Here is a 50,458-nt window from a genome sequence, read left to right on the forward strand (position 1 = left end):
TAACTTGGCTCACTTCACAATCAGTATTCATTGTTTATGAGCCAGAAAAGTGGGGATCCCTCAGTCACGGGTATATACTGCTTCTCGTTTCATTTTTTTATTTCTGTCCGCCACAACCTCCGCAACAGCTGCCCTGCTCTTTTTCGTGCGCATCAGAGTTAATGTTACCATTACCTGTTAACACTTCTCCCAGCGGCGCTTCACTGTAAATGACCTGTTGAGCATAGGTTGGGGCATCATCAATATAAAACACACCTTTGACCACTTGCCAAGTCACAGCTAAACCACCAATGATAAATACCACATCGCCTATGGTTCGAACCCAACGCAAAGTTTGCAATAAGTCGCTTTGCATAAAGGCCTCACTGCGAGCATACCAAAATCCATTAGTGGCACTGGCAATAAACTGAAGCACTCCGATAGGCAACAAACTGGTAAACAACATGAGGGCTAAGCCCGTATTCATCCACCAAAAAGCGGTTTTCATGATTTTTTCATCAAGTACTAACTTAGGCCGAATATAACGTAAAATCAGAATCACAAAGCCTAGGGCTAAGAAACCATAAACACCAAATAAAGCTGCATGGGCATGAGTTGAAGTCGTATTGAGTCCTTGAATGTAATACAATGAAACCGGTGGATTAATCATAAAACCAAACACACCCGCGCCCAACATGTTCCAAAAGGCCACGGCGACAAAGAAAAGCAAAGGCCATTTAATTTTTGCCATCCAAGGCGCTTTTTGCTGTAAGCGCCAATGCTCAAAAGCCTCATAACCCAGCACAATTAATGGCACAACTTCTAGTGCACTGAAGGTCGCTCCAACCGCCATAACAGGGGTTGTGGTTCCCGCAAAATACATATGATGAAAAGTGCCAGGGATCCCGCCTAGCATAAATAAGGATGCTGAGGCCAATGACGCCGCTGTGGCCATTTTCTTAGACACTAACCCCATACTGCAAAAAATAAACGCCAGCGCCGTGGTTGCAAACACTTCAAAGAAACCTTCAACCCATAAATGGACTATCCACCAGCGCCAATATTCCATGATAGAGATATGGGTACGCTCCCCATAAAAGAAGCCTGCACCATAAAATAACCCCATGGCAGCAATTGATGCTGTGAGTAGTGCCAGTAAATTTTTATCACCACCTTGACGCAGTGCTGGCACAAGGCCTCTTAACATCAATACTAGCCAGAGTACAATGCCGGTGAATTTACCGATTTGCCATAAACGGCCTAAATCGACATATTCATAGCCTTGATGCCCAAGCCAAAAGCTCCATTCATGTGGCATGATCTGTGCGATGGCAAAATAATTGCCTGTCAATGCGCCGATAACGACCAAGACAAGTGCCCAAAATAAAATGTCCACGCCCAATTTTTGGTATTTAGGATCTTTTCCGCCATTGATTATGGGCGCTAAAAATAGTCCCGCCGCTAAAAAACCTGTTGCAATCCAAAATAACGCCGCCTGAATATGCCAAGTACGCACTAGACTATAAGGGAGCCACTGAGCGGTGTCGATACCAAAAAAGCTCTGTCCCTCAACAGTGTAATGGGCTGTAAAACCACCGATAAAAATCTGAAATGTAAAGAGCCCAACCACCAGTAATAAATACTTACCTAACGCCTTTTGCGATGGCGTGAGTTGCAGTAAGGTTAATTGATCTGTTTTCGGCGCCTCTTGCTCATCTTCTTCTTTTCGTAAAAAAGCCCAAGCCCAGACTAATCCACCTATTCCCGCGATCAGTAAAACCACACTCACGACAGACCAAATAATATTCTCCGCAGTAGGAAGATTATTAATTAACGGCTCATGGGGCCAATTATTGGTATAGGTCGCTCCTCCATCCTGCCGCTCAGTCGAAGCTGCCCATGCTGTCCAAAAGAAAAACTCCGTTAACCGCTCACGCCTTTGCAAATCAGGCAAAGTCATTTCTTTCATTGCATAATGTTGCCGCGTTAACTGTAACTCAGGTGAATCACCAAATAAGGCCATATAGTGATCGGCCGTTAACGCCATCGCGGCCAAACGACGCTCACTTAATACTAAGCTATCAGTGGTTTTATCATATGTATTAGTGCGGTAAGCTTGAGTCAACTGATATTGCAAGGCATTTTGTTGCTCACCGGATAAGGAGTCATAGGGCTGGAAATACAATTCCTTCGCGGCTAGATTAAGCCAATGCATCAACTCTCTATGTAACCAATCCGCCGTCCAGTCGGGAGCTTGATAAGCCCCATGACCCCAGATACTGCCAAGCTGCATGCCCCCAACCGACTGCCAGGCGGTTTGTCCATCTAAAATACTGTCTTTGGTCATTAATAACTGACCTTGTTCATTGACCACTCTATTGGGAATAGGAGGTGCAGAGCGGTATATCTCTTGACCAAAATACCCTAATACACTAAAAGTAATACTTAAAATAGCAATAAGTATCCACCACAATTTATAATACTGACGCATAACCACCCTCCAGAGAAGCTGAATATCGAGCAAATAACATATTCCCTATATCAATATGTTGCTTTAATGTTTGCTTTAATGTTTGCAGTAAGTAGATTAAATATTCCGTCAATCCATGGAGACATAAAGGATGCGTATCATTAAGTGCTTTAAACAAGGCAAATACCTAACTGCACTCGATGAACTTTATCCTCAAACGACTTAAAGATGCATTTATATTACATCTTTAAGTCGAGTTTACTGCTCGCCTTTTAAGATGTAAACTATATACATGTTATAAATGTGATCGCGATCTAACATTGAATCTAAAATGACTGAAGCCATTTCCCAACGTCATAATCAGTAAGGAATTCATCCTGTGCAAATCACCCGTTATACCGATTACTCATTGCGAGTATTAATTTATTTAGCCGTTAATAATAATGCCTTATCCACAATAAAAGACATTGCCAATAGTTATGACATCTCTAAAAACCATTTGATGAAAATAGTACAAGATCTTAATATCAAAGGTTATATACTGGCCACACGGGGTAAAAATGGCGGTATAAAACTCAAGCGTCGCCCCGTGGATATCAATATTGGTCAACTAGTCAGGCAAACAGAAAGCAAGAGTAACTTAGTGGAATGTTTCGGTAAGGATAATCATTGTGTGCTCACGCCAGCTTGCCAGCTTAAATCCATGTTTGCTAAAGCACAGGAAAGCTTTTATACCACTTTAGAAGCATTTACTTTAGCCGATCTCATTGGCCACTCAAGCGACATAATCGCCATTCAAAAATTATTTATCCTGAAGTGAATAGGGATTTTATCACCTTTTAGCAAAATTAAACCTTCCATCCCCCTAAAGGTAGGTTGTTTTTGAACCATAGAATTGACATTCATCAAGTGATAAATAACGAATCTTTTGTATGAAAAATGTGAATTCATGTAGCATTTAGCAGGCCTTTCACTTAAACAGATCACCTTGAATGATAGTTAAGTCATAGAATAAAAAGATAACCAATTAAAAATTAAGCTAAATAACTGGCCTTTAAAAGGTCAAATAAACAACGCCCAAGAAGAAACATTATTGAAACATTTATCCAACACCGCTATACTCCCGCGTCGTTAAAAAAGAAAACTTCTATTACTCTCAATGAAAAATATTGCTGCTTTAAACAGTCAAAAGGATTTGCATGAAACACGTTAAAAAATTAGCACTCGTGACTCTACTCTCAGCCCACTACTCACACGCCCAAGAACAAACTCCACAGTTTTCGACTCATACACTTAGTGAAAACCAGCAAAAAAATCAACAACGAACAATTCAATTAGGTGACATTAAAGCTTGGCATTCAGGCACAATTAATGCGCTGAATGAATTATCATCCAGTGGCCATAAAGTACTAGGCTGGGATAAAAATCAGCACTACATTGCATTATTTAGCACTGAAACTGCAAGTCCAACATTATTAACTGAGGCCAACCTTAATCGTTTAGGCCATGAATACAACAATATCAATCAGGTTGAACTTATCAATGAAGGCACACAAGTGCTTATTTGGGGAAGTATAAAAGTATATACCGAAGATGATCGTTATGACACAGAGCCTAGACTAAGCTTATTTTCATTTGATGACACATTTAGCTTGATAGAAGAGCATTCTCTTAAACTCAATAACAATTATTCCAAAATGACGGTCTTTAATGACCATTTTTTACTATCAGAGTATTACAATAATACTCTCTTTTATGTTGAAAATGATAAGCTCATCGAAAGTACTACTATTAATAGTAACCTTCTTCCCGATACCATTCGTTCATCTTGTATTGATAAAACGACAGATCACCTCTTTTTAGCAGGTTACGGTAATACTTGGAGCAATCAACCTGCATTATCTGTGTTTAAACTGAATGAAACTAATCATCAATTGACTCATAAGCTAAGCTACAACAACGATAGCCATTATTATGTCACCTGTGAAGATAGCAATAATATTCTGATCCAGAGCGACTGGACAATCACGAACTTAGCATACAATATTAATGACAATACCTTAACTGAGAAGTGGCAACTTAATACTTATAATGATCTTGGCAATGATTACGAGCTCGAGAGTGCGTCAATCAATAATAATACCCTTTACTTTAATAAAAGCACTTATAACCCCAATTCAAATATGACCAGTTTTTCTGTCAATGATACTGGACTAAGCTTAATTGAACAAACCAGCATTGTTAATGGTAATTATGGCAACCCTGCTTATCTTGAGCATATACTATTCAATAACGGCCAGTTAATTGGACTTGCAACGGATATGAAGGCACTGTTTATCAGTCAAGTTAACGATAATGCCACCATCAATTCCACGCAATTATTAAAAGATGGCCAACTCAATACACCCTATATTGCTAATGTTGAGCATTCATTACTTTCTGCTGATGGAGAACAGTTATTTTTACTCGATCAAAATAATAACAAGCTCCATTTGCTCATCAAAGATGATTCTCAATCCTTTGTTCATGCTAAAGCCATTGATCTCTCCTCTTTCAATGATGACAACATTCTCTACAACAGCCAGCTGCTCCTCACAAACGATAATCAGCTGATCATAGCCGGTGACTCTAACTACCTAGTCTTTACACTGAACGAGCAAGATACATTATCATTTGTGTATCAAGGAAGTTATTCGAATAGCAATGATAGCGATTTAAACATATTTGAAATTAAATTCAACCAAGACAACAACATATTAATGGCTGTAGATTATAATACCTTGTATTTTTTCAAATTCAACGAACAATCGAAATTTGAATTAATTACATCCATTGAAAATGAAAATAATGATTTTTATTATGCAAAACTGAAGACATTAGGCCAATATTTCTACACAATAGATGAGGATAGTATCACCACATTTATTTATGATGATCAATCAAATACCTTAAGTCAAGCCGCCCAAATGGCCATACCTTATGGCACACATGATGTCCTCTTAACAGAAAATAACCTGTATTTTTATAATTACAATAGTCGATCCATACAAGCCTATAGGAAACAAGATAATGGTGAACTCACATTATTATCTTTATCTCCCCTTGAACAAAATAATCGTGACTTTACCTTAATGAGCCCTTATTTGGCTGTATCATTGAACAATTATACTGACAGTATTCATTTTTATCATATCGACCCCAAAACAGGTATATGGTCTGCAAGTGAACAAACATTACCACTGCCTTCAAGAAATAACCTTGACTTTATCCCTACTAATCATCACTTTTTAAAAGAGATTAATTTACTGCAAAACAATACAATTAAAGAAGTCTATCAATTACCCGTACAACGGGCGCCACTTATTCACAGCCAAAAAGATAAATATACATTTTTAACTGGCAGTCAAATTACGCTTGACCTATCAAGCCTATTTATTGAAGAAGATACAGATGATACCTTAACCTTTAGTGTGAAAGGTTTACCTCAAGAACTCAGCCTGAATGAGCATAACCATATTGTAGGTGCAGTCTCTCAAGCGACTTCAGGCGTCTTAACCATCACGGCAACCGATAAAGATGAATTGACCACAGACTTCAACTTTGAATATGACATTCAAGACGCCGCTTTTGACACAGACTTGAATACACTGATTGTTAATCCAAATCAAGCCATTTCACTTGATCTCGTGACACACTTCTTTGGTAAAGAGAGTCAATTAAATACCAGTGACATGACATTTACATTGCGATCCGGTGAAGCCATGACCGAAGGCAATACTGCAACTTCCCCCCTAACTTTAACTGAAAATGGGTTATTAACGGGTACATTAATCGATACAGGGCTACATAGCATGATGATTGCCGTCACATTAGATGAAGGCATTGAACATATCGTCACCCTAGATATTCAAGTGAATGCCGCACCGATAGTATTAGAAAATAAACATTTTGCTTTTCAGTCATCTCAATCAGTGACCATTGATTTAAATACGATATTTAGCGATCCTGAAGGCAGCGCACTCACCTTTGAAGCGTCAAGCTTACCCAGTGGGCTAACCTTATCAACTGAAGGGATAATCAGTGGTTCAGTCAAACAATCAGGGCATTATAGTTTTACCGTTAAAGCAGTTGATGAAATGGCGCTAAGCACAGAAACCAGCATCAGTCTCGATATCGAGTCGGATGATTCAGGTGGTAGCCTAAGTATGATGTCACTCTTATTGTTATCTTTATTTGGCATGAAGCGTAAAAAAACTAAACTGAAATAAACACAGTATTCAATTAGTTTTTACACACAAGAGAACAGCCGATAATGGGCTGTGCCCTTGTGTGTCTGTTAATCCAGAGATTTCTTAAAACGGATCGATGCCACAATCAAACCTAAAATAGTAAAACCTAATAACCATAAACTATCGTACATCATTCCTAATACATCCGCATCACGCAGCACCACGCCACGGATTAACCGCATAAAATGGGTCGCAGGTAATGCTTCAGCAATCCACTGCGCCGCCACAGGCATGCCTTCGTAAGGAAACATAAAACCCGATAATAAAATGGAGGGCAGTAATAGAAAAAAGGTCAGCTGCATGGCTTGCATTTGTGTTTTTGCAATAGTGGATAAAATGAGTCCAAGCACTAAACTGGCGGAAATAAACAATAGAGTCACTATCAACAATTGCCAGATACTGCCATTTATCGGTACATTGAAAAATAAATGCCCTGATCCGATAATAATCCCCATTTGCACTAATCCAACAAAAATATAAGGGATAATTTTGCCTATCATCAACTCAATTGAACGAATTGGAGTTGTGATCAATAGCTCTAAGTTACCTTTTTCTTGTTCCCTCACAATAGAAATGGCGGTAAACATAATCATGGTCATAGTTAAAATAATGCCCACTATGCCTGGCACAATATTCACCGCAGAACGCTGCTCAGGATTATAAAACTGCACCACTTCAAAGACCGCAGCGGTTTGGTTCTTAGGATAATCCGTTAAATTAATCATGGGCATATTTCTAAGCTGCATAATGGCGCTTGCAATGGTCGTATCTGAGCCATCCACCACCCATTGCCCAATAGGACGGTTCAATGAATATTCAAATTGAGGTGTTTCACCACTGTGAGACTCGGCCACTAATTTTTTGGCATAGCGATTAATCAAATCACCTGGAATGATCAGCGCCGCTTTTACTTTGCCATCGGTGATCCCTTGCATGGCTTCTTCTGGAGTCGAATATTGCTCAATAAAATTAACCACTTGAGTTGCCGATATAGAATCGATTAATAAATGTGAAAAAACAGAACTGGCTTGATCCACCACGGCAACAGGAATGTGCCTAACGGTGGTATTAATGGCATAACCAAATAATATCAACTGCACTAAAGGCAAGATCACCACCATGGCAAAAGTCACTCTGTCTCGAATAAGCTCAATGCATTCTTTATATGTCACCGCTTTAATACGATTAAGCCCTTTCATTGACGCCCCTTGCCTGTGCAATTAACAAACACATCTTCAAGACTTGGGCGAACAATTTTTATATCGCGAATTTGCATTTGATTCGGTATTTTCTCCTTTAACCACGACACAGGTTCGGCAATAGTATCCTTGATCAATACTCTAAGATGTACACCTTGCTGCGCCACAGAAATAACCGAATCAAACTGTATGAGCTTTTCTTTTAATAGCCTTAGCCCTTCACCGCCCAGCTCGACTATCTTAGCGCCCATATCTTGCATTAACTGCTCTGGTGAACCATCAGCGCGCAAACATCCTGCTTCTAAAATAGCCAAAGAATGGCAGCGCTCAGCCTCATCCATATAATGGGTTGAAACCAAAATCGTTGAGCCCATATCGCAAATATCAAATAATCGCTCCCAGAACTCCCGTCTATTTTGAGGATCAACCGCTGAAGTAGGCTCATCGAGAAACAGTAACTCTGGTTTATGTAACGTCGCAGCCGCTAAGGCTAATCGCTGTTTCTGCCCACCACTTAAACTCCCCGCTCTTTGCTTTCGATGTGTATTCAATTCGTAAATACTGAGTAACTCTTCTACTCGCTTGCGCTCATTTTGCTTACTCAATCCAAAGACTTGAGCAATAAAGCGTAAATTCTCTTCTATGGTTAATTGCTCATACAAAGAAAATTTTTGTGGCATATACCCAATACGCAATCGCAAGGCTTCAATTTGACGAGGTAAATGTAAATTAAGCACATTGACACTGCCTTTAGTCGGCGTTAAAAGCCCTGTCAGTAGCCGAATACAGGTTGATTTACCACATCCATTAGGGCCTAAAAAGCCATAAATCTTGCCTCTCGGTACCTTGATGGTAAGATTATCAACCGCAGTAAAATCACCGAATTTTCGCGTCAACCCTTTTGCTTGGATGGCATATTCACTCATGGCATAATCACCTGCGCCGGTAAACCACTGGGTAACGCATTGGCGGTATCGGGCAGTGATACATCCGCTAAATACACCAATCGACTTCGTTCTTTTTCATTTAAAGCATAATAAGGGGTATAAGCGGGATCCATGGCAATCCAAGCAATCGTGCCTTGAAAGGGACTTTTAATACCATCAACTTGCACCATCACTTGTGTGCCTACTTTTAATCTTGCTCGATAAGTCTCAGGAATATAAGCCCTGACATAGGGAGTTTCTCCACTTAAAATGACTGCCACAGGCGAATTTTTAGAGACTCTCTCACCTAAATTCCAAGGTAAATTATCTAAAATACCATCACGAGTAGCTACAACACTTAACTGATCATAAGTTAGCTTTTCTAACTGATAAACCGCTTTAGCAGCTGCAAGGCTTGCTTCTGCGGAATCTAAATCCTCAGGTCGAGTCCCATTCGTTAACTTTAATAATGCTTCTCTTGCATTATTTCGATTGGCTAAACGGGTTTTCTGATCAGCTTCATCTTGATCATATTGCGCTTTAGAGGTCAAATTAGAAGCCAGTAAATCTTTTGTACGCGCTAAGGTTTTTTCCGCTAGGACGAGACTTGCTTCAGCATCATTGAGTCTTGCTTGGGCTGCGGCGACATCTTCTTTTCGAGACCCATTTTGTAATTTGACCAAATACGCTTCTTTTTCGGCCACATCGGCAATGGTTTTATCCATTAGTGCTTTTTGTCTTGCATTATAAAGCTGAACTAATAAATCACCTTTTTTAACCCGATCGCCCTTTTTAAAAGGAAGTGCTGTCACGATTTCATTCGCTGTTGCCGTTAACACCACCCGCTCTCTTATTAATGAACCTAACGCGACCTTATCATGGCTATTTTGCCCACAGCTGCTTAATAATAAAAAAACGGAAAATAAGTAGATCAATCTGCCTTTTCCAACATCATTGTTCCATTGACGCATTAATCATCCCTACACACTCATAATTGTTCTAGATTAACTCTAGAACAATTATACCAATTCTATTATATAGATGATCAATTCAGAGCTTCTCAGGCTTTTCAATTCAAGGCGTATTTATGCTGTAATGGTGATTCCCTTTCAAATGAATGCAACGCAGAAGTGGAATGTCTGAGAAGCTCACTGTGTGCGGGTTTCAACATACTTTATGCTACGTTAGATGCTTTCGATATAGAATCACTATTAGCTTCAATCATCTGCGACCGCCATGGATGGTGGGACTGTCTGTTAATGCAGGAGCAATTAACGACCTTGCCTACAGCATGTTGAACTCCCGCTGAAAGATCACTTATATAGTAGAATTGGTATTATGAACCTATATCCTAAAAGTTATTGATAGAATATAAGAAAACTAGACACGCAAGCGTAAAAGCAAAAACGCAAAAATGGTAAGGAGGTTAAAGGGGAGCGACAAGGCAACGAGTGCCTTTAATACACGCTATAATAAAGGCTTTTAATGGAATAAGGCACTAGCGGCACTGGCACTATGAGCACTATCCGCTATGAACACTATGGGCTATGAGCACTATGGGCCACTATAAGCACTATGCGGCGGCGACTTGCTGTCTTACCACCAAAGGCAGTAAACGATCATGCATCACTTTTATCGTATCAAACTGCTTTAACACTTTTTTATCTGACAAGACACACTGCTCTGATAATAACATGACAAGCGAAGCTTGCAGACCTGATTCCACAACAAGCACAGTGACTTGCTCCGATAGCGTTTGAAGATGAAATAATTTGCCTTCTTCACTATAAACACAAACATCAGACACAGAAAAATACCAAGATTTTGGCATCTCAGGCTTGAGTAAAAAACGGGCAGCTGTCGCATTCAGAGCCATCTGAACGATATGGGCATCATGACATGATAAGGCTTTTTTTAAACGTTCAACCACTTGAATATAATATTTAGCATGTTCAACACTAAATATTTGCGACATTTTCGCATCTGGGATTAAGACTTTTGGTGTATATGGCGTTAAAAATTCCATTTCATCGCCTAACGAAATACTCAATACATTATGGTGATCGTTATACACCCATTGCCATTCCTTTTTTGGCATTAACAACATAACCTCTACCTATCATAGTCATACAAGGTGATAATAGTTGATATTTTCACCTATCACAAAGTTAATTTATATCCTTATAAACAAAACATCGAAATAAGATTCTTTACCCCTATAAGATAAAGAAATCTTATTTCAAATACAACTATAAATTGATTAAGACTTATTTAACACTATAAGCATCAATGATACGTTTAATCAATTGAGGACCTTTGTAAATAAAGCCGGAATACACTTGTACCAAACTGGCACCCGCATCAAATTTATCCAGTGCAGCAGCCACGGTTGTGATCCCTCCTACACCAATAATGGGTATTTTCCCACCCAGATGATCCGATAAGGCTTGCACTACAGAAGTCGATAGCCGCTCAAGAGGTAAACCGCTTAATCCTCCCGCCTCTTCTCCAAAGGGTAAATGCCTCACCGCTTCACGCTCCAAGGTGGTATTTGTCGCAATGATACCATCAAATTGATTCTTGATAACCGAAGTTGCCACATCTTTAATTTCATCAATGGATAAATCAGGCGCAATTTTTAATGCAATAGGCACATATTTACCATATTGCTCAGCCAATTCACCTTGTTTTGCTTTCAGGCTTGATAGTAAATCATCCAGTAGCGTCCCATATTGCAAACTGCGCAGCCCAGGTGTGTTAGGTGAAGAAATATTCACTGTGATATAAGCCGCATAAGGATAGACTTTCTCCATACAAATAAGATAGTCATCCTTACCTTGTTCAACTGGCGTATCTTTGTTTTTGCCAATATTGACCCCCACAAGAGCATTGGATTTCATCATCTGTAAATTGCTTACAAGATAATCCACCCCTTTATTATTAAACCCCATACGATTAATAATCGCTTGCGCTTTCTCAAGCCTAAATAATCTCGGTTTAGGGTTGCCTTCCTGTGCTCTTGGCGTCACTGTACCCACTTCTACAAAACCAAATCCCATGGCATGAAATGCATCAATACATTCACCATTCTTATCAAGGCCTGCCGCTAATCCCACGGGATTTGGAAAGGTTATCCCCATCACTGTTACTGGGGCCGATTTCACTTTCTGCGCATAAAGTCCATTCAAAGGAGAATGTGCCGTTGACTTCAAACTACAAAGTGCCAGCTCATGTGCGCGTTCTGCATCCATTTTGAACATGAACTTTTGTGCAATTTTATAAAACATGCTTTCCTCTAACGCTAAAAAAAGCCCCGGCATTTGCCAGGGCTATTCATTAAATGACTATTTAAGCTTGACCTTCACAGTGAATGATCAATAAATTAAGTTCACGTAATGCCACAGAGAATTTAGCAAACTCATGGCTTTGTGATGTCTTGAAATCTGCCAGCATATGGAACCATCTTTCCAGCAAACCTTGATGTGCTTCGATCCACTCTTCTATGAGTGGTTCAGCCGTCAGATCTTTAGTACAGCTACGAAGAACCACTGAACACAAGGAGCGTTGCTGCCAATCGAGCTCTTCTCTAAATGCTGCTCTGGCCAAGGCTTGCCAATGGTTGGCCACGGGCTGTGCACTGATCTGATCTAAGAACCAATGTAAATCCACTTTTGAGCCAAGCTTGAAATAAGTCTCAGCCACTAAACTGATTGGTTTAGACTCTAAATCAACGATTTGTGCAATATCAAGACAAGAGAATAAAGTACTGACATTCGCAACCGACATCGCCAGTTTCTCTGGTACGCCTTCATTTACTAAAGACTGTGCTTCAGAGAGAATCGTATCGACTTCCTCTTGCACCATATATTGATGCACAGTCTCATTCAGCTCATCGAACACGGGCTTAAAGAAAGCCACACTTTGCTCAATACTCATATTACGATTACGATGACGTAAGAACCAACGGCTTGCGCGACGAATATTACGGCGTAATTGATGTAACATTTCACATTGAACCAGCGCAGGCATCATGCCATTTAGTGCAATGATATCTTTTGTCATTGACTCTAAACTAAAGACTTCACTGGCCATAGTATAGCACGTCGCCACTTCAGTAATCGTCGCACCAGTTTCTTCTTGCATCCGCTGAACAAAATTCAGCCCCATGTCATTCACAATACCATTGGCTAAAGAGGTGGCAATGATCTCACCTTTCAATGGATGTTGCTCCATGTTAGCCGCATATTTAGCTTGTAATTGTTCAGGGAAGTAGGCCACTAAAGACTGCTTAATGAAATTATCTTCTGTGATTTCTGGGATCAATAACTGCTCTTTCAATAACATCTTCGCATAAGCCACCAGTACTGACAGCTCTGGACGTGTTAACGGCAGTCCTTTCACCAAACGATCGGCTAAATCATCCTCGGTAGGTAAAAACTCTAGGGCGCGATCTAACTTACCTTCTTTTTCAAGATAATGGATAAAGCGAATTTGCTCTTTCAGCTCATCTGCACCACGTACTTGAGTCACTGAAATACTGCGAGTTTGTGCCTTACAATCGTCTAATACAATGCGACTGACTTCTTCAGTCATATCCTCAAGTAAACGGTTACGTTGCTTAAGTGTCATCTCACCTTCAGCCACCAAGGCATTCAGCAAGATTTTAATGTTCACTTCGATATCAGAGCAATCAACACCACCAACGTTATCCACGAAGTCAGTGTTCATGCGACCACCATTGGCCGTGTATTCAATGCGTCCAAGCTGAGTACAACCTAAGTTACCCCCTTCACCAATGATTTTAGCTTTGACTTCATTACCATTGACTCGCAAGGCGTCGTTGGCACGATCACCTACTTCGGCATGAGATTCACTGGTTGCCTTAACATAAGTGCCAATACCGCCATTCCAAAGGAGATCAACCTCCATTTTCAGTAACTGTTTTAGCAGTTCAATGGGCGTCATACTGGCTTTATGTGTACCCAGCATAGTTTTCATTTCGCTGGATAATGGAATGGATTTAGCAGAGCGTAAGAAAACACCACCGCCTTTAGAGATCAACTCTTTATTATAATCTTCCCAGCTTGAGCGCGGTAAGACAAATAAGCGCTCACGTTCAGCATAACTCTTTTCAACATCAGGATTAGGATCGATAAAAATATGCATATGGTTAAAGGCGGCAATCAAACGCGTATGCTTTGACAGCAACATACCGTTACCAAACACATCTCCTCCCATATCACCAACGGCTAAACAAGTAAAGTCAGTAGTTTGGCAATTCACTCCCATTTCACGGAAATGACGTTTCACTGACTCCCACGCACCACGGGCTGTGATCCCCATTTTCTTATGATCGTAACCATTACTGCCACCTGAGGCAAAAGCATCGCCCAACCAGAAGTTATATTCCTCAGCAATACCGTTGGCAATATCGGAAAAGGTCGCCGTCCCTTTATCAGCAGCCACAACCAGATAAGCATCATCTTCATCGTGACGAACCACATTATTCGGTGGCACGATCTCACCATTGATAATATTATCACTGATATCGAGTAAACCACGGATAAATAATTTATAACAAGCTTGCCCTTCAGCAAAAAAGGCTTCGCGACCCCCTTCAGTAGGCAATTGTTTACAAACAAAGCCCCCTTTGGCGCCCACAGGTACAATCACAGTATTCTTAACTTGCTGTGCTTTGACTAATCCTAAGACTTCGGTGCGGAAATCTTCACGGCGATCTGACCAACGTAAGCCCCCTCGCGCCACTTTTCCACCACGTAAATGCACACCTTCCACGCGCGGAGAGTAAACAAAAATCTCATACTTAGGTAAAGGACGCGGCATTTCAGGAATTTGCTCTGGCGCAAATTTAAACGAAATATAAGGCTTGACGTCACCTTGCTCAGTGAGCTGATAAAAGTTCGTTCGGTTGGTGGCATTAATCAAATCAAGATAACGATGAATAATACGGTCATCATCCAAACTTGACACATCATTTAATCGTAAATCAATTTGTTCCACGAACTTATTTACCGTCCGTGTCTTCAATTTAGGATTAAACTTACGAATATACATTTTAACCAGTAAATCCGCTATTTGAGGATAACGACTAAAGGTCTCCTCAATATAGGCTTGGCTAAACGTCGAGTCTATTTGACGCATATATTTCGCATAAGCCCGTAATACCGACACTTCTCGACCTGTCAGGCCCGTCGATAATACCAAACGGTTAAACCCATCATCTTCAAGTTTCTTATTCCAAACTTGCGCTAATGCGGTTTGAAACCTGTCTTGGCTATCAGCAAGATTATCACTGGCAACGGCTTGCGCTGTCATTAAGAAATCTAAAATCCAATACGTCGAACCATCAGCGGTGATCACTTCATAAGGGCGTTCATTAATGACTCTTAAACCGAAGTTTTCAAGCATGGGAAGCACATCAGATAAATGAATCGGCTCATCCTTATGAAACAGTTTTAAACGCACTTTACTGTTTTTAAGGGCCGTTTCTTGTGGCTGATAAAACAACATTCCCAGCTTATGGTCATCATCCAAAGCTTCTAAATGCTCTATGTCCACCACCGAAGAGGTGGGTAAAACATCTTCCTTATAACTGCGAGGAAACGCATCAACATAGCGCTTGACTAAACTCGTGCCCATTTCTTCGCCTTGAGCACTGACTAAGGCACTGCCTAGCTTATCTTCCCAAGAGCGTGCAGCTTCCATTAAATTTTTCTCAATCGCAGCCACGTCCACGTCCATATTGTTATTATCAACTTTGACAATGTAATGAGTTCGAGCCAAGGTCGACTCAGAGAAATAAGTCGTGAATTCAACGGTTTCAGTACTATGAAAATGTTGCGCTAAAATGCGTTGAGTGTCTTCACGTAACTTAGTGTTATACCGATCTTTTGCCACATAGACCAGACAAGATAGAAAACGCCCGTAGCCGTCTTTACGCACAAACAGCTTCAACCTATCTCTGTCTTGCATTTCCAATACGCCATGAGCGATATGAGCAAGCTCTTTCACATTCGCTTGGATCAGCTCATCACGGGGCAAGGTTTCTAAAATATGTAATAAGGCTTTGTGATCGTGCGAGCGAGGAGCAAGACCAGAAGCTTTTAGAACACGTTCAACTTTTTCAGCAAGCAAAGGAATTTCACGTGGACTGCGGTTATATAAATTCGATGCATAAAGACCAATAAAACGATCTTCACCAATCACTTCGCCCGCATCATTAAAGCGTTTAATGCCGATATAATCCACATAAGCTGGGCGATGGACTCGGCTTTTCTCACTGCTTTTGGTCAATACTAACAAACTGTCATCAAGCGCTTCTTTACGGGCCACTTCTGAGAAGTTAGATAATAGCAGGCCACTTTCTTTATCTGACTTGGCATTTTTACTGAATAAACCTAGACTGGACGCTTTATCGGCAATCAGCTCCAAATCGCCTTCGACTTTACGAAGATCATAACGGCGATAACCCAATAGAGTAAAATGATGATTATTCAAATAGGTTAAGAAACGTGAGGTTTCTTCTAGCTCTGATGTCGTTCCTGGATAAGGACGATGATTAAGCTCAGCAATGATCTCTGTCAATTTCGTTGACATGGCCTGCCAATCGTTAACTGAAGCGGCAACATCGGTCACAACAGAAGCAATTTCTTTTTCTAATAGTTTAATGTCTTCGTTGCTACTTTGTCTGTCGATTTCAATTAAAAATACAGCGACTTTTTCTAAATCATCACGCCCTTCATCGCTGTAACTGACATGGGTAACATCCCCGTCTTTCCGCTCAATGGACATGGGCGTGTGTAACAACATATGAGCAGTAATGCCAAAACGATTAATCGCCATGCCGATTGAATCCACTAGGAATGGCATATCAGGCTGAATCACTTCGATAACAGAATGCGCCGACTCCCAACCGTGTTTTGACTGACTCGGGTTATAAACTCGAATATGTCCTTTGCCTGCCGGAGTCTTATTTAATGCGTTCCATTGGCTCAATACTGCACCGTATAAATCACTGTCATTACGAGCATTGAGATCATCTTTTGACATATGCGCATAAAGACAATTGGCAAATTGCTCAACTTGTTTCGCATGAGAATGGGGTACTTTGGAATGAATAAGATTTACTACATTTTCAAGTAATACTGAAGGCATTGCATCTTTCAAGGCCATGTTACTGTTTCCTTAAGGGTCTATAGCCGCGCTTTTATAATTTTTGGATGCTTATAAAAAATGACCTGAGCCCAGAATCTGACCTAGGTCATGAGGCGAAGTTTATTACTAAATGCAATATATTTCGAGGATTATTTTAGTGGTACATCCACCACTCATACATGTTTTTAACATCTCAATAGAAAGAACTGAAATAACAATCATGAATTAAGACTTTTTATTCAAAAAAAAGAGGAGTCAAGCTCCTATTTTAGTTAGAGATTACCTAAGCTTCCGCCAGAATATCGCCATTAATACCAGTAAAATAATTATGGCTCCCAACATGTTAACTAAAAACATAAAAGTCAGTAATATTCCCATGTCCATTTGACACTTTAATGGCGAAAAAAACCACGTACCGACCCCAGGCAACAAAGTCAGGCCCCTAAAGAGCACTGCACAGCCTCGTTCAACGAGCCCTGATAATCTCCTCCAATTATAAAGAAACAGCATCAGCAGAAAGTGACATTCCTAAAGTGGATACCACAATATTCACAAGTACAGAGCGATTAAAAATCCCTTCTCGTTTCTTGCATAATGACTTCTCTCCATAACCTGCTGCTTAATTTTTTATTAAGCGTTTTTTACACATGTTATTATCCAGCAGGCAATGCAATTGTTATAAGGTTTTTAACCTATGAGAAAGATAAGAATATGAAAATAAAAATATAAAAAGTCGATAAAAAATATAACTGAAGGTAAATTGAAACACTTAAACATATAACAAACATTTAAATAACATAAAAATAGGCAGGTAGAAAAATAAAAAACAACAAATACACAAATTAAATACAGTTAAATTAACAAATAAAGCGTGGCTTATTTGAACAAAAAATGAATCAAATGTTTGAGGCAATTACTCTAATTTATTTAAAGCAATAATATCCACTCCTTGGTTTAATGTGAGCTTAAACAGTCCGTTAACACCGTTTAATGACAAAAAAGGCCTGAAGTGTCGGCCATTGATCCAAATCACTTGCTTCCCGTCTCTCACCTCAATATTATTCACTTTTCCTTGATAATAAGGCATAAACTCCTGATAACTCAAATTGACATTAAAAATAAATGTACGCATATCTTCGCTCACCATGCACTATATTATGATCTTTTATATAGTAACTTTTTCAATATAAAGAAAAAAGAAGGCTACTCACCTTCTTTTCTCTTTTCACTTATCCAGTGCTTAACGCTCCTTGAACCCCATTGCGCTTCTTAATAAGAGCTTAATCACAGTTGGCAATGACAGTTGGCTTCACCAATATCTTTCCATACTTGGGCAACACTAGGTTCATCGTCCTGTGTCCACCAAGAGGCTTACCATTGTCTGCCGTTGTACTCAACTGTGTACTCAACTGTGTACTCAGTTGTGTCTTCACCTAGAAACACATGAAACACATTGAGCTTCTTAATAAGAGCTTAATCACAGCTGGCTTCACCAATGTCTTTCCATACTTGGGCAACACCAGGTTCATCGCCCTGTGTCCACCAAGAAGCCTGCCATTGTCTGCCGTTGTACTCAGTTGTGTCGCCACCTTGGAATACAATGGCCGCATCCCAGCTCACATTGATATCACTCACCAATGACCAAGGTTGAGCAGTCAAAGAAGGGGTATCTCCTTTCGTCCAATATTTGGCTTCCCAGACTAAACCGTTATGGCTAATGGTATCGCCTTTTTGGTAAATAGAATCACTTTGCCAAGCACTGTACTGACTCGCATTATCATCAGTCGTACTGCACTGACTTGAGCCTGAATCACCTGAATCACCTGAATCATCAACAGGATTAACCGTTAGCAATAAACTCGCGCTGGCATCTAAAGCCCCATCAGATACAGTCACACTTAAGGTATATTGAGTGATCTCAGACACATTGGGTGCCGTTACCGTAATGGTTTCCGTGCTATCACCAGTGACGATTAACCCTGCGGGCACACTCCACTGATACACTAAACTATCACCATCTGCATCTGTCCCCACAGCAGTGATCTTGGTTGTGGTATTCGTATCCATGCTCAGATTAGCCGTTAAACTCACTTCTGGTGCATGATTTTCTGTGGCCGCAAGGTGGGTGACTGTCGTCGTTGCTGTTGCCGATAACCCTTGAGGATCCGTCACAGTTAAACTAAACCCATAAACCGTATCAACGTCAGTATCATCCAAAGCAAAACTGGCTATTGCCGTATCCGCATTAATTAAGGTCACCGCCTTACCGGATGTTTGTACCCATTGATAGACTAAGGTTTCCCCTTCAGGATCACGAGATAAGGAACCATTTAATGAAACATCCACTTTACCTGTTACCGTTTGCGCTTGGCCAGCATTCGCAACAGGAGAAAGATTGGTTTCGCTTCCATCAGAATCACCATTACCTAGGCCTTCGTTCATCGCATTGAGAATATCGCCATTATCGGCATCAATTTCCCACGAAAACAATCCACCCAATGAATGAGCAAGTACATAAGCACCTTTAGCTTTCACCGAACGAGGATCATCGTAAGTAATAAGCTCTCCGGTTGTTGCATTAAAGACATAAGGCGCCTCGGCTTGTTCATCATATTGGTATTCCCAATCACCTGTCATGAATTCATCCACGATTTGACGATAATCCACCATGCCAGACTCCCATGTTCCGGTCACAGGACCTGTGGCTTCTCCAGTGAAGGGATTATCATTCTCATACCCATTGACACCAGTCCAACCTCTACCATACATGGCTGCGCCAAGGATCACTTTTCCAGGCTCAACTCCCTGTGCAAGCAATTTGCTCACACCAACATCTGAAGTATAAGGCGTATCCGGTGCCCAGCTGGCTCCATAAATGGCCGCCTGATGATTCAGTTCAGTATTATCCCAGGCACCATAGAAGTCATAAGTCATCAAGAAAAAGTAATCCATGTATTGCTGAGCTTGGTTGTAATCCACTTTTTCAATTTTGTCATAACCTGCACCAATAGCCGAGGTCAACTCATAGGTTTTGCCTGTCTCTAAACTCAGCTCATCCAACATGGCCCTTAACTCTTTCATGAGCAACACATAAGTTTCACCGTCATCACTGTTGCCCAATGAAGGCGATGCACCGCCAATACTTGGGTATTCCCAGTCAATATCAACACCGTCGAAAAACTTCCACGCTTTTAGATAATCTCGAACAGACTCAATGAATGTTTTACGCTTGGTTTCATCACCCATAAAAAAGAAAGGATCCGATAATGTCCAGCCGCCAATAGAAGGTAAAATTTTAAGCTCAGGTCTAGCTTGTTTTAACATCATTAATTGGCCAAAGTTGCCTTTATAGGGGCTACTCCAGTCAGATACGCCATTTTGCGGCATATTAATCGCCGCCCAAGGATCATGAATAGCGACTTGGAAATCTTCTCGATCTGCACAAGCACGCTGCAGGGCTTCAAAACTACCCGAAATCGTTTTTAATCCATCGTTAATGCCATCACCACCACAAATGGGCACAAAACCATAGAGTAAATGCGTAAGATTTTGCGCGGGAATGTTCTCAGCATAATAATCGCGATCATAGACGCCCCACTCGACAAAATAACTGCCCACGACTTTGCCAGATTGAGTCACATCATAAGCTTTATTATTTTCATTTAATTGCAATGTCAGTGGATCAAGATGACTGCCGTCAGTATCGGCAATGACTAATTCTGTCGCATCACTTAAGGTACATTCATCGCCATCACATAAGGCAATCTGCATTTGATAACGACCACCTTTAGCCACCTCAAAGGTTAAGGACTCACCTGACTCATTTGAAACCGCTTGTGATAACACTTCTTCACCGTCTAATAGCACTTTAACAGTATCACCACTGTCACCATACCAAAGTGTCCAATTAACTGTCACAGTTGCAGCATCATTCACTGTCACCAGCTCATTATATGCTGTGGCGGCGGCATTCACTTCAACAATAGAATAAACTTGTTGTGGTAGGCTAATGCTAGGTTTGCTCGGGGCATCGGCAAAGGTAGGGCCAGCGATCATACTGGCAATCAATACTGCCAATTTAGATATACGATTATTCATCAAAACTCCCAATTATTTGATTTTTTTTATTTTGGTATATTTAACTGTCTATAATGTTGTTGACATAAAAATAAACCCCTTTACACTCACGCCATTCATATCAAAAATTATATAAACAGTGATGTAATTAAATAAAGGCGACTGAAATAATAAGTTCATTAACACTAAGGCAGTTAAATACCGCAATAAACTAGCCTTTTATTACTGAATAAACTCTGAATGAAACATAGTTAACATTTATATTAAAATGTAAAAACAACAACTCACCTTAATCATAAAACATTAAATAATTGGGAATAAGAATATATAAAACAAATCATTATATGGTTAATTATATTTCAACCCACACAATCTTAATTAATTAAATAAAAAATTATAATATTCTTTTTCCTGATAGAACCATTTTTAATAATGGTTAAAATAACAACTGAAACAGAACAGATTTAATCGTTACATTAAGATTAAACATAACGATTAATGATTTTAATCTGGTTTAATAAAAACACGAAAAGCAGATTGAACTAGACTTTAGTCTAATTCAATCTGTGTAAAGATATCTTTATAGCTCAAGTTTACTGATATGATAAAAAGGCAATAATAGAAGACGAAAATAGAAATATATAACAAGAAAATGATCACCTTTAAAAATTGAACATGAATACCAACAAATCAATTATCGGCTAAACTTGAACTGACACATAAATTGGATGATGACAATATCATGCCCACTTACCGCTCACCCCCCACCGCTGTGCTGTTATTCACATTGTTAATTTACTTATATCCAATCGTTGAAAGCTATGCCGCACAAACGCACTCGTCTGCTTGGATACAACACACTCAAAAAGGGCTGGAATTTAGAGCAATATTTCCAATTGATAACCTTCAAGGGCATCAAGTTTGTCCCAATGTTTATATTGATAATCAACCCAGTAAGATGCAAGTGAGAGCCTTAGCAACCCAAGATTATCCCACTCTCGTCTGTGAGATCACATTACCAATATCAGCGCGTCACATTAGATTGAATGAACAAGTGTTCTCCATCAACTCTGAGCCTTTAAAACGGATCATTTTACTTGGTGATACCGGATGCAAAGTTGCTGACAATGAAAATATTTATCAGTTTTGCAATAATCCAAGCCTCTGGCCTTTTCATCAAATTTCAACAAAAATTGCATCACTTAACCCAGACTTGATCATTCATACTGGGGATTATATTTACCGAGAATCCCCTTGCCCTAAAGGTAACTACGGCTGTGAAAATACCCCTTTTGGTCATAATCAGGCCACTTGGAATGCTGATTGGTTTACACCTGCTACCCCCATGTTACAGACCGCACCTTTTATTTTTTCTCGGGGTAACCATGAAACATGCCAAAGAGCGGGTAAAGGCTGGTTTCGTTATTTAGCGCCGAGACGTCATGTCAATAAATGTATCGAAAACACCTCGCCTTGGTTTACTCATTCAACTTCATTACAATTTGCCATACTCGATACTGCTAGCATTAAAGACACACAAGGTAACGCCCTCACGTCTCTTTATCGTGGACAAATACACGAAATCAATACCTACAGCAATCATCAACCCAATAAGCCCGCTTGGATAATAAGCCATAGACCTTTCTGGAGCTATGGTAATAACTTATCTGATCATCTAGGAAAAAGTAAAACCAAAATATTACAAAAAGCCATCAAAAAAAGCCCGCTATCAGCGTCTATTGAAGCCATCATCAGTGGTCATATACATTTCGCTCAAGTTATTGACTTTGAAGGAATGCGCCCCACTCAAATTATCGCCGGAAATGGTGGCAGTGATTTAGCTAACCCCGCCAAAATGCCCACTAAAATTGATCATTTGGCAATCCAGAGTCAAAAGGTACGTTACCAGTATGGCTTTATCGTTATGGATAAAACAAAACAAAACCACTGGAGGATAAGTTTGCGAGATGTCGCTGGAGATGAGCTCCTTCATTGCACAATGATCCATAAGACTCTCTTTTGTTAATTTATTGTTTTTAATAAACAATATCATTTTTAATAAAAAGTATGATACAAGGAAGGTGTTTATGCCAAACATGATCTTTATCAAACGTTACACATTATTCATATTGCCTTTTTTAATCCTATGGCAATCTGTCGCTGTTTCTGAAACCCTCACAACCTCAGCTTGGCTACAATATACAGCAGAAGGGTTAGAAGTTCGCGCCCTCATCTCTACACAAATCGACACGTTACAGTCCAACACTGAGCTTGAAGATACCGATACAAATGAAACGGTCACCGCTAAAGTTAATGCCTTATTATCTGAACAAAACAATCAATTAAATTCCCAAAGCCGGAATCCTTGCCCCCATGTCAACGTTGATGGCCTAACGTTAAGTATGCAAGTACGTACTAAACCCACCACTAACTTTCCTACACGAGTCTGCAGTGCCCATATTCCAGAAAATGCCAATATCATCACGTTACAAGATATTGTACTGACACCTGCAATCTCTGAGCCTAAGCGCATTGTCCTGATCGGTGATACAGGTTGTCGACTTTCTGGAGGGCAGCAACACTATCAAGCCTGTAATAATACCAGTGTGTGGCCCTTTGCCCATATCGCCACCAAAATAGCAGAATATAACCCAGATCTCATTATTCATACTGGTGATTATATTTATCGTGAAGTCGCTTGCCCCAAAGGAAATGGCGGCTGCAGTGGTAGCCCCTTTGGCCACAATCAATCTACATGGGATGCTGATTGGTTTCAACCAGCAGCGCCGATGTTAAAAACGGCTCCCTTTATATTTTTACGGGGTAACCATGAAGGCTGTGACAAAGCAGGCATAGGCTGGTTTCGGTTTCTCTCTCCTCGCTCACAACCTAATACCTGTCAGCGCAATACACCTCCTTGGTTTGTTAACTTAGCAAAGCTACAACTGGGTATCATCGACAGTGCCGATGTCATCGATGAACAAAAAAAATCCTTAGCCTCTACTTTTGTACAGCAATTAAACACATTAGCGCCTCAATATAATAAGCCCGCATGGTTATTAAGCCATCGGCCATTTTGGGGATTTGGCGCCAGCGATACTGGCACCAGCATCACTAAGCAAACACCAGAATTACAAACTGCGGTAAAAAAATCTTCCCTGTCTGACTTCATTAACTTAATTATCAGTGGCCATATTCATTTAGCAGAAATACTGGACTTTGACGGAAACCGCCCTATTCAAGTCATCGCAGGAAATGGCGGAAATATGCTTGTCTCACGCACCCCTAAAGCTGCTCAAATCGATAACATGGCCATCAAGCAATCAAAAGTCTTATATCAATATGGCTTTATCGTCATGGAAAGCGATGAAAAAGATAATTGGCGTTTAAGCTTTCGCGATGTGGAAGGTCGGGAACTCGAAGCGTGCCTGTTGGAAGAAAAGCAACTTTTTTGTGAATAACAATGATATTCCCCTATTTTATTTTTGATAAAAATAGGAGGGCTTTATCGAGATCACGCGTACGTGCCATGGGCGGTAAAGAATGTAAAAAAGCCTGCCCATAATCTCGATTAACAATACGATTATCACATAATATCAAGACTCCACGATCTTTTTCATCACGAATAAGCCTACCCACGCCTTGATTTAACGATATAATGGCTTGAGGAAGGGCAATATCTGTAAAAGGATCGTGAGCGGCATGACTCATGGTTTGTACTCGAGTACGGAAAACAGGATCCTCAGGAGACACAAAAGGCAAACGCTCAATGATCACGCAACTTAATCCTTTACCTTTTACATCAACACCTTCCCAAAAAGCACCGGTTCCCAACAAAACGGCATTGCCTAACTGTCTAAATTTTTTAAGTAACCCCTGTTTACTGTCCTGCCCTTGTACCAAAATCGGGTAATCGACACTAGAATAAAGTGCTTGTGCCAGCTGCGCCAACATGCGATGACTCGTTAATAAAATAAAGGTCCGTCCTTTCGCAGCTTGAATAGCCTTAGTGCAAATACCCCGCATCTGCCGCACAGCAGCCATTTCGTTGTTCACATTAGCCAAATGACGAGGCACACAAAATATCGCTTGTTCTTGGTAATTAAAAGGGCTTTCTAGCAAGAGTTTCTGAGCATTAATTACCCCTAAAGATTGACAAAATACATCCAATGTTTGACTCATCTGCAAGGTCGCAGAGGTAAATACCCAGCGGGTTTGTTCATTAAAGATTTTTTGACATTCCTCGGCCATATTCTTTGGGGCCATGGTTAACCTGAGATCAGGCTTTGAGCACTCAATACGGTACAATAATTGAGGGTGGTTAGCGTCAAAAAAAGAACGCAATTTACCATCAAATAAGCAGAGCTTTTTCGCTTGATTATCCAAAGCATAACTGCGCTCTTCATGCCTAGCAAGCAATGCCTTTAATTCACTCAGCGTATCTAATAGCCGTCCTGCTAACAGAGCTAACGCTTTATCTGACATCAAGTGTTCTCCCTCGGTAATGCCATGCTGCCAGACTGATTTTTGCCAATTCGATGACGCTTCTGAGCACGCCATGGCTAAACGGGCTATTTGGGCCGTGTCTCCAAGAGTTTGGCGCTGAATATGTGCAATCAAATTAAGTAACCGAGCCAAATAACTCATTGATAATTGCTGACCTAAGTACGCAAAAATGATATCAGGTAACAAATGTGCCTCATCAAAAATAACCACCTCGGCCCGAGGCAATAAAGTATTAAGCGTGGCCTCTTGTAGTAACCTATCAGCAAAAAATAAATGATGGTTAACCACAATGATTTTGGCATCAAGTGTGCGCAAACGAGCTTTACGCGTAAAACACACATCAAAATACTGACAGGCTTGTCCTGTACACCCCTCTTTTTGACTGCGCACTTTCTCCAAAGACGGGGATGACTCTGAGACAGCCGCTAGCCCACCAAAATCACCGTCTTTGGTTTTATTCGCCCATTGATGGATCCGCAGAATATCATCCAATTGTTCAGGCGGAATAAACTGCGGATCCCTCAATAGCTCAGATAACTTTAATTGACAGAGATAATTACTTCGTCCCTTTAATAACGCCACTTTAGGGGTTAATTTTAGTATTGTCAGCAAAGCCGGAATGTCTTGATAAACAAGCTGCTCTTGCAGCGTTTTTGTTCCCGTACTCACAATCACTTGTTGACCACTGAGTAAAGCGGGAACTAAATAAGCAAAGGTTTTTCCTATACCAGTTCCCGCCTCCACCACTAAAGGGGCTGTCCCCTTTAACGCGCCACTGACCGCTTCTGTCATCTTGCACTGAGCATCTCTCACACGATAATTTGCAATATGTTGATCAAGCAAGCCGGCTTTAGCAAAAACGGCAAGACTTCGCTTTGTAAGTTGACGGGTCAAAACAGTGAATACTCTCAGTGAACAGCAAAAAACCTATTATCCTGATCTACAGGCGTAGCACAAGCACGACACTTGTAACGTAATTGTTTCTTAATGGTAATTTAAAATGCTTATTTTTAAATGTTTTGACCCCATAAACTCGCTAAATTCCCTATTTCTTCATAAGCGGAAATTAGTTGTTGCAATCATCAGAAAAAGTGACTACTTTAAATTAACGCTGACGCGAAGCGCTTGACATTTTGTTTCTTGTGCCCCTTTTTACATCGCCTCAGCATGAACCCATTTAGGTGCGTTCACTAATGCGTTGAGCGAGCCGCTAGATAAGAGAATTAAACATGACACAGCTTTCACACACTATCCATCATCACCATCATCAGCGGTAGCCTTCGGAAGCTCACTGCCGAAGGAATGATCCCTTCTGGCGGTTGATTAATACGTTAAAAACCCTCAGAAGACATTCTGAGGGTTTTTTCGTTTTAAGGGACAAATAAAAAGCGATTAACATGCCTTTTATTGTATGAAAATTTAATTTAACACTGAATTATCAAGTTTATAGGAATGTATTATGTCTGAGTCAAAACGCTTACGTATCGCCATTCAAAAATCAGGTCGTCTTTCAAAGGAGTCTCTTAAGTTATTGAAAAGTTGTGGTGTAAAATTCAATATAAACGAGCAGCGCCTTATCGCCCACGCCGACAACTTACCCATAGACTTACTGCGTGTCCGTGACGATGATATTCCAGGTCTGGTCATGGATGGCGTGGTTGATCTTGGCTTTATTGGCGAGAACGTGCTTGAAGAAGAACAAATCGAACGTGAAATGCTTGGCAAACCCGCCCTGTTCAATAAGCTAAGACAACTGGATTTTGGTGCTTGCCGCCTATCGCTAGCCGTACCCAAAGAATTTGCTTACCAAGATGCCCGTTCATTAGAAGGATTACGCATCGCGACCTCTTACCCCAACCTACTGCGCCGCTATATGCAGGAAAAAGGCATTAATTACCGCGACTGTATGCTTAAAGGCTCCGTAGAAGTTGCTCCTCGCGCAGGCCTATCAGACGGTATTTGTGATTTAGTCTCAACTGGCGCGACCCTAGAAGCGAATGGCTTATATGAGACCGAAGTGATTTATCGCTCTACCGCCTGCTTAATTCAATCAACACAAACCCAAGATGAGGATAAGCAAGCTTTAATTGATAAGATCTTGTCTCGCATTAATGGCGTCGTCCGCGCCAAAGAAAGTAAATATATTCTGCTGCACGCGCCAACCGATAAATTAGATGAGATTGTTTCATTATTGCCAGGGGCTGAAAATCCAACGGTTTTACCCCTTAATGATGACAGCAATCGTGTCGCCGTTCACGCAGTGAGTACTGAAGATCTATTTTGGGATACCATGGAAACCTTAACGCAATTAGGTGCCAGTTCCATCCTTGTCATGCCAATCGAAAAAATGATGGGGTAAGCATATGCAGATCCTAACATGGCAATCCTTATCTGATCCACAGCGAAGCCAAGCGCTCATGCGTTCGCCTATGACACAAAGTCAGCAACTGGAACAAGATGTAAGCCAAATTATCAATACTGTTATCAGTCAAGGCGATCAAGCTTTAATTGATTACAGTCAAGCATTTGATGGGATCACATTAGACAGCATTAAGCTCGATGATAATACCATCAAACAGGCCATTGACAATGTTAATGACACCTTAAAAGCAGCCATTGACCAGGCCATGACTAACATTAGTCGTTTTCATCGCGCGCAACAGTTTCAAAATATTGATATCGCCTCTAACGGGATCCGCTGTGAACTTCGCTCTGAAGCCATTGAAAAAGTGGGATTGTACATTCCTGGCGGCAGCGCACCGCTCATTTCAACTGTCATGATGCTGGCACTTCCGGCTAAAATTGCAGGTTGTCAGCAGCGGGTTCTTGTCAGCCCTCCTCCCATCGATGATGCCATTATTTATGCCGCAACGGCCTGCGGCATAGAAGAGATTTACCAAGTCGGTGGTGCCCAAGCCATTGCCGCACTCGCCTTTGGCACAGAAAGTGTCCCTAAGGTGGATAAAATCTTTGGCCCAGGAAATCGCTTTGTCACTGAAGCTAAACGTAATGTTAGCCAAGATCCTCGCACCCTTGTCAGTATCGATATGCCTGCAGGGCCATCCGAAGTGTTAGTGATTGCCGATAGTCAAGCCAATCCTGACTTTGTGGCCGCCGATTTACTATCGCAAGCCGAACACGGGCCTGATTCTCAAGTCATTCTCGTCACTGACAGCATGACTTTAGCCAAGCAAGTAAATATTGCGCTGGATAAACAATTAGCACAACTTTCTCGTGTCGATATTGCCACACAAGCCTTAGCACAAAGCCGTACTCTCGTAGTCAACACCCTTATTGAGGCGGTGCAAGTGTCTAATCAATATGGGCCCGAGCACTTAATCATTCAAACCCAATCACCTCGCACGCTGCTTAAAGATATTCGCGCCGCAGGATCGGTTTTTTTAGGTGCCTATACGCCAGAATCTGTAGGCGATTATGCCAGTGGAACCAACCATGTTTTACCCACATATGGTCATAGCCGCACAGTATCGAGTCTGTCATTAAGCGATTTTTGTCGCCGCTTCACAGTGCAAGAGCTCAGCCCACAAGGCTTAGCCCATTTAAGTGACACTGTGATGACACTCGCAGCAGCAGAGCAGCTCGATGCGCACAAACAGGCCGTAGCCATTAGACTTGCAAACATGAATATTGCAGATGATGCGTTATAACCATAATTTGCTCACGATTTAGCAATAAAAGTCACCCATACACAATACGATTAACAGGCTAAAATGAGGGACAAAAAAGAATGACTCAATACAACTCACTTAATTTGGCTCAGCGCCTTGCACGCCCAGAGCTATTGGAACTGGAAGTTTACCAATCTGCACGTCGCATCGGCGGACAAGGTGACATTTGGATTAATGCTAATGAGTCGCCTTTTAATAACAGCGACATTGATAATATTAACCGTTATCCAGAATGTCAGCCACCCGCACTGTTAAAAGCCTATAGCCAATATGCCAATATTGACACCACACAGTTCATAGTGAGTCGTGGTGCAGACGAGGCCATAGAATTATTGATCCGCACTTTTTGCATTCCCAGCCAAGATAGTATCGCGATTTTTGGTCCAACTTACGGCATGTACGCCATCAGTGCATCGACCTTTAATGTTGGCGTAAAAACATTGTCCTTAACTCAGGATTATGATTTACCTCAAGATTATATTACCCAAGTCACAGATGCTAAATTGGTGTTTATCTGTAATCCCAATAATCCAACAGGCACGATTATTGAAAAAACAAGACTCATTGAAATCATTGAAAGCCTTCCCAACAGTATTGTCGTCGTCGATGAAGCCTATATTGAATTTTGTCCTGAATATAGCGTTGGCAATTTAATTGATAAATACCCAAATCTAGTGGTGCTGCGAACCTTATCTAAAGCCTTTGCACTTGCAGGGGCTCGCTGCGGCTTTTTACTGGCCAATACTGACATTATCGATATGGTCATGCGGGTCATTGCGCCATACCCTATTGCAGAGCCTGTCAGTCAAATCGCCACTAAGGCCTTACAACCACTTTCATTGATCATGATGCAACAACAAGTCGATACACTCAAAAGCCAAGGTCAAATGTTAATTCAAGCGCTTAAGGAATATGGAGCCAACACCTTGCCCGCCTATGGCAACTATGTACTGGCCGAATTTGATGACATTGAGCGAGTCACACAAGCGCTAACGTCGGCAGGCATAGTGATCAGACGCTATAGCGATCCACGACTGGCCAACAAGATACGTTTTAGCTTTACCAATGAGAAACAAACTCAGCGCATTATCCATTTTTTCAAATGTCTCAACGCCACCAGCCATTCAGCTGCTGAGTCCTGATTAACATTGAACACTTTTGATAAGATTTAAATAAAGGTAAGTACTCACATGAAACAGAAAATACTTTTTATTGATAGAGATGGCACCCTGATCGAGGAGCCTGCCACAGATAAACAAGTGGACAGCTTAGCGAAACTGGTCTTTGAGCCTAATGTCATTCCTGCACTATTAACACTGCAAAAAGCCGGTTTTCGTCTCGTCATGGTGAGTAACCAAGACGGTCTAGGCACCCCCTCTTTCCCTAAAGATGACTTTGATGCTCCACAAGACATGATGATGCAAATACTCCAAAGTCAGGGCATTCAATTTGATGATGTTTTCATTTGCCCTCATTTCGATGATGAAAATTGCAGCTGCCGTAAACCTAAATTGGGCTTAGTCAAAGACTATTTAACACAGGGAAAAGTCGATTTTACTCAATCTGCCGTGATTGGTGATAGAGAAACAGACTTAGGACTGGCGAATGCCATGGGTATTCAAGGTATACAATACCACCCACAAACCTGCAATTGGGAGCAAATCTGTGATCAACTGCTCAGCCGTCATCGCGTGGCTACGGTTGTGCGCACCACGAAAGAAACTGACATTAAAGTCACAGTGGATCTTGATGCCTGTCAAAAAGGAAAAATCGACACAGGGATCGGTTTTTTTGATCATATGTTAGATCAAATCTCGACCCATGGTCACTTTAAAATGGATGTGGAAGTCGATGGCGATCTTGAAATCGACGATCATCACAGCGTGGAAGACACAGCATTAGCCATAGGTGATGCGCTACGTCAAGCCTTAGGAGATAAACGCGGTATTGCCCGTTTTGGGTTTAGTATTCCCATGGATGAAGCACAGGCCCAGTGTTTATTGGATTTATCTGGACGCCCTTTTATTAAGTTTAGCGGTGAATTTGAACGTGAAATGGTGGGCAGCATGGCAACCGAAATGGTTCCTCATTTTTTCCGCTCACTCTCCGACGGTCTGCGCTGCACCTTGCACTTGTCCACAATCGGCGACAATGATCATCATAAAGTCGAGAGTTTATTTAAGGTTTTTGGCCGTACATTACGTCAAGCCATCACGATTGAAGGTAACACCTTGCCGTCAAGTAAAGGTGTGTTATGAATCCAATGACTTCTCAACCTGTCGATTCGACAGTGATTATTGATACGGGTTGTGCAAACCTCAGCTCTGTGCGTTTTGCGTTTAAGCGACTCAATCAACAAGAACGAACCCAGATCATAGTGACAGACGATCCCGCTCTCATTAAATCGGCGACTCGCGTCGTATTGCCCGGTGTGGGGAGTGCTGGAGCCGCTATGGCTTCCCTTGAACAGAAACAGCTCATCGAGGTCATAAAAGCACTTAAACAGCCCGTATTGGGGGTTTGTCTGGGCATGCAAATGTTGACTACCCTGTCTAGCGAAGGGGGTGAACAAGGACAACAATGTGATTGCTTGAATCTTATTCCAACGACTATCGCCGAACTGGACAGCCAGGGCGCACCGCTTCCTCATATGGGGTGGAATCAAATCACACCTTCAGACCATCCTTTATTTGCGAATATTGATGTGGGCAGTTACGTTTATTTTGTTCACAGCTACCGCGCGCCATTAAGCGACTACAGTATCGCTCAGTGCCAATATGGTGAGACCTTCAGTGCAGCCATCGCCAAAGACAACTTTATGGGCGTGCAATTTCATCCTGAAAAAAGTGCCCTCATTGGTGCAAAGATCCTCAGCAACTTTTTAAATATGGATAGCGATACCTTTTTGTCATCATCAGCATTTTCCAACTCAAGTGAGGCCAACACATGATAATTCCCGCTATTGATCTTATTGACGGACAAGTGGTGCGCCTCTATCAAGGAGATTATACACAACAAACCACTTTTGATTTGAGTCCATTAGAGCAATTACAATCTTATCAAGCACAAGGGGCTAATCTACTGCATATTGTCGATTTAACTGGCGCAAAAGATCCGAGTAAACGACAAACCGCACTCATTAGAACACTCGTTGATAGCCTACAGACTCAAATCCAAGTGGGTGGCGGTATTCGCAGTGAAGCTCAAGTCGCCGAGTTACTTAATTTAGGGGTAAGCCGAGTCGTCATCGGCTCTCTTGCTGTCAGCCAACCTGAATTGGTCCAGTCTTGGCTTAAAAAATACGGCGGCGATGCCATTTGCTTGGCCCTAGATGTCAATATTAATGAACAAGGCGAAAAAATTGTCGCGGTATCAGGCTGGCAGTCTGGCGGCGGAAAAACCTTGGAATCCCTTGTGGAGCAATTTTCTCCCTTTGGGCTAAAGCATGCACTCGTCACCGACATCAGTAAAGACGGTACCTTAAGCGGTGCCAATACTGAACTCTATAAAGATATTGCGAAGCATTATCCCCATATTCAATGGCAAGCATCTGGCGGCATTGCCACCCTCAATGATGTCGCAGCGGTCAGAGACAGCGGCGCCAGCGGTATTATTATTGGCAAAGCCTTACTCATTGAAGCCTTTGATGTCAAAGAAGCCATCGAGTGTTGGCCCAATGTGAAAGAGGACATATCATGCTAGCAAAACGTATCGTCCCATGTTTGGATGTTAAAGAAGGCAAAGTCGTTAAAGGCGTACAGTTTCGTAATCACGAAATAGTAGGTGATATTGTACCACTTTCAGCACGCTATGCCTTCGAGGGCGCAGATGAACTGGTATTTTACGATATTACCGCCAGTGCTCATGATAGGATCATTGATAAATCTTGGGTAAGCCGAGTCGCTGAACAAATTGATATTCCATTTTGTGTTGCAGGCGGAATAAAAAGCCTAGATCAAGCGAGGCAATTACTGGCCTATGGGGCTGATAAAATATCCATCAACTCCCCTGCATTGAGCGATCCTTCCCTTATCGCTAGGCTGCAAAATGAATTTGGTCGCCAATGTATTGTCATTGGTATCGACTCTTATTTTGATAAAGAGACTCAAAGCTATAAAGTCAAACAGTTCACTGGTGATGAAGCGGCCACTAAAGACACCCAATGGTATACCCAAGACTGGGTAGAAGAAGTGCAAAAACAAGGCTGCGGTGAAATTGTGCTCAATGTGATGAATCAAGATGGCGTGAGACAAGGTTACGATCTCAAGCAATTATCCATGATCCGCCGCCTCTGTGATGTGCCCCTTATCGCCTCAGGCGGCGCTGGTACTATGGCCCATTTTAAAGAGGTGTTTATTGAAGCCAATGTCGATGCCGCCCTTGCCGCCAGTGTGTTTCATAAAGCCATTATTGATATTCAAGCGCTAAAAGCATACTTACTGCAAGCAGGTATTGCCATTAGGCGTTAATTTTCCTTCAGTGCAATGAAACAAAGACATTGATTAAAATGAACAACAATAAGTTCCCCATGACACTTCAACCTTATGGGGCATAGGATGACATTATGACAGACTCGCTTCTCACACAACTTGACTGGAACAAACAAGATGGTCTCATTCCCACTGTCGTGCAAAACCACTTAAGCGGTAAAGTACTCATGCTGGGTTATATGAATAAAGCCGCTTTAGAAAAAACCCTTAGCACTCAAGAAGTGACTTTTTTCAGCCGCAGTAAACAAAGATTATGGACCAAAGGCGAAAGCTCAGGCCACACACTCAAGCTCATCGCCATAGACAAAGATTGTGATAACGACAGTTTATTAGTGCAAGTCTTACCCAAAGGGCCAACCTGCCATTTAGGCACAGAAAGCTGCTGGAAAAACGGCGAAAGCCACAGCTTTATTAACAATTTATCTCAGCTTATTGCCGCAAGAAAAGGTCAAGATCCTAACACTAGCTACACGGCTTATTTATTTGAACGTGGCACCAAACGCATCGCACAAAAAGTCGGTGAAGAAGGCTTAGAAACGGCACTCGCCGCGGCGACTCATGATAAACCAGAGCTGATTAATGAAGCGTCGGATCTTCTTTATCATTTACTGGTATTACTAGAAGATCAAGAACTAAGCTTAAGTGATATTACGCAAAACTTGATGCAACGTCATAACAAAGCCACACAGACAGATAACTAACTTGCTGATATTCACTATTCCATAAATACATCAGCTCAAGGAATAACACTTGAGCTGAATTTTCCTGCGCTTACACTGTCTATTATCGAACGAGTGCTACTCTTTTGGTGGTCTTTCTTTTGGTGGCCTTTCTTTCGGTGGTCTTAGTGGCCTCAAAGGCCTTTGACTGGCATCGCATAACATGCCCCCTTGCTTATTCTTCATCATTTTTTGATCCAAGGCGCAACCTTGCTGCCCTTTAAGGCAACCTAATATTTGATTTTTAGCGGGCAAGTTAACATGGTAGTGATAGCCTAAGTTAGCGAATCTGTGTCCTCGGCAGCTATCAAGATCATCAGGCTCTTGGCCGTCTGCATTTAATCGACTGTAAATAAGATGCCCATCCACTGCCAGTCCTATGATAGGTGCATGGGTTGCAACAGAGCGCCACTGAGTACTGCAGCCCATAGCAGCATGATAATGATAACCCACATGTAAGTTCACATGTCCGCCACAAGCATCAAATGGGGCCAAAGTATATGCCCCCAAAATATGTTCAATTGGCGCTCTCACATCGAATTTAACACCATTAAAGGCTACGCCATAGCCAGTGAATTCATTCGCTCTTTGCAATCCCTTATCAATAACGGGTTTAATGGGAATAATATAAGTCGTTGTTAAGGCATTTCCCATATAACTGACTTGACATTGCACACAATAATTTCGATATTCATCTTCCACATCGGGTTTAGCGGCAGCGGCGCAGGCTTTTTTCGTTCTCGTGACGTTAACCACACCTGTCTTTGGATTGAAAAGTTGCCATTGATCATCATTAAAAAATTGAGCAAGGTTTTTGATAAAGCCCCCATCAATGCCATAGACTTCTCCGTCATAAAACATCATACCGCCTTTTTGGATCCCCTCATTCACTGTATTCGGACACCAAGGACCTTGTTCATGATCAGTGACGGATTGCACCTCAATTTGCAGGCACTGAGTCTTAGCCCCACCTGACAAAGTACAATCCACCACTTTCGGACCACTGACAATCACTTCTTTATCAAAAAATTGACTCAAACGAGCAGCTTGTTCATCCATTGATAAACTCGATGTGATCGCAAGGGGATGTTGAGCATCATGAGCAAGGCTCAAAGGCGTATAAATAACCGATATTGAGCATAATAAAAAATAAGTCACTGAATGTGGAAAAGACATCATCAAGCTCCCTTTTGAAATAAGCCTGTGTTGATCATAGACGAAATCTCATACTACTAAGACCAAACCCCTTAGAAACACGCTTAAATTAATTCTTTTACCATACTTTTTTCATACTAAAGCCAACTTCAATCCCTCTATAATAATTCCATTAACCCATATTATTCGTTGTGTTATATCGCAGCAGGTGCTCTTTGAATAGAACGACAAGTGTTTAATTGACATTAAAGTGATTAAGGGTATGAAAGGAGTAAACATGCGATTAATCAAAAAAGCAAAAGTGCTTCTTAAACGAAAAATCAGTCAAATAGCAGTGATATATTATATCTTCATATCAGTGCAAAATAAGTACGCCACCTTGCTTTTATATAAGTTGGCACATTCCTACCCTATTTGTCGTAAATTACACTTAGTTGACGTGTTGTCAGATAAAAAAAACCATCAAATTGTCAAAGAAAGAACACCAGTCACCATAGATTTGAAAAAATTAAAACACTTACCCAAAGACAGCTTTGGTCACCAGCTTTACTTACATGCTCAAACCACCCCACTCTTTACGCATCATAACAATGACAATAATGATTATGCCTATATTGTCAATCGACTTGTCGTCACCCATGACATTTATCATGTCCTGCTTGATGTCGATACTAAATTTCACTCAGAAGCCCGCATTGCGGGGTTTAGCTCAATACAGCACCCCTATTATTTAAGCCCTGTCATTAATGTCTGCGCCGGTTTAATATGGTGCAGCTTAAACCATCCTCATCGCGTCAGCCAAGTTATTGAAGAGTTCATCAAAGGCCGCATCATAGGTAAAGCGGCAAAGAAGGTCTTTCATATCAATTGGGAAACCTTGTATGAAGAAAAAGCTGAACACGTCAGAGCGCAACTCAACATCAAATTGTAATAAACGGGATGAGTAAGTTTATCCTATCCCCGTAAACTAGACTGATAGGCCAATACCATGAAATGGAAAGTATTTTGGACTGAAATCAAACTCAAACTGTTATTCTTTTTTATTCTGCCCTTGCTGTCTAAAATAAAATTTCAGCTCATTGTAACGGATCAGCATAAAATTGTGGCTAAACTGCCCAATAAACGCATTAATAAAAATTATTATCAAAGTATCTACTTTGGTGCTCAGGTCATAAAGGCTGAAGCCTTACCTTATATTTACTTATACCTTTTCTTCAAACCAATATTAAAACAGTATCAAGTCATCACTCAATCTTTTAGCAGTCACTTCTATCGAAAAGCGCAAGGTCACTTGTATTTATCTTTAAAACTCAATAAACGCAAACTAACAGAATGTTTTGCGACAGCAAGACACACTCAAAGCAAGACACATGATTTTATCATAAACGGCTTTTGTATTAAAAATCATAAACCTCAGCTAACCTGCCGATTTAATATCAAACTCCATATCAAAGCCTTGAACAAAATTTAATAAAGAAGATCGTTCAATTTGCTGTTTATAAGTCTAAATAAGTATCCATCTCTTCCCTTTAAACAAAATCGCCAATTAGCATTATCTTCCTATTGAGAACTCTGTTTTTTTGGAGGCTATTTCATTCAGGATTATGATGTTGCACCAGTCAACTTCTGCTACAATCCGCTGCACATTAAGCCCACTCTTTTCATGATAGGTATCCCTCAATGAGCCTTGCAGATAAAGTATTAGTTGTTAATGATAATCTTCCTATTCGTACCGAAAAACCTGTCCATTCAGGAAAGGTTCGTAGTGTTTATTGGTTAACTGACAGTGACAGTGCCCGTTTAATTAACGAAAAAGGCTACGATGTCCCTGCCGATACGCCTCTGGCTATCATGGTCATCAGCGATCGTATTTCTGCCTTTGATTGTATTTGGAGAGGCGAAGATGGATTAAATGGTGTACCGGGAAAAGGCATGGCATTAAACGCCATTTCAAATCATTGGTTCACGCTATTTAAAGAAAAAGGCTTAGCAGATAGCCATATTCTAGATATTCCACATCCTCTCGTATGGATAGTTCAAAAAGCACGTCCAGTCATGATAGAAGCCATCGCGAGACAATATATTACAGGATCCATGTGGCGCAGTTACAGTCAAGGTGAGCGGAATTTTTGTGGGATCACCTTGCCCGAGGGACTGAATAAAGATCAAAAAATGCCTGAGCTGCTCATCACCCCCTCCACTAAAGGCATATTAACTGGCCTTGAAGGCGTTCCTGAAGCCGATGATGTGAATGTCTCTCGAGCTGATATTTTACGTCACTTAGACGGATTTAATTTTAATAATGAACAAGATGTCGATCTGTATGAAAAGCTATTAAAAGAAGGTTTTGAGGTGATCAGTAACGCATTGGCTGAACAAAATGAAATTTTTGTCGATACCAAATTTGAATTTGGCTACGTTAAAGATACTCAAGGCAATGATAAACTTATCTATATGGATGAAGTGGGAACACCTGATAGTTCAAGGATCTGGGAAGGTAATGCCTTTTCACAAGGCAAAATCATCGAGCAATCCAAAGAAGGCTTTAGACAATGGTTGCTCAATCATTTCCCTGATCCCGATATTCTCCTCAACAAAAATCGTATGCAAGAGCGCTTGGCACTGGCCGCAGACAATCCATTACCTCAAGAAATCATGATGATGGTTTCTGATACCTATATCCAAATTGCCGAAAAAATTGTAGGTAAACGATTATCCATCAGCCAGAATCCAAAGCAAGAAATCATTGATATTCTAAAAAATGAGTATCAGCTTATTGACTAAAATGATATTGGCTCTGAAGGACGATTTCATTCTCCCCTTCAGAGTACAATATAAATTCATTGACTATATTAGACTTTATTATCGAGAAAGCGATAGAGGGATTAACACACGCAATAAATCAGTGCCTTCCATGAGCAGCCGTAATGAAAAAAGCAACAATACCTAAGTAGTCGATCACTTTAGCCATCAAATACGACATCAGGCCAATGAGACAAAATTTCATCATGCTGATTGGCTTGTGAAAATTCCTCCCAGTGCACGCCATTAATATCTGTTTCACAAATAAAGCCAGTGGCTTTGGGATCTTCCCACCCTAAATGACGAATAGGTCTTTCTGCCTGATCTGATGTCAATCGAATCGAAAAATTCAACATTTCTGTGCGCCAAAGAGCATATTCTCTCGGAACCACCACCTCAGGTTCACAGCCTATTTTTTGACTATAAAAAAGAATAGACTCATCGATATCTTTCACTGCAAGTGCCACATGAAACCTTTTCATCACGAAGCCCCCATTAAATCATAAAACGATTATAATTCTACGCTTCTTTTTAAATAGAAAACATTATTACAAGTCATGTTCACGCAACACATCACGTTTTTAATTTAAAAAAACCATTATTAGCAACACTAATGAAACACTAAAAACATTAAACTTAAAACAACATGACAACACCAACAATTAAGACCAATCCAGCATACAGTTTTTGTAAATGCATTTGGGGAATAGCGCCGCCCAATTTAACGCCCAATCCAGCCATAATTGCACTCGGCAGCACAGTAAAACTCACCAAATAAAGATTAATAAACCCCAACTGTCCGGGGACATGCTCAAAACGAGTCCAGCCAGTAACAATAAACATCAAGGCTCCCGTTATCGAAAGAGAGACACCAAAAAAAGCGCCACAGCCAATTGCTGCTCTTAAAGGCACATCACACTTGCTCAAATAAGGCACAGTGAAAACCGGGATCCCCATTAAAAACCATAAAAGACCTTGTAAAAATGTCAAAAAATGGTGATAAGCAGACAATAATGACCACTTAGCCCTATCAGTTTCTTGTTGATATTGCCAAAACCACACACCCAATAAAATCACCACCACTGAAAAAATATGCTTTACAACACTGCTTGCCATCACATTCAGCAATGCAATTGCCACCACACTCCCGATAAATAACCCTGGCAGCATCCTCTTTATCAAATCGACACGAATATTACCTTGACGCCAATGGAGATAGACTGCTGAAATACCCAGTAGCATTGCCGTAGCACCACAACTGGCAATCGCCACTTGCATTTGAAATACGTCTATTAAAGTAAAATGGCGTAAAAGATAATAAAATCCTGGCACTAATGCGAGGCCAGAACCACCACCAAATACGCCGTATATCAGGCCTGCAACACTCCCAATCACCACACATTCACTAATAAATAATGGCCAATCGAGTAACATAGTACCCATCATTTTAATTAAACATTACATATGATTATATACCCAATCCACTTGAAAGTGCATGTTTTCAGAGCTCATAAAAAGGCTTAGTTCAAGGCGTATGAGTGAAAGAATGCTCATTGCCTTGTAAGGTCATACAACGCAGAAGTTAGCGTTTTTACAGACTCCAAAAGGGCTGGTTTAAAACACTTTTATACTGCGTTATTGAGTATCAACTTAGAACAACTAAACTATCAACTCAATGCCTTGCCTAAAAATGTTTTAATTCCAGCTGAATCCTGCATCTTCAAGTGGTTTGGGTATAGTCGCTAAACAAGACTCAGTAGCAAGTTATCAAACGGATTGTGTCCATGCATTTATTCCGCTAATTTTTCCGTAAAAACACCTTTCTTGGGGGAAATGTTCCATCCCATGGCGTTATAGACATGATAACGCAGAGCGCCTACATACTCATGTAAAGCAAAATCCATTAATGTAAACTGATATGCACTGGGCAACCAATAAGGTGACACTGTGACATAATCTCCCCGCATTGGAATGGCATCGATACCAAAATGATTGAAATATTGTTCACTACGGCGCAAATGTAATGCCGAAGTCACCAAGATCAGTTGACTATTTTTCTGATTAAAATGAACAAAATCATGATCTGACTCTAAAATACGTCGAGTAAATTCAGCATTTTGCCAAGTATTCATACTATTAGGTTCAAGGATTATCATCTTCTCTGGTACGCCCAAAGCGACTAACCAATGTTTGTAAACTTTGGCTTCAGCTTCACCAAAATGCAAAGGATCGCCGCCGCTGACTATCACCCAACAAGCCCCCTTTGTTTTATCACAACGCTTATATTGAATTGCCGTTTCAATGATGCGACCATAAGCAAAAAAAGGCGGCTCAACATCAGAGGAAGCTAGCTTAATCGTACCCGCCCCCAATAAAATAATGACATTATTCTCACGCCACTTTACATTCGGTTTCACTTGATAGTCTTGTTGTAAGTCATTTAATAAATATCTCGGGGCAATCCCACTGCCCACCAAAATAAATAACACCAATGCCAAAATGGCCAACCCAAAACGAATTTTTCGCCAACCAAGTATAGAGGCAAGTAATATCAAACACAGTAAAATGATAAGCAGCAAACTCATGAAATACCCTTAATCAATAACCCTTTATAAATAACGCTTAATAAATAATCTTTAGTCAATTCTTCATCTACCCTAGAAGAACACTCCACATAATAAGTGAAAGAGATCCGTCATAGGTATATAGCGTATACACTTCATTTGGCATGCTCAATCATCCTTTTATCGCTATTAATCCTGTCAGCCTGTGCAACGGACTTAAGCCAGATTAACACTCCCACCAATCAAGCAAGCATAATCGCATTTGAAGGCTCGAGGTTTCAGTCTCTCATTCCGCCCTCCTCTTTCCTCTTTCCTCTTTCCTCTTTCCACGTCGGCATCAACGAGCATTGAATACGTTTCATCACCAACCTAAGAACACACAAACTGCTGCAGAAACCATCACCAAAGTTCAACAGGCCCTAGTTTAATCTGCTTTACTTATTGAGTCGAAAACAAGATTAGCCTCTTCTCATCTCAGCTAAATAAGGAAAGCACAATGGGAAAACAATATCGAACACAATATCGAACAGAAAGCGCAGTAAAAACCCTTTTATTAACCAGTTTCATCTTATCAGCCCCCGCTACATTGGCTTTTGACGGTGTCATGGTCGCCAAATCCATGGGCTTAGGGTCAAACATTCAAACTTTTTGTGCGGTAGGAAAACTTGCAACGGGAGGAGGATGTTCAGGTTCAAGTCATGTGATAAAAAGCCATCCCATTTGTTCAGCCGAGACTTTAGATTGTGAGGAAAATGCCCCCGCCATTGGCTGGAGTTGCACAGTTGATAATCCTAATAATGATAATAACTATGCCTATGCTAACTGTATCGATGTGAAGTGGCAATATTGTGCAACCGAATCCTATGGCAGTTACTGCACTTTCGAGGGAACAAAAGTCATCAAATATGGTATCGACAACCGCTGGATTTATAAAACCTATACTGACTCTGTCGAATGCATCAATCAGCACTTTGGCGATCCCGCCGTTGGGCTCGTTAAAGCCTGTTATGTAGTTGAATAGTTATCAGCATTAACGAGGAGACAGTGGCCTCCTCGTTAATGCCAAAATAAAAACACGACTTTGAAATGACCTCAGTACGTCACTTGAAGGTGAGTGGAAACAAAAATATCTTAAACTCTTACGGTAACGTATTGCATCACTGTAAATTCAACAATGTTAGTTCAACAATGTTAGAGTCATGCTGTTATAAGACAAGAAACCAACACATCAGGCTACTGACTAAACACTAAGAGTGAGGCCCTCGTGCCCTGAGGACCCACCTTAGATCCTCCGCCAATAACATATATCGAGTCATTTATTGTCACAGAGCCGTGCCCGTGTCTAGCTTCAGGCATATCCCTCTCCCTTTCCCATAAATCCCGATCAGGATCATAGACCCATACTTGCTGAAACACCCTACCTGTTTTCCAATGACCATTAGACCCGAACGCCTCGCCACCTGTCACAAAGATCTTTCCATTTAATACGGTTGCAGCAAGCCCTGCTAGAGGAACTGGCAAAGGAGAAATGCTCTTCCATTTATCGATTTTTTCATCATAAACTTCCGCATATCCTAAATTTCTGGAAAGTTTTCCATATTGCCGACCACCTATAACATAAAGGTTGTCATTTAATACGGCACTGGTCGCAGAGCTTCGAGAAACACTTGCTGGAGCAGCCTCTTCCCATTTATTGTTATCAACCAACACAAAATGACGAGCTAGATCAACACTTTTTTTAGCATTCTGATCTAACGTTTTTCCACCAACAACATGGATATTGTCTTTTATTGAGGCATAAATAGATTCAGCCATTGGCATAGGTAAAGAGGGGCCATCTTCCCACTCATGACTTTTTTTAGTCAGCCTGAGTACTGTATCTTTTATTTGCCATGCATTACCTTTGACTCCGTAAAATCCACCCATTCCATATAAAAATCGATTATTAGAGACCATGCCAAGATGATGCCGTGCTTCAGGTAATACAGGGCCAAGACGCCAAGTTTGAGTGTGAGGGTTGTATATATAAATGTTAGTCGTAGGAGATAACCCATAAAATATAGAGTCTGTCTTTGGAACGAAGCCGCCGCCGACAAATATCTCACCATCAAAAACAGCTGGATAAATTTCCTGAATTGGGGTTGCCAGCTCAGCACCTGTGCGCCAAACATAATTTAATGGCATAGCGAGTACCTGAGAAATACTGAAGGAGTCTATTCCTAAAATAGAAGTCGCCCCAACAGATTGAATAAATTGTCTTCTGGTTATTCCCATCAATCCCTCTAACGTCTATTATTTAAAATCGGTTGAAACCCGCACTCAATGAACATAAATATAATGGAGTAGCTACCATCATAGATATTGGGTTATTTATCTTAATCACTTCTTTGATTATTTGCTCACTCAAATCTTTTCTAATATTTTATCCGCGGCTAAAAGCGCGATAGCCATGACTGGCGTATTAATATTCCCAGAAGGCGCTAAAGGAAACACTGAAGCATCCACAACATGTAAGTTATCTGTGCCAATCACCACAAAATTATGATCAATAACCGCAAAGGGATCATTATAAGCCCCAACCTTAGCAGTCCCCACAGGATGATGCTTTGATTCAGTATTTTCACGGACAAAATCCACTATCTCCTGCTCAGTAGCCAAAGGACTAATGTTGATCGGTGAATAGATATTCTTTTGCACTAAATCACCAAAAAATGGCAATAAATAGTCTTTTACTCCCGTCACTAACATTTCTAAATCTGCTTGTGTTGATAATACATTAGGATCAATTAACGGATAATCTTCAGGGTTGGCACTCGCCAAGCGAACTTCTCCAACACTGGTAGCCTTAAGCGGTACAACACTGCCATAACCTCCTGATATTTCAAACTGGTAAGTCGTCGCCTTTCTCTTTTCTGGTCCAAAAAAATTAAGGCTTGGCTGATTGAATAAAAAAGGTGCCTTAACATCTAGATTCTCATGTTTCCAAAAAGTAGACACTCCATAATGATCCCTAAGATTTTTACCGACCCCCTTCAATTCATTGTAAACAGGAATATCAAGTGCTTCTAATTCATCCCTAGGGCCTATTCCACTCAGTAGAAGGATCTTAGGCGACTGATAGGCACCAGCAGAAATAATCACACCTTTATTCGATGTAAAATCTGTTTGAATATTGGTTCGCGTATTCAATGCGCTGACACCCACAGCTCGTGATGGATTGTTGATATCAAAGTTAACCTTGTCCACTCGATGATACGTTAAGGACACAAGCTTGACTTTGTTTTTACTCAACAATGGACGGACAAAGGCATCGTAAGAAGTACTTCGTATTCCTCCCTGTTCCCCTTCCTGTCCAGTCCACACCGTTGGACATATTCCATTTTGCTGTCCTAGAGTACAGTCCTTCATATACTTAAAACCCAGTACCTTTTTGGCCGATTCTATATGGGAATGAGCGCCAAGCTGCTCCTTAGCATAAGTAATGGTTTTCAGTGTGCCTTTAAGTTGCTCTATATATTTAGAAATCCTATGCCATGACCAATCTTGATCGCCTATTTCACGCGCAATATGATTAAAGTCATCACGATGACCTGTGACAAAGGCAGTGGCATTAATGGAATGGGAACCCCCTAATGTTTTTCCTTGAGGAAGATGAAAGGTAACAGGGCCGGTACCATCAGCAAACACTTGATCCTCAGTCACAAAATGCCAATTTAAAAATCCATAAGAAAACTGATTGAAAGCCACATTGTAATATTGCTTCATGTCTTTAATCGCTGGCTCTGAGTCATCACCACCCGCCTCTAATAAGAGAACGCTCTCACCTTCCTTAGCCAATTTTGCTGCAACAATACTGCCTGCCGATCCCGCGCCAACAACAATATAGTCATAACCCTTTTTGTGGCTAGAATATTCAGCATGAGTAAACGTGCTACTCGTTACTGTGAAAATAAGTGTAAAAGTGAGCGTAAGCGTCAAAAAAAATTGTTTCATTCATAATCCTTTATTATTAATACCCTTAACAAGCAAAACGAATAGAGCTCATTAACTTAGTGATGTTCAATCCAACACAGTCATCAAAAAACAAATCACCATGGTGATTTTGCTTCTTGTGCCCACGGCTATTTATATTTAAATTATGCTTACGTTTTTGCTTTAGTTGAATTAGCCAAAGACGCTAAAAACAAGCTGACTAAAGAAAAAGTGTTCAATCAATTTTGGTATTATGCAATAAGCCCCATCTGTTTTTATAAACGACTCCAATATTCTGCCACTAATGTCATTCCCAACCATAAAAAGGCTGACCAAACCATAATGCTTTTCACTGGAATAAAATGAAATAACAATTGTGGATTGACTCCTAGTAGTTTGGGTTCAAGGAAAGTTTGTGGCTGAAAATCCCAACTCGTCGCCAAACGCCAATAATGTTTGGTGCTAGGATGATTACACCAGTATTGGGCATATGACGAATAGACAGATCCTATTCCCAATATACCTAAAAACTCAATAACTGCTATCAGCTCCAAACTCAGGGGGAACCATGTCGGACCGCTTAACAATAATATCATTAACACTAGCCATTTTTTTCTTGTCATTACACTTCCTTTTTGTCGAATGAAATAGTCATAATGTAAAAAACAAATATACTTCATTTCACAATCCTTGTAAGACTAACCCTTCTATAATGCGCATATGTGTTTATCATGTCAAACAAGTTACACCTTACTTATAGCAAAGCTGGCTTACCGCTAATACACTGTATTTAATCACCATTTAATCAGATGCCTGAAATACTCCACTGAAGAATTAAGAATAGTGAGAAAAAACCAATCGACTTAAATTACCGATGAAGATAATCGGATTTATTCGTTTGTTCTGTTACAGAAGTTCAAATTATCATTATTGGATAACTGATATTGTGAGTTTGTTTTTTATCTAGCGACACACTTTTATTAAGATAAAAAATTGAATAAAAATAACGTGAATATTTTCAGGAGTCATATGAAGACATTAAAATCGGTGGTAAAACCTCTAACCTTGAGCTCATTGCTACTGTCTACGACTTTTGCCAGTGCTTTTTCTGCTCAAGCCGGTGATTGGATTGTGGGTGCAGGTATGTATGATATTACTGGGCCTGCGGCAGATCGTGGCATGGTGGGCTATGGGGATCTTGATCAAACCACTCAAGGGATCGCAACACGACTCTGGTCACGTGCATTCACTATAGGATCACCACAAAGCAATGACTTTGTGGTTTTTGTCAGTGCCGATTTACAAAGTATTCCTCAAGGTGTCCATCAAGGCGTCATGGCTAAAATTGCCGCGAACCGCACTCTCTCTCCTTTTTTAAATGAAAAGAATGTCATGCTAACCGCGACCCATACTCATGTCGGGCCTGGCGGTTATGATCATACCGTAATGCTAAATTTAAGTGCATTAGGGTATGATGAAGATAATTATGAGGTTATTGTCGATGGTATCTATCAATCTATTGTTAAGGCATTTGATACTCGAGCATCGGGTAATATTGAGTTTGCTCAAGGCAAATTGACGAATGCCAGCATCAACCGTAACAAATCAATTTATGCATTTAATGAAGATAAAGATGACTATGATACTGATGTCAATGACACCATGACATTATTAAAGCTCACCAAAGATGATGGCAGTGAAATTGGTATGATTAACTGGTTTGCCGTACATAATGTGTCAAAGCAGCAAACTTATCGTTATATCAGTGGTGATAATAAGGGCATGGCCAGTCAATTATTTGAAACATCAAAAGGCAGTCAACCACCACTGAATATGGGTTTTGTTGCTGCATTTGCCAATAGTGATGAAGGGGATGTTTCGCCAAATGTGTGTGGCCCTCAAGATGGCTGTGCAGACAATGATCATGATAATGTGATGTTATCTGCAACAAAGCAATATGATATGGCGTTATCTTTATATAATAATCCTAGCAAGTCATTATCGGGTGAATTAGATTATCGTTTTCAATATGTTACCATGCATGACTATCCAGTAACTCAACAGTTTACTCATTCAGGTAAGGCTGCGCCGCTCTGCCATGCTACTGTGGGTTGGTCATTTACTGCGGGCGCGGAATGGGATGGGCCGTCCGATATGAAAGGCATTTTTGAAGGAATGACGCAAGATAATGAAGGGACGGCTTGGAATAAAAGTGGATCTTTAATAGGAAATATTCTCTCAGGTTATCCCTTGTTAGGCATGTTAGAAGTCTTCTCGGATGTTGCGGTAGGCTCAGATCGTTACGAAGCATGCCAATACCCGAAACCGACCTTTTTAAACAGTGAATTGACTAATGGTATTGACTTATATGTTGATACTTTACCTTTTCAATTGTTTAGAATTGGTGAGTTAGCCTTAGTTGGTGTGCCTTCTGAAATGACCACTATGTCAGGTCGCAGGCTACGTAACGATGTGTTATCGGCACTAGAAGCCAGTGGTGTTAAACATGTGGTGATTGCGGGCCTAGCTAATGCCTATAGTGGTTATGTCACTACCAACGAAGAGTATGATCAGCAGTATTATGAAGGTGCCCATACGTTATTTGGCCCTAATACCTTAGCCGCTTATCGTCAAATATTTACCGGACTGGCTGAGTCCATGGCTGATGAGACACAAGTCAATACAGGACAGACGCCCATCAATCGTAAAGATGACCAACTCATTAACACTATAGGTGTCGTTTATGACGATAAACGTTTCTGGGAATCATTTGGACAAGTCACCAAAGATGTGTCCTCTAGCTAAAGTCTCGGTTAAATTCCGCTCAGGTCATCCGCAAAATAACTTTAAAACCATGGAGGCCTTTTTTGAAGTACAACGTAAGGTCAATGGTAATTGGCAAACGGTATTGACTGAAAATGACGCCAGCACCTTATTTATTTGGATCCGTGACACCGATGCCGATTGCCTCGCATGCTCTGACTCAAAGCTGGAATGGCGCATTGATGAAGATATGCCCACGGGCACATACCGTATTCGTCACCGAGGCTATTGGAAAAGTGGTTGGACTGGCGCGTTAACGAGCTATTCAGGGACTTCCAGTACCTTTGAGGTGAAACAATAGCCCTATTATCACAAGGCAAGGGAGTCGTAGCTGCTCCTGTGCCTAAGATCTTGGTGGTTATTGATCCCGTTAGTCAAAACTAGCAATCAATATGAACCAATGTGCCTTATCTTTACGCTATAAAGATAAGGCATAACGTTCAAATATCTCTATTCATTAATTTGCTGTTTTAAATTTAGCCATGAAAGACCGCCATAAACTTGTTATAATTTTTGTGTTGGCACCATGTATAGTCTAAGGCGGAAAAAATGTCTGAAGAAAATAACTATCATGATTGGTTTCGAAGTACAGTTAACCATAAAGGTGTGATGGTTAAACAGTTTTCTGATGTAAGTCAATACTTTATTAGAGATGCGGTGAATGCAAGCCATACATTAATCGATATGGGGTGCGCGTACGGTATTGCAACATTACCCATATTAGAAATGCATAAGAATATCGTAGCTTGTGATTTAAGTCAGGAACACCTCGATATTTTAAAACAAGAAACACCAGAGAAATTGTTGCCCTATTTAACCTTAAAACAGGGTGACTTCCCTTATGATTTTTCTTTTGAAAAGAATTCAATTAGTGGCATTCACTGCTCTTATATTTTTAACCTTATGACAGCTGAAGCCGTGTCTTTAGCATTGACACATTGTTTTAATTGGTTAATTCCCGGAGGAAAGTTGTATATTAATGCTCCAACCCCTTATTTAAACGGCTTAAACTTTATTGATGAATTTCAGCGACGTGAAGCCAATGGGGAACCTTTTCCAGGTATCATTGACAAACAGTCAATGGCAAGCTTTATTCAGCAAGGTTTACAAGAAATGATGTCCACTGATGGTCTGCTTAATTTTTTACATGTATTTACAAAGGAGAGTTTATCTAAGGTGCTCATAGAAAAAGGGTTTTTGATTGATTTCAGTCAATATTTTGATATTAAAATACCGAGTCAACTTGACCCATTGATAGGCGGAAATGGCAAAGCATCTATTGGGATCATTGCTCGTAAACCATGAACTTTAATGATAAATCCAGCTATTATTCAAATCTTCATAGTAGAAAGCAATCATAAAGAAGCCATCATAGCATCCATTATTGATTTTGTATTTGGGTTATTTTTTGATTGTTTTCTTCTTATTGGTTTATCTATATTGTTCGCACACAGAACCCATACGAGTCACCCGCCACATATTCATTGCACGCGCAAAAAAACAACCGCTAAAAACACCAAAAACAAGACTCAAACTGATAACAAAATGGGTGCTCTCAACCAAAGAAGAATTCAATACACTAGGCGCAGCAATAATGTATTGGGTCAAAAAGACTGCCATCATCAGAATGAGTGGTAGCCAACTTCCCGGAATAAACAAACACTTCGTCCTTGGGTCGAAATAAACCCCTTTTACAGGAAAATATTCCTTTATCACGTAACTCATAACCATCAAAGCAATCAGCCAAGCGCCAATAGCAAAAAATGATAAGCCAATTTGTCAGTTCCGATGATACCACTTGTAGTGATTATGAAGTAAAGTATTTCTTCACTAACGCCAGCTGTACAAAATAACCCAATCTATGTAATGACAAGGGAATGACACTGCATTTTCAAAGTCAAAAAAGTCAAAATAAGCTTGACTCAACGTGAAGCGTTCATATATGTCTTTGTTAATCTTAATTTTGGGTGTCTCAGTTAATCTTGGTAATTGTTTTGTTATGCGCACTAGATGAATGCTCCATCAGCTGACTTAAATGCCCACACTTTGCCCATTTTGTCTGCTGCTTGCAGCATGAATAAGTAATCGTTGAAATAAAGCATATCGTAATCCGGCGTGCTACTTAGCTCAAAACGACAACTCACTTCGGAAATTTGAGCTTGGTCTGATTCTGCCAGCTGTGCGAGAGTCTTTGACTCTTCGGCTACCGAGGCCTCGCAGTTTTGAATTATTGAAAACTGAATGCCATCAAAAACCACCTTTAGTGATCCTTGTGAAATTGATACTTGAGGCGATGGCGCCTTAGAGCTTTGGTAGAAAGCTTCAATTTCATGGGCGTATTTATCTAGTGAAGGATTAATTGCTTCGCTCAATAGTATTAGTGCTTCGTACATATTTCCTTTATCGCTTAACAGCTCATTCAGCAGCAAGATAATCTTCCTGACTGCTGACGCTTTTTTAAAACAAATAAGCAAGCTAGAGTACACTGCTAACCTATTGTTGTACAGTTATTATTAACTCTCTTAAACAACAAACAACCCCTTTACTAACAAGAGACTATGGTGTCAATCGTTAATTTCAAGCTTTTGATGCTTTCCACAAAACGCCATCTCTTAACATTGAA

At 40.7% G+C, this 50,458-nt stretch carries 39 protein-coding genes and 1 pseudogene; 19 read left to right on the forward strand and 21 right to left on the reverse strand.

The features are described 5' to 3' along the window. Window positions 1-97: 97 nt before the first annotated feature. Together Q0791_RS10150 and Q0791_RS10155 are read right to left on the reverse strand one after the other, a co-directional pair. Window positions 98-2,470 (reverse strand): nitric-oxide reductase large subunit, encoded by a 2,373-nt coding sequence (locus tag Q0791_RS10150; protein ID WP_299005666.1) that lies wholly within the window; start codon window positions 2,468-2,470, stop codon window positions 98-100. Beyond that, window positions 2,454-2,627 (reverse strand): hypothetical protein, encoded by a 174-nt coding sequence (locus Q0791_RS10155; protein ID WP_299005669.1) that lies wholly within the window; start codon window positions 2,625-2,627, stop codon window positions 2,454-2,456. Before Q0791_RS10155 ends, Q0791_RS10150 begins: the two co-directional genes overlap by 17 nt. A 201-nt stretch (window positions 2,628-2,828) precedes the next feature. Here Q0791_RS10155 and Q0791_RS10160 point away from each other — a divergent pair, with 201 nt between their 5' ends. Both Q0791_RS10160 and Q0791_RS10165 read left to right on the forward strand, forming a co-directional pair. After that, window positions 2,829-3,269: an Rrf2 family transcriptional regulator gene (locus Q0791_RS10160; RefSeq protein WP_299005671.1), complete on the forward strand. Its 441-nt coding sequence runs from the start codon at window positions 2,829-2,831 to the stop codon at window positions 3,267-3,269. 379 nt (window positions 3,270-3,648) lie between these two features. Then, entirely contained in the window at window positions 3,649-6,717 is a 3,069-nt protein-coding gene (locus Q0791_RS10165) for a putative Ig domain-containing protein (RefSeq protein WP_299005673.1), read from the forward strand. A 68-nt stretch (window positions 6,718-6,785) separates the two neighbouring features. Here Q0791_RS10165 and Q0791_RS10170 read toward each other — a convergent pair whose 3' ends face one another. The 9 genes and pseudogenes from Q0791_RS10170 to Q0791_RS10210 form a co-directional block, all read right to left on the reverse strand. Further along, window positions 6,786-7,937 (reverse strand): ABC transporter permease, encoded by a 1,152-nt coding sequence (locus tag Q0791_RS10170; protein ID WP_299005675.1) that lies wholly within the window; start codon window positions 7,935-7,937, stop codon window positions 6,786-6,788. Then, window positions 7,934-8,863, reverse strand: coding sequence for an ABC transporter ATP-binding protein (locus Q0791_RS10175; RefSeq protein WP_299005677.1), 930 nt, complete (start codon window positions 8,861-8,863; stop codon window positions 7,934-7,936). The genes Q0791_RS10170 and Q0791_RS10175 overlap by 4 nt, the downstream gene beginning before the upstream one ends. Beyond that, a complete protein-coding gene (locus tag Q0791_RS10180) occupies window positions 8,860-9,834 on the reverse strand; it encodes an HlyD family efflux transporter periplasmic adaptor subunit (protein ID WP_299005679.1) in 975 nt (324 codons plus the stop codon). The genes Q0791_RS10175 and Q0791_RS10180 overlap by 4 nt, the downstream gene beginning before the upstream one ends. A 602-nt stretch (window positions 9,835-10,436) precedes the next feature. Then, a complete protein-coding gene (locus Q0791_RS10185) occupies window positions 10,437-10,970 on the reverse strand; it encodes a cell division protein ZapC (protein ID WP_299005681.1) in 534 nt (177 codons plus the stop codon). A gap of 160 nt (window positions 10,971-11,130) precedes the next feature. Beyond that, window positions 11,131-12,150, reverse strand: a complete 1,020-nt coding sequence (pyrD, locus tag Q0791_RS10190; RefSeq protein WP_299005683.1) for a quinone-dependent dihydroorotate dehydrogenase — start codon at window positions 12,148-12,150, stop codon at window positions 11,131-11,133. Window positions 12,151-12,211: 61 nt separating this feature from the next. Next, entirely contained in the window at window positions 12,212-17,056 is a 4,845-nt protein-coding gene (locus tag Q0791_RS10195; protein WP_299005684.1) for an NAD-glutamate dehydrogenase, read from the reverse strand. 261 nt (window positions 17,057-17,317) lie between these two features. After that, a pseudogene (locus Q0791_RS10200) lies at window positions 17,318-17,512 on the reverse strand (hypothetical protein); the annotation flags it as partial. A 439-nt stretch (window positions 17,513-17,951) separates the two neighbouring features. After that, the gene (locus Q0791_RS10205) at window positions 17,952-18,170 is read right to left on the reverse strand and encodes a DUF2835 family protein (RefSeq protein ID WP_299005687.1); all 219 of its coding nucleotides are present in this window, start codon (window positions 18,168-18,170) and stop codon (window positions 17,952-17,954) included. A 341-nt stretch (window positions 18,171-18,511) separates the two neighbouring features. After that, the gene (locus Q0791_RS10210) at window positions 18,512-21,139 is read right to left on the reverse strand and encodes a glycosyl hydrolase family 18 protein (protein ID WP_299005690.1); all 2,628 of its coding nucleotides are present in this window, start codon (window positions 21,137-21,139) and stop codon (window positions 18,512-18,514) included. A gap of 718 nt (window positions 21,140-21,857) precedes the next feature. On the opposite strand from Q0791_RS10210, the gene Q0791_RS10215 reads away from it, so the two are divergent. After that, window positions 21,858-23,141, forward strand: coding sequence for a metallophosphoesterase (locus Q0791_RS10215; RefSeq protein WP_299005693.1), 1,284 nt, complete (start codon window positions 21,858-21,860; stop codon window positions 23,139-23,141). 61 nt (window positions 23,142-23,202) lie between these two features. Next, complete coding sequence (locus Q0791_RS10220) at window positions 23,203-24,576, forward strand: metallophosphoesterase (protein WP_299005696.1); 1,374 nt, start codon at window positions 23,203-23,205, stop codon at window positions 24,574-24,576. Between the two features lie 13 nt (window positions 24,577-24,589). On the opposite strand, the gene Q0791_RS10225 is transcribed toward Q0791_RS10220, so the two are convergent. After that, window positions 24,590-26,515 carry an ATP-dependent DNA helicase gene (locus tag Q0791_RS10225; protein ID WP_299005699.1) on the reverse strand — a complete coding sequence of 642 codons (1,926 nt, stop codon included), beginning with the start codon at window positions 26,513-26,515 and terminating at the stop codon, window positions 24,590-24,592. Window positions 26,516-27,080: 565 nt separating this feature from the next. Between Q0791_RS10225 and hisG the strand changes: the two genes are divergently transcribed. From hisG to hisIE, 8 genes are all read left to right on the forward strand, one after another. Further along, window positions 27,081-27,980 carry an ATP phosphoribosyltransferase gene (hisG, locus tag Q0791_RS10230; protein WP_299005702.1) on the forward strand — a complete coding sequence of 300 codons (900 nt, stop codon included), beginning with the start codon at window positions 27,081-27,083 and terminating at the stop codon, window positions 27,978-27,980. A 4-nt stretch (window positions 27,981-27,984) separates the two neighbouring features. Continuing rightward, window positions 27,985-29,289 carry a histidinol dehydrogenase gene (gene hisD / locus Q0791_RS10235; protein ID WP_299005705.1) on the forward strand — a complete coding sequence of 435 codons (1,305 nt, stop codon included), beginning with the start codon at window positions 27,985-27,987 and terminating at the stop codon, window positions 29,287-29,289. Between the two features lie 80 nt (window positions 29,290-29,369). After that, on the forward strand, window positions 29,370-30,452 hold the full coding sequence (gene hisC / locus Q0791_RS10240; RefSeq protein ID WP_299005708.1) for a histidinol-phosphate transaminase: 1,083 nt from the start codon (window positions 29,370-29,372) through the stop codon (window positions 30,450-30,452). Window positions 30,453-30,500: 48 nt separating this feature from the next. Beyond that, a complete protein-coding gene (hisB, locus tag Q0791_RS10245; RefSeq protein WP_299005711.1) occupies window positions 30,501-31,568 on the forward strand; it encodes a bifunctional histidinol-phosphatase/imidazoleglycerol-phosphate dehydratase HisB in 1,068 nt (355 codons plus the stop codon). Next, window positions 31,565-32,260 carry an imidazole glycerol phosphate synthase subunit HisH gene (gene hisH, locus Q0791_RS10250; protein WP_299005713.1) on the forward strand — a complete coding sequence of 232 codons (696 nt, stop codon included), beginning with the start codon at window positions 31,565-31,567 and terminating at the stop codon, window positions 32,258-32,260. Before hisB ends, hisH begins: the two co-directional genes overlap by 4 nt. Beyond that, window positions 32,257-33,012, forward strand: coding sequence for a 1-(5-phosphoribosyl)-5-[(5-phosphoribosylamino)methylideneamino]imidazole-4-carboxamide isomerase (gene hisA, locus Q0791_RS10255; RefSeq protein WP_299005716.1), 756 nt, complete (start codon window positions 32,257-32,259; stop codon window positions 33,010-33,012). The genes hisH and hisA overlap by 4 nt, the downstream gene beginning before the upstream one ends. Then, on the forward strand, window positions 33,006-33,779 hold the full coding sequence (gene hisF, locus Q0791_RS10260; protein ID WP_299005719.1) for an imidazole glycerol phosphate synthase subunit HisF: 774 nt from the start codon (window positions 33,006-33,008) through the stop codon (window positions 33,777-33,779). Before hisA ends, hisF begins: the two co-directional genes overlap by 7 nt. A 95-nt stretch (window positions 33,780-33,874) precedes the next feature. Then, window positions 33,875-34,501, forward strand: a complete 627-nt coding sequence (gene hisIE / locus Q0791_RS10265) for a bifunctional phosphoribosyl-AMP cyclohydrolase/phosphoribosyl-ATP diphosphatase HisIE (RefSeq protein ID WP_299005721.1) — start codon at window positions 33,875-33,877, stop codon at window positions 34,499-34,501. 96 nt (window positions 34,502-34,597) lie between these two features. Here hisIE and Q0791_RS10270 read toward each other — a convergent pair whose 3' ends face one another. Then, window positions 34,598-35,698 carry a YHYH protein gene (locus Q0791_RS10270; RefSeq protein ID WP_299005723.1) on the reverse strand — a complete coding sequence of 367 codons (1,101 nt, stop codon included), beginning with the start codon at window positions 35,696-35,698 and terminating at the stop codon, window positions 34,598-34,600. A 253-nt stretch (window positions 35,699-35,951) separates the two neighbouring features. Between Q0791_RS10270 and Q0791_RS10275 the strand changes: the two genes are divergently transcribed. From Q0791_RS10275 to Q0791_RS10285, 3 genes are all read left to right on the forward strand, one after another. After that, window positions 35,952-36,605: a Coq4 family protein gene (locus Q0791_RS10275; RefSeq protein WP_299005725.1), complete on the forward strand. Its 654-nt coding sequence runs from the start codon at window positions 35,952-35,954 to the stop codon at window positions 36,603-36,605. Between the two features lie 57 nt (window positions 36,606-36,662). Next, the gene (locus tag Q0791_RS10280) at window positions 36,663-37,145 is read left to right on the forward strand and encodes a hypothetical protein (protein ID WP_299005727.1); all 483 of its coding nucleotides are present in this window, start codon (window positions 36,663-36,665) and stop codon (window positions 37,143-37,145) included. A 209-nt stretch (window positions 37,146-37,354) separates the two neighbouring features. Beyond that, complete coding sequence (locus Q0791_RS10285) at window positions 37,355-38,458, forward strand: phosphoribosylaminoimidazolesuccinocarboxamide synthase (RefSeq protein ID WP_299005729.1); 1,104 nt, start codon at window positions 37,355-37,357, stop codon at window positions 38,456-38,458. 179 nt (window positions 38,459-38,637) lie between these two features. Here Q0791_RS10285 and Q0791_RS10290 read toward each other — a convergent pair whose 3' ends face one another. The 3 genes from Q0791_RS10290 to Q0791_RS10300 all read right to left on the reverse strand — a co-directional run bounded on the left by Q0791_RS10290 (window position 38,638) and on the right by Q0791_RS10300 (window position 41,061). After that, entirely contained in the window at window positions 38,638-38,958 is a 321-nt protein-coding gene (locus tag Q0791_RS10290; protein WP_299005731.1) for a VOC family protein, read from the reverse strand. Between the two features lie 154 nt (window positions 38,959-39,112). Next, the gene (locus Q0791_RS10295; RefSeq protein ID WP_299005734.1) at window positions 39,113-39,922 is read right to left on the reverse strand and encodes a sulfite exporter TauE/SafE family protein; all 810 of its coding nucleotides are present in this window, start codon (window positions 39,920-39,922) and stop codon (window positions 39,113-39,115) included. A 344-nt stretch (window positions 39,923-40,266) separates the two neighbouring features. Next, window positions 40,267-41,061 carry a YdcF family protein gene (locus tag Q0791_RS10300; RefSeq protein ID WP_299005737.1) on the reverse strand — a complete coding sequence of 265 codons (795 nt, stop codon included), beginning with the start codon at window positions 41,059-41,061 and terminating at the stop codon, window positions 40,267-40,269. Window positions 41,062-41,536: 475 nt separating this feature from the next. Here Q0791_RS10300 and Q0791_RS10305 point away from each other — a divergent pair, with 475 nt between their 5' ends. Further along, window positions 41,537-42,061, forward strand: a complete 525-nt coding sequence (locus Q0791_RS10305) for a hypothetical protein (protein WP_299005740.1) — start codon at window positions 41,537-41,539, stop codon at window positions 42,059-42,061. Window positions 42,062-42,273: 212 nt separating this feature from the next. On the opposite strand, the gene Q0791_RS10310 is transcribed toward Q0791_RS10305, so the two are convergent. From Q0791_RS10310 to Q0791_RS10320, 3 genes are all read right to left on the reverse strand, one after another. Beyond that, window positions 42,274-43,314 (reverse strand): kelch repeat-containing protein, encoded by a 1,041-nt coding sequence (locus Q0791_RS10310; RefSeq protein ID WP_299005743.1) that lies wholly within the window; start codon window positions 43,312-43,314, stop codon window positions 42,274-42,276. Between the two features lie 129 nt (window positions 43,315-43,443). Then, window positions 43,444-45,033 (reverse strand): GMC family oxidoreductase N-terminal domain-containing protein, encoded by a 1,590-nt coding sequence (locus tag Q0791_RS10315; RefSeq protein WP_299005745.1) that lies wholly within the window; start codon window positions 45,031-45,033, stop codon window positions 43,444-43,446. Between the two features lie 254 nt (window positions 45,034-45,287). Then, on the reverse strand, window positions 45,288-45,635 hold the full coding sequence (locus tag Q0791_RS10320; protein ID WP_299005748.1) for a hypothetical protein: 348 nt from the start codon (window positions 45,633-45,635) through the stop codon (window positions 45,288-45,290). A 406-nt stretch (window positions 45,636-46,041) separates the two neighbouring features. On the opposite strand from Q0791_RS10320, the gene Q0791_RS10325 reads away from it, so the two are divergent. From Q0791_RS10325 to Q0791_RS10335, 3 genes are all read left to right on the forward strand, one after another. Continuing rightward, a complete protein-coding gene (locus tag Q0791_RS10325) occupies window positions 46,042-47,817 on the forward strand; it encodes a neutral/alkaline non-lysosomal ceramidase N-terminal domain-containing protein (RefSeq protein WP_299005751.1) in 1,776 nt (591 codons plus the stop codon). Continuing rightward, the gene (locus tag Q0791_RS10330) at window positions 47,801-48,136 is read left to right on the forward strand and encodes a neutral/alkaline non-lysosomal ceramidase C-terminal domain-containing protein (RefSeq protein WP_299005754.1); all 336 of its coding nucleotides are present in this window, start codon (window positions 47,801-47,803) and stop codon (window positions 48,134-48,136) included. Before Q0791_RS10325 ends, Q0791_RS10330 begins: the two co-directional genes overlap by 17 nt. A 248-nt stretch (window positions 48,137-48,384) precedes the next feature. Then, window positions 48,385-49,140: a class I SAM-dependent methyltransferase gene (locus Q0791_RS10335; RefSeq protein ID WP_299005757.1), complete on the forward strand. Its 756-nt coding sequence runs from the start codon at window positions 48,385-48,387 to the stop codon at window positions 49,138-49,140. Window positions 49,141-49,266: 126 nt separating this feature from the next. Here the strand turns inward: Q0791_RS10335 and Q0791_RS10340 are convergent, their stop codons facing one another. Together Q0791_RS10340 and Q0791_RS10345 are read right to left on the reverse strand one after the other, a co-directional pair. Continuing rightward, window positions 49,267-49,611, reverse strand: coding sequence for a DUF6622 family protein (locus tag Q0791_RS10340; RefSeq protein ID WP_366942488.1), 345 nt, complete (start codon window positions 49,609-49,611; stop codon window positions 49,267-49,269). A 230-nt stretch (window positions 49,612-49,841) separates the two neighbouring features. After that, window positions 49,842-50,264, reverse strand: a complete 423-nt coding sequence (locus Q0791_RS10345) for a hypothetical protein (RefSeq protein WP_299005765.1) — start codon at window positions 50,262-50,264, stop codon at window positions 49,842-49,844. Window positions 50,265-50,458: the final 194 nt, after the last annotated feature.

This window comes from uncultured Shewanella sp. (assembly GCF_947495455.1).
Taxonomy (GTDB): Bacteria; Pseudomonadota; Gammaproteobacteria; order Enterobacterales; family Shewanellaceae; genus Shewanella.

Bases quoted from the DNA above. Each gene is read 5' to 3' on its own strand.
- Q0791_RS10305 (WP_299005740.1), top strand. From the start codon at position 41,537: ATGGGAAAACAATATCGAACACAATATCGAACAGAAAGCGCAGTAAAA.
- Q0791_RS10330 (WP_299005754.1), top strand. From the start codon at position 47,801: ATGTGTCCTCTAGCTAAAGTCTCGGTTAAATTCCGCTCAGGTCATCCG.
- Q0791_RS10290 (WP_299005731.1), bottom strand. From the start codon at position 38,958: ATGAAAAGGTTTCATGTGGCACTTGCAGTGAAAGATATCGATGAGTCT.
- Q0791_RS10325 (WP_299005751.1), top strand. From the start codon at position 46,042: ATGAAGACATTAAAATCGGTGGTAAAACCTCTAACCTTGAGCTCATTG.
- hisIE (WP_299005721.1), top strand. From the start codon at position 33,875: ATGACAGACTCGCTTCTCACACAACTTGACTGGAACAAACAAGATGGT.
- hisB (WP_299005711.1), top strand. From the start codon at position 30,501: ATGAAACAGAAAATACTTTTTATTGATAGAGATGGCACCCTGATCGAG.
- Q0791_RS10300 (WP_299005737.1), bottom strand. From the start codon at position 41,061: ATGAGTTTGCTGCTTATCATTTTACTGTGTTTGATATTACTTGCCTCT.
- Q0791_RS10335 (WP_299005757.1), top strand. From the start codon at position 48,385: ATGTCTGAAGAAAATAACTATCATGATTGGTTTCGAAGTACAGTTAAC.
- hisF (WP_299005719.1), top strand. From the start codon at position 33,006: ATGCTAGCAAAACGTATCGTCCCATGTTTGGATGTTAAAGAAGGCAAA.
- Q0791_RS10170 (WP_299005675.1), bottom strand. From the start codon at position 7,937: ATGAAAGGGCTTAATCGTATTAAAGCGGTGACATATAAAGAATGCATT.
- Q0791_RS10150 (WP_299005666.1), bottom strand. From the start codon at position 2,470: ATGCGTCAGTATTATAAATTGTGGTGGATACTTATTGCTATTTTAAGT.
- Q0791_RS10185 (WP_299005681.1), bottom strand. From the start codon at position 10,970: ATGTTGTTAATGCCAAAAAAGGAATGGCAATGGGTGTATAACGATCAC.
- Q0791_RS10195 (WP_299005684.1), bottom strand. From the start codon at position 17,056: ATGGCCTTGAAAGATGCAATGCCTTCAGTATTACTTGAAAATGTAGTA.
- Q0791_RS10215 (WP_299005693.1), top strand. From the start codon at position 21,858: ATGCCCACTTACCGCTCACCCCCCACCGCTGTGCTGTTATTCACATTG.
- Q0791_RS10270 (WP_299005723.1), bottom strand. From the start codon at position 35,698: ATGATGTCTTTTCCACATTCAGTGACTTATTTTTTATTATGCTCAATA.
- Q0791_RS10295 (WP_299005734.1), bottom strand. From the start codon at position 39,922: ATGATGGGTACTATGTTACTCGATTGGCCATTATTTATTAGTGAATGT.
- Q0791_RS10310 (WP_299005743.1), bottom strand. From the start codon at position 43,314: ATGGGAATAACCAGAAGACAATTTATTCAATCTGTTGGGGCGACTTCT.
- Q0791_RS10205 (WP_299005687.1), bottom strand. From the start codon at position 18,170: ATGCGTACATTTATTTTTAATGTCAATTTGAGTTATCAGGAGTTTATG.
- hisG (WP_299005702.1), top strand. From the start codon at position 27,081: ATGTCTGAGTCAAAACGCTTACGTATCGCCATTCAAAAATCAGGTCGT.
- hisD (WP_299005705.1), top strand. From the start codon at position 27,985: ATGCAGATCCTAACATGGCAATCCTTATCTGATCCACAGCGAAGCCAA.
- Q0791_RS10180 (WP_299005679.1), bottom strand. From the start codon at position 9,834: ATGCGTCAATGGAACAATGATGTTGGAAAAGGCAGATTGATCTACTTA.
- hisA (WP_299005716.1), top strand. From the start codon at position 32,257: ATGATAATTCCCGCTATTGATCTTATTGACGGACAAGTGGTGCGCCTC.
- Q0791_RS10175 (WP_299005677.1), bottom strand. From the start codon at position 8,863: ATGAGTGAATATGCCATCCAAGCAAAAGGGTTGACGCGAAAATTCGGT.
- Q0791_RS10320 (WP_299005748.1), bottom strand. From the start codon at position 45,635: ATGACAAGAAAAAAATGGCTAGTGTTAATGATATTATTGTTAAGCGGT.
- hisH (WP_299005713.1), top strand. From the start codon at position 31,565: ATGAATCCAATGACTTCTCAACCTGTCGATTCGACAGTGATTATTGAT.
- Q0791_RS10165 (WP_299005673.1), top strand. From the start codon at position 3,649: ATGAAACACGTTAAAAAATTAGCACTCGTGACTCTACTCTCAGCCCAC.
- Q0791_RS10280 (WP_299005727.1), top strand. From the start codon at position 36,663: ATGAAATGGAAAGTATTTTGGACTGAAATCAAACTCAAACTGTTATTC.
- Q0791_RS10275 (WP_299005725.1), top strand. From the start codon at position 35,952: ATGCGATTAATCAAAAAAGCAAAAGTGCTTCTTAAACGAAAAATCAGT.
- Q0791_RS10220 (WP_299005696.1), top strand. From the start codon at position 23,203: ATGCCAAACATGATCTTTATCAAACGTTACACATTATTCATATTGCCT.
- Q0791_RS10315 (WP_299005745.1), bottom strand. From the start codon at position 45,033: ATGAAACAATTTTTTTTGACGCTTACGCTCACTTTTACACTTATTTTC.
- Q0791_RS10285 (WP_299005729.1), top strand. From the start codon at position 37,355: ATGAGCCTTGCAGATAAAGTATTAGTTGTTAATGATAATCTTCCTATT.
- hisC (WP_299005708.1), top strand. From the start codon at position 29,370: ATGACTCAATACAACTCACTTAATTTGGCTCAGCGCCTTGCACGCCCA.
- pyrD (WP_299005683.1), bottom strand. From the start codon at position 12,150: ATGTTTTATAAAATTGCACAAAAGTTCATGTTCAAAATGGATGCAGAA.